Consider the following 55,747-nt stretch of genomic DNA (forward strand, 5'->3'; position numbering starts at 1 on the left):
CGGGGGCGGTCCGGCGCGGGCCACGGGGCGGCCGTCGGTCAGACGTCCTCCCACCGGTCGCCTCCCCGCTCGCTCGCTCCGTCCCCCGGTGCGCTCAGGGTCTCACGCTGCGTGGGCTCTCGGCGACAGCCGGCGGCTCCGCCACGCCCGGTCCGCCCGTCCGGCCCTCGACCATGCCGAGCACCGCGCGGGCCGTCGGCTCCGGGGCCTCGAGCATCGCCACGTGGCCGACGCCGTCGAGGAGCAGGAGCCGGCCGTCGGGCACGGTCGCGGCCAGCCGGGGGGCGAGCGCCGGGTCGACGAGCCGGTCGCGGCCGCCCCAGACCACCAGGACGGGCATCCGCAGCCCCCGGGCGGCCCGCCAGGCGTTGGCCGGGCCGAGCCGCAGGTAGGAGGTGATCAGTCCGCGCATGCTGCGGGCCAGGGCGCGGTCGGCCCACGGCTGCTGGGCCCGCTCGTGCATCTCCCGGACCGCCTGCTCCAGCCGCTCCCGCGGCACCGCGGCCGGGTCGCCGAAGCACATCCGCACCATCGACCGGACGTTCTCGTCGGGCGGGACGGCGGCCAGCCGGCGCTCGGCGAGCGCCGGGACACCGGGGACCAGCAGGAGCAGCAGCGCCCGGCTGAACGCCGGAGGCACCCGGTACACCGGCATGGCCGGGGAGACCAGCGTCAGCGTCGCCACGAGGTCCGGGCGCAGGGCCGCGGCCAGCAGGCTCACCAGGCCACCGAGCGAGTTGCCGACCAGGTGCACCGGGTGACCCTGGCCCGGGCCCGGCTCGGCGACGACGTGCTCGAGGACGTCGACGACGGCGCGGACGTGGCCGCGGATGGAGTACCGGCCGCGAGCCGGGGGGCCCGACCGGCCGAACCCGGGCAGGTCGACCGCCCAGCCGTCGAACCGGACCGCGAGCAGGGCCGCGAGGTCGGTCCAGTTGGTGGAAGCGCCACCCAGGCCGTGCACGTAGAGCGCCCGCTCCCGCGGCGCGTCCGCCCCCGCGCCGTCCTCGACCGGGCCCCTCCACGGCGTGCGGCGCACGAACACCTCCCCGCCGCGCACCGGCACCCCGACCCCCGGCCACGGCGGCACGACGGAGCCCAGCACCGGCAGGGGGGTCGGGGAGAGCGCTGCCTCGGACATCACCCTCGACGGTAACGCTGCGTACCCATCGGTCGAGCGCGGCACGAACCCGTCGGTAGCATCCCCCTGCCATGCAGCCTCCACAGCCCGCCGCGGTCAACCGGCGCACCTCCCGCCTGCCGCGCGGTGCACGCCGGCTCCAGCTGCTGCGCGCGGCCCAGGACGTCTTCGTCGCGCACGGTTTCCACGCCGCGGCGATGGACGACATCGCCGTCCGCGCCGGGGTGAGCAAGCCGGTGCTTTACCAGCACTTCCCCGGCAAGCGCGAGCTCTACCTGGCGCTCCTGGAGGAGCACGTCACCGAGCTGGCCCGCCGGGTGGCAGAGGCCATGGGCGGCACCGCCGACAACCGGGCCCGGGTCGACGCCGCCGTCGGCGCCTACTTCGACTTCATCGACGCCGACGGCGAGGCTTTCCGGCTGGTGTTCGAGTCCGACCTGCGCAACGACGACGACGTGCGCGCCATCGTCGACCGCGGTACCGCGCTGTGCGTCGAAGCCATCGCCGGTGTCATCGCGGCCGACACCGGTGCGGACCCCGAGCGCGCCCTCCTGCTGGCCTCGGGCCTGTCCGGGCTGGCCGAGAGCAGCGCCCGCTGGTGGCTGCCGCGGAAGGGCACGGTGACCCGCGACGAGGCGGTCTCGCTCATGTCCGCGCTGGCCTGGCGCGGCATCTCCGGGTTCCCGCGCGTGGACGGCGACCAGCCCGCTCCCTGAGGAGCTGCGTTCGCTGACGGCGCACCCGCTCGCCGGGTGCCGGCGGGGCGGTCTGCACTAGCGTTGGGGCCAGTCGCGCAACGAGGAGGCATCGCCCACGTGGAAGTCAAGATCGGCGTCCAGCACTCGCCCAAGGAGCTGGTCATCGACAGCCCCAGGACCCCCGACGAGATCGCGGCCGAGGTGGCCAAGGCCATGTCGGGCTCGACCAAGGACGGCCTGCTCACCCTGGTCGACGAGCGGGGCCGCCAGGTCCTCGTCCCCGTCGACCGCATCGCCTACGTGGAGATCGCGCAGGCCGACCAGCGCCGCGTCGGGTTCATCGCCGGCGCCTGACCCAGGCCGCCCGGACGGGGCGTCACCGCACCGCGGTGGCGCCCCGTCGTCGTGCTCGGGGTCGCGACCGGTGCCCCCGCGGGGCCAGGGCCTCCCCACGGAGCGCCTCGGTGTCAGGGGTTGAGCCCGAGCGCCTTCATCCGCGCCGTGTGCGCCTGGGTGATGCGCTCGATGAGCCGGCCGACGCCCGAGAGGTCGCCGGTGCCGGAGATGATGAGCTCGGCGAGCGGGTCGTGCTCGGCGATGACGGCCTGCGACCGGGTCATCGCCTCGCCCACGAGCCGCCGCCCCCACAGCGCCAGCCGGCCGGCGACCGACCGGTCGGCGGCGATCGCGGCGCGCACCTCGCGGACGGCGAAGTCCGCGTACCCCGTGTCGGCGAGCACGTCGAGCACCAGCCCGCGGTCGGGTTCGGGCAGGAAGCCGGCGATCTCGCGGTAGAAGTCGGCGGCCAGGCCGTCGCCCACGTAGGCCTTCACCAGCCCCTCCAGCCAGGTGCTGGGGCGGGTGCTCTCGTGGAAGGTGTCGAGCGCGGAGACGAACGGCTCCATCGCCGCCGACGGGTCCACCCCCAGCTCCTCCAGCCGGGCGGTGAGCCGGAAGTGGTGCCCGATCTCGGCCGCGGCCATCCGGGCGAGCGCGGCCCGGCCGGTGAGCGAGGGCGCCATGCGGGCGTCCTCGGCCAGCCGGTCGAAGGCGGTCAGCTCGGCGTAGGCGAGCACCCCGAGCAGGTCGGCGACCGCCGTGTTCTCGACCGGTGGCACGGCATCTCCTGGGCTCGGCGACGGGGGTGCCGGCCGCCCCCGACGAGTGATGCACCCGACAGCGGGGAGCGCGGCGCCGAGAGGCTAACCGGTGCTCGCGCTAGCATGGGAATCGGCGAGCCTCCGGGCACGCTCGTACATCTGCGCGCTGACGACCGCTGGACGACGCCCCCCGGGCTGTCTCCCGGGCCGTGGCGAGGTCCGGTTCTGCTGGCCGCGTCGGCGCTGGAACCGATCCCGCGACACCAGACCCGGGACGGGCGCGAGGCGGCGACACCGCTGCCGCAGCCGGTCCCCCAGCAGACCAGAGGCGAGACCACTGACCTCCACCGACCAGAACCCCACCACCGCACCCGAGCTGGAGCACGCCGAGACCGGCGCGCCCGCCCCCGAGGAGCTCGAGCAGGCCGTCGAGGAGCTCGGCGGCGCCCCCGTCGCCGCCGACAGCCCGCTGTTCAGCGACTTCGACGTGCACCCCGACATCGTGGCCGCGCTGGCCGACGCCGGGATCACCCGCACCTTCGCCATCCAGGAGCTCACGCTGCCCCTGGCGCTGGCCGGCAACGACCTCATCGGCCAGGCCCGCACGGGAACCGGCAAGACCCTCGGCTTCGGCGTCCCGCTGCTGACCCGCGTGACCCCGCCCGCCGAGGGCGCCGACGGTGTCCCGCAGGCGCTGGTCGTCGTCCCCACCCGCGAGCTCTGCGTGCAGGTCGCCCGCGACCTGGGCACCGCCGGCAGCAAGCGCGGCATCCGCGTGCAGGCGATCTACGGCGGCCGCGCCTTCGAGCCGCAGATCGAGTCGCTGCGCAACGGCGTCGAGGTCGTCGTCGGGACGCCGGGGCGGCTGCTCGACCTCGCCCAGCGCGGCGACCTGATCCTGGGCAAGGTGCGGGTCCTCGTCCTCGACGAGGCCGACGAGATGCTCGACCTGGGCTTCCTGCCCGACATCGAGCGGATCCTCGCGATGGTCCCCGAGAAGCGGCAGACCATGCTGTTCTCGGCGACGATGCCGGGCCCGATCGTCACCCTCTCCCGGTCGTTCATGACCCAGCCCACGCACATCCGGGCGCACGGCAACGACGAGGGCTCGACGGTCCCGCAGACCACGCAGTTCATCTACCGGGCGCACAACCTGGACAAGCCCGAGCTGCTCTCCCGGGTGCTGCAGGCCCGCGACCGCGGCCTGGCCATGGTGTTCTGCCGCACCAAGCGCACCGCGCAGAAGGTCGCAGACGAGCTGGTCGACCGCGGGTTCGCCGCTGCCGCCGTGCACGGCGACCTGGGCCAGGGCGCCCGCGAGCAGGCGCTGCGGGCCTTCCGCAGCGGGAAGGTCGACGTCCTGGTCGCCACCGACGTCGCCGCCCGAGGCATCGACGTCACCGGCGTCAGCCACGTCGTGAACTACCAGTGCCCCGAGGACGAGAAGACCTACGTGCACCGCATCGGCCGGACCGGCCGCGCCGGCAGCACCGGTGTCGCGGTCACCCTGGTCGACTGGGACGACATCCCCCGCTGGCAGCTGATCGACAAGGCGCTCGACCTGGGCTTCACCGACCCGCCGGAGACCTACTCCACCTCGCCGTGGGTCTACACCGACCTGGACGTCCCCGAGGGCGCCAAGGGCCGGCTGCCCCGCTCCCAGCGCACCCGTGAGGGCCTGGAGGCCGAGACGCTCGAGGACCTCGGCGAGACCGGCAAGCGCAACCGCCCCGCCGGGGGTGGCTCGCGTCCCGCCGACGACGACCGCCCGGCCGACGGCGGCAAGAGCCGGCCGCGGCGCCGCACCCGGCGCAGCGGGGGCGGGAGCGCCGACGACGCCACCGGTGACGCCGCCCAGCCGGACGCGCCCGCCGCGACCGACGCCCCCGCCGCCGAGGGCGGGAGCGCCAAGCCGCGCCGCCGGCGCCGCCGGCGCGGCGGTGCCGGGCGCGGCGGAGCGGCCGCCGAGGGCGCGGCGACGGGCGCCGACCCCGCGAGCTGACCCACCCCGCGATGGCACGGCTGGAGTCCCCGCCGCTGCGGGTGTGGGTCTGGGCGGCGGCCACGCTGGCGCTGGTCGCCGTCGCCGTCCTGCTGTGGCGGGGTTCCGACGCCGCCGCCACCTCCAGCACCACCGCTGCGCCGGCCGACGTCCCCCCGGGGCCGCCGGCCGGCGCCGTCTCCGAGGCGTGGACCACCGAGGCCGACCCGCTCCACGGCGGCGTCGTCGCCGAGGGCCGGGTGCTGGTCGGCTCCCCGCAGGGTGTCCGGGGCCTGGACCCGCTGAGCGGCGAGGAGGCCTGGCACTACACCCGCGAGAACGCGGTGCTGTGCGGGGCCACGGTGACCGACGGCGTCGTGGTCGCCGTGTTCCGCACCGCGGACCGCTGCGACGAGGCGGTCGCCCTCGACGCCGGCACGGGGGTGCGCGCCTGGACGCGCAACGTGAACTTCCGCCCCGGGGTGACCCTCGGCTCCACCGACCGGATCGTGCTCGCCGCCACCCCGACGGGCATCGTCACCCTGGACCCGGCCGGCGGCGGCATCCGCTGGCGGTACGTCCCCCCGGACGGCTGCGAGCTGCTGCAGTCGGCCGCCGGCGACGCGGGCGTGGCGGTGCTGCAGCGGTGCGCCGGCTCCACCGACCCCCAGCTGCGGCTGGTGGACGGTTTCGACGGCGACCTGCACTGGGCCCGTGACCTGCCGGCGGGGGGAGGCACCCCCGAGCTGGTGGGAGCGGACCTGCCGGTCGTCGTCCGGGTGGACGACGAGGTGCAGCTGCTGTCCGCCGCCGACGGCTCGCTGCTCACCACCCTGCCCGCCGAGCCCGGCGCGGCGGTCCGGCAGGTGGCCACGGACCCCGCCCTGCTGGTCCTCGCCGCGGGCACGCTGACGGCGGTGGAGCCGGGGTCCGCGCGCCCGCTGTGGTCCACCCCGGCCACCGGCCTGCCCGCGGGTCCGGACACCGCGGACGGCACGCCGGCGCTCCCCGTCCCCACCTCCGACGGGCTCCTCCACCTCGACCCCGCGACCGGAGCGGAGTCCGGCCGGACCGCTGCGCCCGCGCTGCCCGACGGCGCGGTGGCCGCCGTCGCCGGCCCCGCGGTGGTGCTCGCGCTGCCCGGCGAGGTCCGCGCCTACCGCTGAACGCCACCGGTGCGGCACGCCCGGCGCCGTGGTAGTTCACTGGGCACATGGTCCTGCCCGGCGGCCCCGATGCCCACGCCCTGTCCATCGCCATCGCGCCCGACGACCTCCGCCAGCTGGCGCAGCACGACGCCGTCCCGCGCACCTTCGAGGGCGGGGCCGGGCCGCTGGCCGCCCTGGACACCGGCGGCAGCGCCGCGCTCGGCACGGTGCTGATGGTGGCCGGCTACACGGGTAGCAAGGAGGACTTCGCCCCGCTGCTGCGCCCGCTGGCCGCCGCCGGCTACCGCGTGGTGGTGCTGGACCAGCGCGGGCAGTACGAGTCCCCCGGCCCGGACGACCCGGCGCAGTACTCGGTCGAGGTCCTGGGCGACGACGTGCGCGCGGTGGCACGCGTCCTGCGCGAGGAGGCCACCGGGCCGCTGCACCTGCTGGGGCACAGCTTCGGCGGGCTGGTGACCCGGGCCGCCGTCATCGCCGAGCCGGCGCTGTTCACCACGTTCACGCTGCTGGGCTCGGGCCCCTCGCGGCTCACCGGCCGCCGGGCCGAGCTGCTCGACCACCTCGGCCCGCTGCTGGACGCCGGCGGGGTACCGCTCGTGCACGAGACCCTCGAGCAGGTGGCGATGACCGACCCGAAGGCGCAGGCCGTGCCGGCGCCGACCCGGGCGTTCTACTCCCGGCGCTTCCTCCGCAACTCCGCCGCCGGGCTCCGCGGCATGGCCGACGCGATGCTGGCCGAGCCGGACCGGGTGGAGGAGCTCCGGGCCACGGGGGTGCCGGTCCTGGTCGCGCACGGCGAGGCCGACGACGCCTGGCTGCCGCACGTGCAGGCCGACATGGCGCGGCGGCTGGGCGCCCGGCACGAGGTCATCGACTTCGCCATCCACTCCCCCGCCGTCGAGAACCCGCCGCGCACCATCGAGGTGCTGTGCGACTTCTGGTCCGGCGCCGGGGAGCGGTCGTGAGCCGGCTGGCGCCGCTGCCCTCCCCCGCGGACTGGACCGAGGAGGAGGACCGGCTCGGCTTCTTCGGCCCGGGCAGCGTGACCTGGCGGATCCACGGTGACCCGGCCTACCACGTCGGCGCGATGGGCTCGCTGATGCTCCAGGCCCTGCACCCGGTGGCGATGGACGGCGTGGCGCGGAACTCCGCGGGTTTCAAGGACGACTGGTGGATGCGCATGACGCGCACCGGTCAGTACATGGAGACGGTCGTCTTCGGCCGGCGGACCGAGGCCCGCCGGATGGCCGCCCGCGTGCGCGGCTACCACCGGAAGCTGTCGGGCGTCGAGGAGACGACCGGCCGGGCGTACCGGGTCGACGACCCCGACCTGCTGCTGTGGGTGCACGCCTGCGCCGTGCGGTCGATCCTGACGACGGCGCGCCGGGCCGGCGTGGCGCTGTCGGAGGCCGACGCCGACCGCTACGTGGCCGAGCAGGTGGCCTTCGCCCACCTCGTGGGGGTGCCGCTGGGGACGGTGCCCCGCTCGGTCGCCGAGCTCGACGCCTACTTCGAGGTCATCCGGCCGTCGCTGGCCGCCACCCCGGCGGCCCGGAAGGGTGTCCGGGACCTGTTCCTCCCGCCGATGCCCGGGTGGCTGCAGGTGCTCACGCCGGCCCGGCCCGTGTGGGGTGGCCTGGCCGGGCTCTGCTTCGCGCTGCTGCCCGCCTGGGCCCGGCAGCTGTACTCGCTGCCCGGGCTGGCGCTCACCGACGCCGCGGCGACGGCGGGGGTGAAGGCGTTCCGGGCCGGGTTCCTGGCGCTCCCCGAGCGGGCGTACCGGTCACCGATCGTGCTGGCCGGTCTCGCCCGCACCGCGGGCTGAGGGGCCGGCAGCAGCGGGACTCCGGGTCACGCCCCGTCGTCCTCGGGGAGGAAGCTCCACGGCTCGCGGGCGGGACCGGCGGCCTGGCCGGCGGGGCAGCTCGACCGGAAGTCGCACCAGCCGCACTGCCGCCCCGGCACGGCCGGGAAGGCGGCGTCGGGGTCCGCGCCCGCGGCCACCGCCTCGCTCGCCGCCTGGATGTCGATCGCGACGTCCTCGGCGCGCCGCACGTGGTTGGCCAGCGACCGCTCGGTGTGCTCGAAGGCGGCGACCGTGCCGGTGGGCACGTGGTGCAGCTCCACCCGGGTGCAGGGCCGGCGCAGGGTGCGGCGGACGGCGAGGACGTAGAGCGCCAGCGCCTGCGAGCCGCGGGCCTCGTCATCGGTGCTCGGCGAGCGGCCGGTCTTGTAGTCCACGACCACCAGTTCGTCGCCGCGCTCGTCGATGCGGTCCACCCGCCCCGAGAGCGTCATCCGCTCGGTCATCGTGCTGACCGTGCGCTCCCGTGCGCGGGGCTCCTCGGTGGGGTCGACGCGGGCCAGGTAGTCGGTGAGCCAGCCGGCCGCCCGCGCCCGCCAGCGGTCGGACTGCTCGTCGTCCCGGAAGCCGGCCGGGCTCCACGCGCCGATGAGCAGCTGCCGCGCGGCGCCGGGGGTGCGGCGCTCGACCGGCAGGTCCCACCACGCGGAGAGCACCTGGTGCAGCGCCGTCCCCACCGTGTGGTGGGCGAACCGCGGGCCGCGGGGCGGGGTGGGCCGGTCGACGTTGGCGAACCGGTAGCGCCGGGGGCAGTCGGAGAAGTCGCCGAGCGACTTCGGGGAGGCGCGCAGCAGCCGGCGCGGCATGCCGGGCAGGACCGCCTGCCCGCCATCGGTGGGGTTGCGCATGCCGGTCACGGTAGCCGCGGGGGGCGACGTGCCCGCCTCAGTCGCGCCAGGGCGCGGCGCCGGTCCCGGCCGCCACCAGGCGCTCGTACTGCCCGGGGTCGGTCGTGCAGGCGCCGAGCGGCGTCTGCTTGTTGGTGCCGTGGTGGTCGCTGGAGCCGGTGACCAGCAGGCCGAGGTCGGCGGCCAGCCCGCGCAGGTGCGCGCGCTGCCCGGGGGTGTGGTCGGGGTGGTCGACCTCCAGGCCCAGCAGCCCGGCCGCGGTCATGGCGGCGATCGCGTCGTCGCCCACCACCCGGCCGCGCTTCGTGGCCAGCCCGTGGGCGAACACCGGCACGCCGCCGGCCGCCCGGACCAGGGCGATCCCCTCCCGGACGTCGGTGTCGGCCTTGCTCACGTAGTAGGGGCTGCGGTGGTGCAGCAGCCCGGCGAACGCCTCCTCGACGCTGCGCACCACGCCGGCCCGGACCAGCGCCGCCGCCACGTGCGGCCGCCCGACGACGCCGCCGGCGGCCTGCTCGACCAGTTCGGCCCAGGAGACCGGGTAGCCGTCGGCGGCCAGCGCCGCCACGATCCGCTCCGCGCGGCCCAGGCGCTCGTCGCGCAGCCGGGCCCGCTCCGCGGCGAACGCCGGGTGCAGCGGGTCGAAGAGGTAGCCGAGCAGGTGCACGCTGACCGGCGGCTCGTCCGCGGGGAACCAGCGGCAGGACAGCTCCATGCCGGGGACGACGGTGAGCCCGGCGGGACGGTGGGCCTCCGCCGCCGCCCACCCCGCGGTCGTGTCGTGGTCGGTGAGCGCGACCACGTCGAGCCCCGCCGCCCGCGCAGCGGCGAGCAGCGCGGCGGGGTCGTCGGTGCCGTCGGACACCGAGGAGTGCGTGTGCAGGTCGATCCGCATCACGGCTCAGCCTGCCCCACACCGGCCGGCGCCACCCGCTGGCGGCCCGCTCACGGCTCGCGCGGCCGGATCTGCGGGAGGGGTTCGGTGTCCCGCCGCCCGCCGGTCGCGACCGGTCCGGCCGGGGGCGGCGCCTCCGGGTTGCCCTCGTCGTCGCCGGACGAGGCGCTGCCCCAGTCGCTGCCGAACAGCAGGCCGCTGACCTCGCGGTACAGGTCACCGGCGCGCGGCAGGAAGGTGATCTCCGACAGCCCCTGCTGCTGCCCGGCCGACTCGAAGCGGAAGGTCCCGTAGCCGAGGATCTGGCCGAAGAACGTCTCCTTCCACGTCAGGTCGGTGATCCGGCGCAGCGGCAGCAGGGTGACGGTGCGGACGATGACCCCCGAGGTGAGCAGCACCCGCCGCCGGCTGACGATGAAGTGCCGGAACCACCACTCGCCGACGCGCAGGGCGTAGGTGAGCACCGCCGCCAGCACGACGAGCATCCCGACCGTGCTGGTCACCCCGTTCTCCGGGTCGAGCACCAGCAACCAGCCGCCGGCCAGCAGCACCGGCAGGAACTTCAGGGTCGGCACGATGAGCACCGCCCAGTGCCGGCGCGTCACCACGACCGCGTCCTCGTCGTCCAGCAGGTACTTCCGGACGTCCTTGGCGGCCCGGGTCGGCAGCCCTTCGGGGGCGCTCACGGGCTCAGACGAGGGAGCCGACGAACTGCGCGAGGGAGGAGGCGGCGTCGCCGAGCGCCTCGCCGGCGTTGCGCACCAGCTGCGCGGAGGACTCCGGCGCCTGGATCACGTAGAAGAGGACGAAGGCGACGACCAGCCAGGTGAGGACCTTCTTCAGGTTCACCGCCACCTCCGTGGTGTGGGGAAGGCGGCCCGGGTGCCCGGGCCGGCAGGAGGGCCCGCCGGGTGTGCGGCGGACGCGTTCGTCCCATGAGTAACACAGGCCCCACGGCCGACCCACCCGACGCGCCGGTCGCCGGCGGCCGGTCCGGTTCCGGCGCGGGCGGGGTCAGCGGCCGGGCAGCAGGTGCTCCCCCACCGGCCCCAGCGGCAGGTCGGGGTAGATGCGTTCCCGCAGGTCGAGCAGCCGGAGCGGCTCGACCAGCAGCCAGGCCGCGTTCATCGGCCACATCACCAGCCACAGCCAGACCCCGTAGGCCTCCCCCACGAACGCCGCCCGGTCCTCGCGGGTCGGCACCGCCCACAACGGGGCGTGCTGACCGGCGGCCTCGACGCCGACCGAGCTCGGCCCGGAGATCACGTCCCCGGGGTCGAGCCCGGGGAGGCCGGCGTAGCCGCACCCCACGCCGGTGCCGGGCTCCTCGGCCACCAGCACCAGTTCGGCGGCGCCCCCGAGGGGCGCCGGACCGGCGCAGTCGACGACGATGGCACGGGCACCCGGTTCGCCGCCCCAGGCCAGGCCGGTGACGGCCCACCCCGACGGCATGGGGTCGGGCACCCACGCCGGCACCCGGGCGTCGGCGGTGACGGCGGCGATGGCGTCGTGGGCGACCAGCGCGGTGTGGTGCAGCGGGGTGACCGCGCCGTGCAGGTGGCACCAGGCGTGCGCCGCGGACCCGTGGCGGACGACCAGTGGCTCACCGCAGCGCGGGCAGACCGGCGACGCACTCATCGGGGACACGGTCTCGGGAGCGGCGCGGATCGTCAAGCGCAGCCGCCGCCCGGCACCGGCGGCCTGCGTAACCTGCGGGCGTGACCGCCGCCGATCCGCCGGCGGTGCCGTGCGTCGGCGCCGTCGTGCACGACCGGGACCGCCGCCTGCTGCTGGTCCGCCGGCGCAACGAGCCAGGGCGGGGCCTGTGGTCGCTGCCCGGGGGCCGCGTCGAGCCCGGCGAGACCGCGGCCGGCGCCGTGGAGCGGGAGGTGCGCGAGGAGACCGGGCTGCGGGTGCGGGCCGGCGCGGAGGTGGGTCGCATCCGCATCGAGGGCGGTGCGGTCGTCTACGACGTCGTCGACCTCGCCTGCACCCTCCTGGACCCCGGTGCGCGGCCGGTGGCCGGGGACGACGCGGCCGACGCCGTCTTCGCCGACGCCGCCACCCTCGCCGGCCTGCCCTGCACGCCCCGGCTGGTGGAGACGCTGCGCGGGTGGGGCGTGCTGCCGGACTGACCGGGCAGCACGCCCCACCGGCCTCAGCTCAGCCGCGGGGCGCGGGCTCCGGGCGGCCGGGCTGCTCGCCGCCGCGGGCCTCGCCGTAGGAGCGCTTGGGCACCATGACCTTGCGGCGGAAGATGCAGACGACGGTGCCGTCCTGCTTGTAGCCGATGGTCTCGACGTGCACGACGCCGCGGTCGTCCTTGGACTTGGACGGCGTCTTGTCCAGCACCGTGGTCTCGCCGTAGATGGTGTCGCCGTGGAAGGTCGGGGCGACGTGCCGCAGCGACTCGATCTCCAGGTTGGCGATCGCCTTGCCCGAGACGTCGGGGACGCTCATGCCCAGCAGCAGCGAGTAGATGTAGTTGCCGACGACCACGTTCTTGCCGAAGTCGGTGGTCTTCTCCGCGTAGTTGACGTCCATGTGCAGCGGGTGGTGGTTCATCGTCAGCAGGCAGAACAGGTGGTCGTCGTACTCGGTGACGGTCTTCCCGGGCCAGTGCTTGTAGACGGCCCCGACCTCGAACTCCTCGTAGTACCGACCGAACTGCATGTGCTCGCTCCCGACGTCGACGCTCCAGAACGGCGTGATCCTACGGAGGGGGCGCCGCCCGCTCCCGCGGGCGCCCGGTCACAGCAGCTCGAGGACCGGGCCGATCTCCTGCGTGGCGTACCAGCCGAGCTCGTGCCCCTCGGCCTGGTCGACGACGAACTGCGCGTCCTCGCTGCCGAGGTCGGCCTCCAGGACGACGGCGACCGCGGCGCGGACGTCCTCCTCGGCCTCGGCGTCGTCGAGGTGCGCGCTCGCCACCTCCTCGACCCGGATCTCGTGCTCGAGGCGGGCCGCGCCCGGGTCGACGTGCGGGTCGTCCATCGGGGTCACCGCGGCGTCGGGCACGTCGGCGGCGAGCACGGCGCGGCGGCGGACCGCCAGCGGGTCGAGGTCGAGCAGCCGCAGGCTGGCGCGCGCCGCGGCGAGGAGGGCGGCGTACTCGAGTTCCTCGGTGTCGGCCTCCGCGTCGCTCACCGCGTAGAAGCGGCGCAGCTCGGGGGTGATCGCGAAGACGGTCTGCGGAGCGGGCAGCCGCCCCTCGTCGACCAGGGTGCGGAGCACGTTCGTCGTCGCCGGCAGGTACACGCGCACCCGGTCGACCCCCTTCGTCGGTGGAAGGTCGACCGTAGCCGCCGGCTCAGGTCGAGGTCTCGACCAGCCCCGCGACCTCCTGCTCGATGAGGTCGGCGAGCACCTCGACGTCGCTGACGCTGTCCCGGTCGGCGTTGAGGCCGAAGAACACCGTGCCGTCGTAGGAGGTCATGCCGATCGAGAGCCCCTGCCCCCGGGCCAGCGGCACGACGGGGAAGACGTCGAGCACCCGGCCGCCGGCGGCGTACAGGGGCACCTGCGGGCCGGGCACGTTGGTGACGACGAGGTTGAACAGCCGCCGGGAGAGCCCGCGCGCGGCGCGGGCGCCGAGCGCGTGCAGCGTCGAGGGGGCGAAGCCGCTCAGCGCGATCAGGCTGTCCGCGCCGACCGACCGCCCGTGCTGGGTCATCCCGCGCATGGCGTAGGTCAGGCGGGCGAGGCGGACCCGGGGGTTGGGCTCGCCGACCGGCAGGTCGACCAGGTGGGAGGTGACCTGGTTGCCGCCGGTGCCGTCCTCGTCCTGCACCGACACCGGCACGAGGGCGCGCACCGACGTGCCGCCGACCAGCGGCTCGCCGCGCGAGAGCAGCCACTCCCGCAGCGCACCGGCGACGACGGTGAGCAGCACGTCGTTGACCGTCCCGCCGTGCGCCTTGCGGACCCGCTTGAGGTCGTCGAGATCGGCGCAGGCCACCGCGACCCGGCGCTGCCGCCCGATCGGCGCGTTCAGCGGGCTGTGCGGCGCCGGGAGGATCGCCGAGCGCGCCGTGCGCACCAGCCCGCCGGCCACGCCACCGATCCGCACGGCGGTCGCGTGCGCGTCGGTGACGGCGGAGCGGGCGAGCTCCACGAGCGAGGACGGGCGGCGCCGGTAGTCCTCGAAGGCCGCCCACACCAGCTCGGCACCGGACGGCGACCGCCGGGGCCGCCACTCGTCCGGCTCGGGCACCGGCGCGTCCGGGGAGACGTCGAGCAGCACCTGGCCGATGTCGACGGCGCCGAGCCCGTCCACCAGCGCGGGGTGGGTCTTGGTGACCACCGCGACCCGGTCCCCCTCCAGCCCCTCGACCAGGTAGGCCTCCCACAGCGGGCGGCGGCGGTCCAGGGGGCGGGACATCAGCCGGGAGACCAGGTCGAGCAGCTGCCGCTCGGTCCCCGGCCGCGGCAGCCCCGACCGGCGCAGGTGGTAGGTGATGTCGAACTCGGGGTCGTCCACCCACACCGGGTTGGCGAGGTGCCCGGGCACCTCGGCCACCCGCTGCCGGTACCGGGGCACCAGGGGCAGCCGCGCCTCGACCAGGGCCGCCAGCGCGTCGAGCCCGCCCGGGGGCGCCTCGAGGACGAGCACCCCGCCGACGTGCATGGGCGTGCCGGGCTCCTCCAGGTAGAGGAAGGAGGCCTCCAGGGTGCCCAGCCGCTCGACCATCGTTCTCCTCCCCGCGCGGTCCCTCACGCTACGACGCGGACGGCGATCGGGACAGCCCGCGGTCAGCCCGCCCGCCGGCGGCGGAGCGCGGCGCGCCGGCCGGCCGCGGGGGCGGGCACGCCGGCCAGCTGGGCGGCGAGCGCGCGCAGCTCCGCCCGCAGGGGCGAGCCGGTCGCCGCCTCGGCCAGGGTGCGGCCGGCCGCGAGGGCGGCATCGGTCGCGCGCCGGTCCGCCGGGAGGAAGGACCGGGGGCGCCGGCCGGTGAACCGCTCCAGCGCGTCGCCGATCTCCTGGCGCGGGTCGCCGGGCACCGGCCCGCGGCGCAGCTGGTTCACCACGAGCACCGGCTCGACATCGGGCAGCACGTCGCGCAGCTGGTCCAGTGCCCGCACGCACCGTTGGAGGGCGACCGGGTCGGCCCCCGAGACGCACAGCACCGTGTCCGCGTGCTCGAGGACGGCGAGGGTGGCGCCGTTGCGGCGCGGGGCCGCGGTGTCGTAGGAGAGCTCCTCGTCGTCCTCCACGCCGAAGGAGCAGTCGACGACGGTGAGCTGCGCGAGGTGGCGGGCCTCGTCGAGGACCGCGGCCACCGCGGCGGGGCGGAGCTCGGGCCAGCGGTCGGCGCGGGCGAGACCGGTGAGCACCCGCAGGTCCGGCCGGACCGCCCACGCCAGCGAGGCGAGCGCCCTGGCGTCCAGCGTCCCGAGGCCGGCCTGCCGGGCCGCGCCGGCGAGCCCGGGCGACTCGTCGAGCAGCCCGAGCACCTGGGCGACCACGCCGCCGTGGACGTCGGCGTCGACCAGCAGGGTGGGCACGCCCAGCCGGGCCGCCTCGTCGGCCAGGCCGACCGCGACCGTCGTCCGGCCCGGCGCGCCGGTCGCGCCCCACACGGCCACCACGCGGCCCCGCTCCCCCGGCGGCCGTCCCGGCTCCGGGGGCCGCGAGGGCGCCGGGAGCGCCGCGCGGAGGTCGGCGACGTCGTGACCGGGCAGCGGGGCGCCGGCGACCGCGTCCCGCAGCGCCTCGGCGATCAGCTCCGGGTCCGCGTCGGCCGGTAGCACCCGGGCGACGCCCAGTCTGCGCAGCCGCTGGGCCGCTGCGTCGTCACCGGGCTCGACCAGACCGACGACCGCGACGCCGGCGGCGTGCAGCCGGGCGACCGCGTCGCCGTCCAGCCGGCGCAGCTCCGCCGACAGCAGCGCCGCCTGACCGGTGCCGGTGGCCGCGGCCGCGAGCAGGTCGGAGACGTCGACGCAGCGCCGGACGACGGTGACCCCGTGGTCGTCGCGGTCGAGCGCACCGACGAGCGCGGACTCCCAGCCCGCGCCGGTGACGGCGGTGAAGACCTGGAGCGCCATCAGCCGGTCGGCCCGGTCGGCGCCGCGACCGCGCTGCCGTCCGCCGTCGCGCCGGCGGGGTGGGCGACGACCACGAGGGGGCGCCCGGCGATGGACGCCAGGACGCCGGCGGCGTCACCGGCCGCCACGCCGACCACGACCTGCACCGTGGTGGTCGGCGTCGACAGGACGCCGTCCGCGCCGCCCGACACCGCCTGCACGGGTGCCGCGCCGACGACCAGGCCCACGCTGCCCAGGTCCGCGCCGGTGGCGCCGGCGGCGGGGTCGGCGACGGCGTACACGTCGACCACCTGCCCGCGGCGCAGCCCCGGGGGCACGTAGCCGGCCTGGACCGGCAGGGCGAGCTGGACCAGCTCCGACGGCTCCTCGAGGGCGGAGCGGGGCAGCAGCTCACCGGCCCGCACGCCGTGGGAGAGCTCGCGGCCCTCGGGGCGGGTGCTGCCCGAGAGGTACTTCTCGGCCGCGTCGTCGAGCCGGACGTCGACGACCACCAGGTCGTCGGCGGTCAGGACCGTCCCGGCCGCGAGGTCGGCAGCAGCGCTCCAGACCGGCACGGTGGCGTCGGCGGCGCCGACCACCCGCGCGCCGAGGAGCACCGAGGCGAGCACGAGCAGCACGCCGAGCACCAGACGGAGGTCCAGCCAGCCGGGGGGCCGGACCCGCCGCGGGGTGGGCCCGGCCGGCAGCTCGGTGGCGCCGGGGACGGCGCCCGGGGTCCGCACGGCGCTCACGCGACCTCATCTCTGCCGGCACGCCGCCGGCCCGGTCGGGTGCGCCGGCCCGCGGTGCGGGCCGTCGGCGGCGTTGGGACGCCGATGATGCGGTATGCGTGCGAACTCGTGCATCCGCCGTCCACACGTTCGGGTGTGGACGGCCGCCACGGACCACCGGCACGGCTGACAGACTGGGCCGCGAACGGACGGAGACACCGATGCCCACGCCCCGCTTCCTGACCCTCGACGACGTCGCGGAGATCCTCAACGTCTCGTGGTCGCAGGCCTATGCGCTGGTGCGCCGCAAGGAGCTGATCGCCATCCAGATCGGCGGACGCGGCCAGTGGCGCGTCGAGGTGGACGAGCTCGAGCGCTTCATCCAGCAGAAGTACGCCGAGGCCCGCGCCGGCACCGTGCCGCCCGAGCCGGCCGCCGGGTCCGCCGCCACCGCCGACGCCGCCGAGCAGCGCGGCTGACGGCTCACTCCCACCCGGGCGCCAGGGTGCGCACCACGGCGACGGCGTCGACGACCACCGCCGAGACCCGGCGCACCGCCCCCGCGCGACGGGGCTCCTCCGCCGCGTGCTCGGCCACCTCCACGTAGTCGGCGCCCACCCGGTCGATCGTCCCGGTCAGCCGCGCCCCGTCGTCCAGCAGGAGCTGGACGGCGCTGCGGTCGCGCGCCAGCCCGCGCAGCGCCCGGCGCAGGTCCAGCCGGGCCCGAACCGGCCCCGGCTCGCCGGCCGCCGCCGCCCAGCGCCCCAGCCCGTCCACCGCCCGGACGGCTGACACGGCCACCAACTGGTCGCGGCCCTGCTCGTCGGCGAGCAGCAGCCAGTCGCTCCCCTGCGCGGCGAGCACCCCGCGGACCCGGCCCGCCCCGCGGCACGTCACCACGAGCTCCGCGCCGAGCGATCCCCCGATCCGGTCGGCCAGCCGCACCGCGCCGAGCTCCGCGCGGGCGCGCGAGGCCAACTCCGCCCGGTCCTGCGCGTCCTCCGCGGCCTCGAACTGAGCCTGCAGGTCCGCGAACAGCTGCTGCCACCGCATGCCGCACAGCCTAGAACGATGCACGTGCTTGCGTTTGATCGCATTTGCTTGATTTAGTGCTGCGACGTCAACGTTGAGGAGGGCCGGTGTCGGTGCGACGACTGCTCGGGACGGGTGCCGGCATGGGCGGCGCCGCCGTCGTGCTGGCCGTGCTGGCCCCGGCGCCGGCCGCCTCGCTGTCCGCCCTCGCCGCCGCCCAGCGCACGGCCGACACCGCGGGCCCCGACGTCCTGGTCGCGCACCTCGTGGGGGTGCTCGCATGGGCGGTGTGGGGCTGGGGGGCGCTCGGCCTCGCGCTGACCGCGGGCTCGGCGCTGCCCGGAGCGAACGGCGCGCTCGCCGCCAGGGCACTCCGCGGCGTGCTGCCCTCCGGCGCCCGGCGGGCCGCCGCCCTCGTCCTGGGTCTCGGGCTGGGCATCGCACCCCCGCTCCCGGGAGCGGTGCTACCGGGACCGCCGGCCGCGCCGGCCGCCGCGGCCGAGGAGGTGCCCGCTCCCCCGATGCCGTCGTCCGCCGTCCCCGACTGGCCGCCGGCTCCGGCGCCCCCACCGGACGCCGCCGCACGCACCGTCCCCGTGCCCGACCGGCCGCCGGCGACGGCACCCGGGGAGCACGTCGTCCTGCGCGGCGAGTGCCTCTGGCGCATCACCGAGGACCACCTGGCGGGCACGCGGGGGCGGACGCCGTCGGACGCCGAGGTGGCGAGCGCCGTCACGGCCTGGTGGCACGCCAACGCCGAGGTGATCGGCCCCGATCCCGACCTGCTGCTCCCCGGCCAGGTGCTCCGACCACCGGCCCTGCCGTGACCCGCCCGTCCCCCACCGCCGAACCCGGGAGTCATCGATGACCGCACCGTCCCGCACCGCCCTCGCGCCCCTGCAGCTGACCGTCGTCCCCACCCCGCGGCCGCCGGGCGGGCTGCGGCCCGCGCTGCGCCTGGTGCACCCCGACCGGGCGCTCCCCCTGCCGCAGCTCCCCCCGGGGCCGCGGCCGGGAGCCGCCTCCCCTGCCCTCGCGCACGACGAGTTCGGGCCGGTGCTGACCGGCCGGGCCGGCCTGCCGCCCGCGGGCGCGGCGGCGCGGCGGCTGGTCACCACCGCGCTCGAGGCGTTCGCCGGCCGCCGCCCGCTGGCCCAGCTGCAGCCGCTGACCTCGACGGGCGTCTACGCCGCGCTCGCGGCCGGGCGCCGGCCGCGGTGGTGCGCCGGGGGCAGCGCGCCGGTGGTGGTCGGTCCGGTGCGCGTCTGCGAGCCGGTGGACGGCGTGGCGGAGATCAGCGCCGTCGCCCACCGCGGCGGGCGCGCGCACGCCGTCGCCGCGCGGCTGGAGGGCATGGACGGCCGGTGGCGCTGCACCGCTCTGCAGATCGGCTGACCGGCCGGCGGACCGCGCCGGTCAGCCGGGCAGGGTGACCAGCGTGCGCCCGTCGCCACCCACGAGCTCGAGCCGGGCCAGCTGCTCGGGTGCGAGCGCGATCGTGCCGGTCCAGGAGAGCTCGCCCTCCCGTCCGGTGGTCCAGCTCCGGGTGCGGTGCCGCTCGCCGTCCCGGCCCACCGCCACCAGCCAGCACGTCGTCCCGCGCGGGAGGCCCTCCGTGGTCAGCGAGATGCTCGACCCGTTCCCCTCCGCGGCGACCGTCGCCCAGGCGTGCAGGTCGCCCGCGCTGCCCTGCATCGTCGCCGGCTCGGCCGGCCCGGAGGTCAGGACCACACCGGCGCCGATGCCCCCGCCGACCACCACCACCGCCGCGACCGCCCCGGCGAGGAGCCTGCGGTGGCGCAGGCGGGCCGGGCGCAGGGGCACCGCCGAGCGGCGCAACCGCTGGAAGGAGACCTCGCTCGGGACCGGGGCCTCCGCGTGCACGTCCCCGGGCCGGACCGCGGCCAGCAGCGGCGGCAGGCCGCCCAGCTCGCCGAGCGCCCCGCTGCACACGGGGCAGCCGCGCAGGTGGGCCGCCATGCCCATCCGCTCGTCCGGCTCCAGGGCGTCGAGGAGGTAGGCGCCGACGTCGACCTCCCGCGGGCAGCTCACGTCGTGACACCCCGCTCCTCGAGGACGAGCTTCAGCGCCCTGAGGGCGTAGAAGACCCGCGACTTCACCGTTCCGGGTGGCACGCCGAGGACGACGGCCGCCTCGGCGACGGTACGCCCGGCGTAGTAGGTGTGGAGCAGCACCTCGCGGTGGGCCGGGGTCAGCGCCGACAGCGCGTCGGCGACCAGCCAGCGGTCCAGGGCGGCGTCCACGCCGTCGTCCGCGGCCAGGTGCGGGAGGGCGGTGTCGTCGACCTCGGCGGGGCGGGCCAGGCGCGCCCGGTGGCGGTCGACGACCAGCCGACGGGCGACGGTGAACAGCCACGGGCGCAGCGGCCCGCGCGCCGGGTCCATCACCTCCGGGTGGCGCCAGGCCTGCAGCAGGGTCTCCTGCACCACGTCCTCCGCGGCACCGCGGTCACCGCCGTTGAGCCGGATGACGAAACCCAGCAGCGGGCCGGCGTGCTCGTCCCAGAGCCGGCGCAGCAGCGCCTCGTCGGCCGTCTCCGGCACCCTGGATCGGCTCACCCCGAGGAGCATCCGGCTCACCGCCGTCGCTGTCGATACTCCGGCTCGCGGCTGCCGGACCCGGCCGGGGCCCCGGAGCCCGGGGCCCCCGGGCAGGCCGGCGCCGCGGGTGCCCCGGGGCGTCGCCCGCATCGTCGTCACGTCCTCGTGAACGTGCGTCCGGGGCCCCCGGTTCAGCCTGCGCCCCGAGCGGGTGAACCGTCCCCGCCGCCGCCCCGTGCTCCCCGGTAGACCGGAGCGGAGGCCAGGTGCAGAGCAGACCACGGACCGCCCCACCGTGCCCGCCGCCGACCCGCGGCCGCGCACCCTCCTCCGACCCGCGGGGTGGGTGAGCGCCCCGTGCGGCTGGACGAGCCGGCTCCGTCCCGGACCGCGCTGTGGCGGGCCGGCGAGGTCGCGCACGCCCGCGGGGAGTTCGTGGGCCAGGAGAGCTTCATGCGGGCCGGCGAGATCCGTGCCCTGGCCCGCCGGGCAGGCATCGGCCCCGGCGTCTCGGTGCTCGACCTCTGCTGCGGGGTCGCCGGGCCGGGGCGGATGATCACCGCGGAGTCCGGGTGCCGCTACCTGGGCGTGGACAGCTCCGCGGGCGCCGTGGGGATCGCCCGCGGCCTGGCCGGCGGGTTGCCGTGCCGGTTCGAGCAGGCGCACGTCCCCCCGCTGCCCGACGACCGCTTCGACGTCGTCCTGCTCCTGGAGACGATGCTGGCCTTCCGCGACAAGGCGCCCCTCGTCGAGGCGGTCGCCGGCGTCCTGCCGGCGGGAGGCCGTTTCGCCTGCACCGTCGAGGAGGGCCCGCCGCTCACCCCGGTCGAGCGGGCCCGGATGCCGCAGGCCGACACCGTCTGGCCGATCGGCCTCGCCGAGCTGACCGGCCTGCTGCGGGCGGCCGGCCTGGCCGTCACCTGGCAGGAGGAGTGGACGGCGGCCCACGCCGAGACGGCGACGGCGCTGCTGCGGTCGTACGAGGCGGATGCGGCCGGGATCTCGGCGGCCCTCGGCAGCGCCGCCCTGGCCGACCTGCTCCGCGCCCACCGGGCGTGGGCCGACTGGCTCGGGTCCGGGCGGGTGCGCAAGTTCGCGCTGGTGGCGGAGAAGCGGTGACCTACCCCTACACCCGCTACCTGGCGGCCAAGAAGACCGTGGACGACCGCGCCCTCAACTCCCAGGTGCTGGCCGACCTCCGGCGCCTGGTGCCGCCGGGCGCCTGCCGGGTCGTGGAGATCGGCGCCGGGCTCGGGACGATGGTGGCGCGGCTGCTCGAGCGGCAGGTGCTCAGCTCGGGCGAGTACGTCCTCCTGGACGTCGACCCGCAGCTGCTGCGGGACTCCCGCGGCTGGCTCTGCGCCTGGGCGGCCGACCGGGGCGTCGGCACCGAGCTGCTGCCCGACGGGGTGCGGCTCGGCGAGCTGCGGGTGCGCCTGGTGGAGGCGGAGATCGGCGACCACCTGGCCTCCGGCGGCGGGGAGCCGGCCGACCTGCTGATCGCCAACGCCGTCCTCGACCTGGTCGACGTGCCCGCCGTCCTGCCCGGGCTCCTCCGGCTGGTGGTGCCGGGCGGCGCCTACTGGTTCACCGTGAACTTCGACGGCGAGACGGTCTTCCAGCCCGACCACCCGGCTGACGACGACGTCCTGACGGCGTACCACCGCACCATGGACCAGCGCGTCCGCTTCGGCCGCCCGGCCGGCGACAGCCGCACCGGCCGGCACCTCTTCCACCAGCTCCGGGACGCCGGCGCCCCGGCCTGCTCGGTGGGCGCCTCCGACTGGGTCGTGCACCCGGGCCCGGACGGCTCGTACCCGGGAGACGAGGCCTGGTTCCTCGAGGCCATCCTGCAGACGGTGGAGGAGGCCCTGACCGGCCCCACCGCACCTGCCGGCCTCGCGGACTGGCTGGCGACCCGCCGGGCCCAGCTCGCCGGGGGCGAGCTCGTCTACCTGGCGCACCAGCTCGACCTCGCCGGGCGGTCCCCCGCCCGGCCGGCCGTCCCCGGCTGAACCGGCGCGCGCCCGCATCCGTGGTCCCTCGCAGAGGCCGCCACGGATCCGGGACGGAGGTGCGATGCGCGTTGCCCGGCTCGAGACGGCCCTCGGCGCGCTCGGCACCGCTGCCCTGCTCGGGGTCCTGTCGCTGGCCGTCGGGCTCGACGCCGCGGGCTGGTCGGTCGGGCTGGTCTCCGGCTGGGCCGCGACCGCGCTGCTGGTCGTCGGCCGGGCCCGCCGCGGGGATCCCGTCCTCCCGCCGGACCGGGTGACGCTGGGGCGGGCGGTGCTGACCGCCGGGGTCGCCGCGCTCGTCGCGGGCTCCGCCGACCGGCCGCTGCCGGTCACCGCGGTCGTCGTCCTCTCCTCCGTCGCGCTGGTGCTCGACAACGTGGACGGCCGGGTCGCCCGCCGCACCGGCACCGCCACGCCGTTCGGGGCCCGGCTGGACGGCGAGGTCGACGCCTTCCTCATCCTCGTCCTGAGCATCGCGGTCGCCCGGGACCACGGCGCGTGGGTGCTGGCGATCGGCGCCGCCCGGTACGTCTTCCTGGGAGCGGGGTGGGTCCTCCCGTGGCTGGCCGCGCCGCTGCCGCCCCGGTACTGGGGCAAGGTCGTCGCCGCTGCTTCGGGCGTCGTCCTCACCGTCGCGGTCTCCGGCGTGCTGCCCCAACCGGTCGGCACGGTGGCGGTCGGGGTGGTGCTGCTGCTCCTGGCCGAGTCGTTCGGCCGCAGCGTCGTCTGGCTGTACCGCACCGGCGCCGGACCGCGCACCCGCCGGGCGCTGCGGTCCGCCACCGCCGTCGTCGCGGCCGGGATCGTGTGGGCGGTCCTCGTCGCACCCCCTCGACTGGACCAGCTCACCCCGGGCTCCTTCGCCCGCATCCCGCTGGAGGGGCTCGCCCTGGTGGCCCTCGGGCTCGTGCTGCCGCCGCGTCCCCGGCGGGTCGTGGCAACGGCCGCGGGCGTCGCCCTCGCCGTGCTCGCGGTCGTCAAGCTGCTCGACACCGGCTTCACCGCCCAGATCGGCCGGCCGTTCAACCCGGTGCTCGACCACGGCGCGTTCGTCCCGGCCGTCGAGGTGGTGCAGGACTCGGTCGGTGAGGCGGCGACCCTGGTCGTCCTCGGCCTGGCCGCGCTCGCCCTCGTCCTGGCGATCGCCCTCGTCGTCGCGTCGACGATCCGGCTCACCGGCGGCGCCGCCCGGCACCGGGGCCGATCGGCCCGGGGACTCGCGGCCCTCGGCCTGGTGTGGGCGGTCTGCGCCGCGCTGTCGCTGCAGCTCACCCCCGCCGGCCCCGTGGCCTCGACCAGCGCCGCCGGGCTGGCCCTCGCGCACGGGAGGGACGTCGGGCGGGCGCTCGCGGACCAGGAACGCTTCGACACGGAGGTCCGCTCCGCCGACCCGCGCACGGGTGCGGCGAGCGGGCCGGGGCTGCTCGCCGCGCTGCGCGGGAAGGACGTCGTCATCGCCTTCGTCGAGAGCTACGGCCGGGTCGCCGTCGAGGACCCGGTGGTCGCTCCCGGTGTCACGTCCGTGCTGCGCACCGGCACGACCCGGCTGGAGCGCGCCGGGTTCGAGGCGCGCAGCGCCTTCCTCGACTCGCCGACGTACGGCGGCTACAGCTGGCTCGCCCACGCGACCCTGCAGTCCGGGCTGTGGATCGACGGCCAGCCGCGCTACGACCGGCTCATGGCCAGCGACCGGCGCACGCTCAGCAGCGCCTTCGGCGCCGCCGGCTGGCGGACCGTCGGTGTCAACCCCGCCCACGACGGGCCGTGGCCCGAGGGCACGTCGTTCTACGGCTACGACCGCGTCTACGACCGGAACGGCCTGGGGTACCGGGGTCCGGCCTTCAGCTGGGCCCGGGTGCCCGACCAGTACACCCTGGCCGCCTTCGAGCGGCTCGAGCTGCGGCCGGGGCACGCCCCGGTGATGGCGCAGATCGACCTCGTCTCCTCCCACCAGCCGTGGACGCCCCTGCCCGCGATGGTGCCGTGGGACGAGCTCGGCGACGGCTCGGTCGTCTTCGAGGGCATGGTCGCGCAGGGCCTGTCGCCGGAGGAGGCCTGGCGCGATCCCGAGACCGTCCGCCGGCTCTACGCCCAGTCGATCCAGTACTCCCTCGAGGCGCTGATCTCCTGGGTGGCCCGCCTGGACGACCCCGACCTCGTCCTCGTCGTGGTCGGCGACCACCAGCCCCCGACGGCGATCAGCGCCCCCGACGCCGGCCGCGAGGTGCTCGTCTCCCTGGTGACCTCGGACCCGGCCGTGCTGGAGGGCATCTCCGCCTGGGACTGGCAGACCGGGCTGCTGCCCGGCCCGACCGCGCCCGTGTGGCCCATGGACGCCTTCCGCGACCGCTTCCTGGATGCCTTCGGCGCGGCCCCGGGCGTCCGCGCCGAAGGGCCGGTGCGGTGAGCGCCCCGACGGCGCGGGCCTTCTGGCTGCGCGGGCCGGGCGCCGGGGAGATCCGGGCCGCCCGGCTGCGCGAGCCGGGACCGGACGAGGTCGTCGTCCGGGCGCTCCACTCCGGGATCAGCCGGGGCACGGAGACCCTCGTCTTCCGGGGGGAGGTGCCCGAGCACCAGCGCGAGGCCATGCGGGCGCCGTTCCAGGTCGGGGACTTCCCCGGGCCGCTGCAGTACGGGTACCTGAGCGTGGGCGTCGTGGAGCACGGCCCCGCCCCGCTTCTCGGGCGCACCGTCTTCTGCCTGCACCCGCACCAGACGGTCTACGTGGTCCCCGCCGACGCCGTCGTCCCGGTGCCCGACGGCGTCCCGCCCCGGCGGGCCGTGCTGGCCGGCACGGTCGAGACCGCGCTCAACGCCCTCTGGGACGCGCCACCGCTGCTCGGTGACCGGGTCACCGTCGTGGGCGCCGGCATGATCGGCTGCTGCGTCGCGCGGCTGCTGGCGCGATTCCCGGCCACCGACGTCGAACTGGTCGACGTCGACGACGCCCGCGCACCGGTGGCCGGACGGCTCGGGGTCCGCTTCGCCGCGCCGGCCGGCGCCTCGGGCGGGCGCGACCTCGTGGTGCACGCGAGCGCGACCGCCGCGGGGCTCCAGCTGTCGATCGACCTGCTCCGGGCCGAGGGCACCGTCCTGGAGCTGAGCTGGTACGGAGACCGGGAGGTGGCGCTGTCGCTCGGCGGCGCGTTCCACTCCCGGCGGCTGCAGCTGCGCGCCAGCCAGGTCGGGGTCGTGGCGGCGGTGCGACGCGGCTCGCGGACGACCCGGGACCGGCTCGCGCTGGCCCTCGACCTGCTGCGGGACGACGCCTTCGACGCGCTGCTCACCGGGCAGTCGCGGTTCGACGACCTGCCCGAGGTGATGGCGCAGCTCGCCGCCGGACGGCTGCCGGCCCTCTGCCACACGATCGCCTACGACGAGGAGTGAGCCCGTGTTCGGTGTGACGGTCCGCGACCACATGATGATCGCCCACAGCTTCACCGGCGAGGTGTTCGGACCGGCCCAGCGGCTGCACGGCGCCACGTACGTCGTCGACGCCACCCTGCGCCGGGCGGAGCTCGACGCCGACGGCGTGGTCGTGGACATCGGCGCGGCCGCCGGGCTGCTGCACGAGGTGCTCGGCGAGCTGACCTACCGGAACCTGGACGACGACCCCGCGCTGGCCGGCACGAACACCACGACCGAGGCGCTGGCCCGCGTGATCGCCGACCGGCTGGCGGACCGGATCCACCAGGGCGCGCTCGGGTCCGGCGGTCAGGCGCTGGCGGACCTGGCCGTCACCCTGCACGAGTCGCACGTCGCGTGGGCGACCTACGAACGGCCGCTGTGAGCGGACAGGGGCGTGCGCATCGCAGCGTGAACCGGGTCCACGTCGTCGTGCCGGCGGGCATCGACGACCCCGCCCGGGTCAGCGGCGGCAACCGCTACGACCGCGAGGTCTGCGACGACCTGCGCAGGGCCGGGTGGCAGGTCACCGAGATCGCCGCCGGGGGGTCGTGGCCGCGACCGGACCCGCCGGCGCTGGCCGCCCTGGCGCGCGCGCTGGACGCGCTGCCGGACGGCGCCCTGGTCCTCGCCGACGGGCTGGTCGCCTGCGCCGCCCGGACCGTGCTCGTACCCTGCTCCCGCCGCCTCCGGCTCGTGGTGCTGGTGCACATGGTCTTCGGCGGCGACGCCGTCGGGGCCGACGACGAGGCGGCGGTGCTCGCCGCCGCCCGGGCCGTGATCACCACCAGCCACTGGACGCGGCGCCGCCTGCTCGACCGCTACCACCTCGCCGCCGCCGGCCTGCACGTCGCCCGCCCCGGGACCGGACCGGCCCCCGTGAGCCCCCGGTCGGCCGGCGGCGGACGGCTGCTGTGCGTCGGGACGCTGGCGCCGGTCAAGGGCCAGGACCTGCTGCTCGCCGCCCTCGGGGACCTCGCCGGTCTCCCCTGGCGCTGCACGCTGGTCGGCTCCCGGGACCGGGACCCGCGCTTCGCCGCCGCGCTGGTGCGCCGGGCCGCGGCCACCGGGATCGGCGACCGCGTCCGGATGACCGGCGTCCGCACCGGGGAGGCGCTGCGCCGCGCGTACCAGGAGGCCGACCTGCTCGTCGTCCCCTCCCGGGCCGAGACCTACGGCATGGCGGTCACCGAGGCGCTGGCCGCCGGGCTGCCCGTGCTCGCGACCCGGGTCGGCGGCCTCCCGGAGTCGGTCGGGCGCACGGCCGCGGGCCCACCCGGTCTCCTCGTACCCCCGGCGCACCCGGCGGCCCTCGGCGCCGCCCTCGCCCGCTGGCTCACCGACCGCGCGCTCCGCGACCGCCTCCGGGACGCCGCCCTGCTCCGGCGCGAGACCCTGGAGCGCTGGCCGGCCACGGGGACGCGCGTCCGGGAGGTGCTGGCCGCGGTGGGCGCTGAACCGGATGCGCCGGCGATCCGTGTCGACCGGTGAGACGGACGGAGGCCGAGGGGTGAGCGGACGCGCGTGGGCGAGGGCACGCGTCCTCGGCGGCGTCCTGGTCCTCGCCGTCCTGGTCTGGCGGCTGGGGGCGGACCCGTTCCTGGACGGCATCCGCGGGCTGGGTCCGGGGGCGCTGCTCGCGGCGGCCGCCATCGGCGCCGGCACGACGGTCTGCTCGGCCTGGCGCTGGCGCGCCGTGGCCGCGGCGCTCGGGGTCGGGCTGCCGATGCGCGCGGCGGTCGCCGCCTACTACCGGGGGCAGCTGCTCAACAGCCTGCTCCCCGGCGGCGTGGTCGGGGACGTCTACCGCGGCGTGCGGCACGGGGCCGACGTCGGCGACCTGGGCCGCGCGCTGCGCGCCGTGGTCTGGGAACGGGTCGCGGGCCAGGTCGTCCAGGTGGCGATGGCGCTGGCGGTGCTGACGACGTTCCCCTCGCCGCTGCGGGGGCCGGCCCTCGCGGTAGCCGGCGTCGGCGCCGTGGCCGCGGGGGTCCTGCTGGCCACCGGGCGGGGTCTGGCGCTGCGCGGCCCGGTACGCCTGGCCCGCTTGGCCCGCGCGGTGCGGGTCGAGGCCCGGACGGCGCTGCTGCAGCCCTCCACGTGGCCGCCGGTGCTCGTCGCGTCCGTCCTCGCGGTGCTCGGCTACCTCGGCACCTTCCTGCTCGCCGCCCACGCCGCCGGCGTGCACGGCCCTCCCCCGCAGCTGCTCCCGCTGGCGCTCGTCGTCCTGCTGGCCGCGGCCATCCCGGTCAACGTCGGTGGCTGGGGACCACGGGAGGGCGTGGCCGCGTGGGTCTTCGCGACCGCCGGCTGGGGCGCCGCCGCCGGCGCGAGCGTGGCCACCGCCTTCGGCGTGCTGGTCCTGGTGTCGGTGCTGCCCGGCGTCCTCGTCCTCGTCGCCGACCGGAGGCACCCGCCACGGCCGCGCACCGCCCCCACCACGGTGCGCCGGCCGGGGGACGACCACGTGCAGGACGAGGCTCGAGAGGACGGTGCACTGCATGGCTGACCGGCCCTACACCCTGCTCAGCTGCGGCATGTCGATCGACGGGTACCTGGACGGCACGGACGCCGCCAGGCTGCTCCTGTCCAACGACGCCGACTTCGACCGGGTCGACGCGGAGCGAGCCCGCTGCGACGCGATCCTGGTCGGCGCCGCCACGGTCCGGAACGACAACCCCCGGCTCCTGGTCCGGTCGGCCGCCCGGCGGGCCGAGCGGGTGGGGCGCGGGCTGCCCGCGTCCCCGGCCAAGGTGACGCTCACCCGGCGGGGAGAGCTCCCACCCTCGGCCGCCTTCTTCACCACGGGGGACGCGGAGAAGATCGTCTACTGCCCCACCGGGGCAGCCGGCGACGTCCGGCAGCGGCTCGGCGGGTTCGCGACCGTCGTCGACACGGGCCCGGCGGCGGACGTCGACCCGGCGGCCGTGCTGGAGGACCTCTCCGCCCGCGGCGTCGACCGGGTGATGGTCGAGGGCGGCGGCACGGTGCTCACCCAGTTCCTCACCGCGGACCTGGCCGACGAGCTGCACCTCGTGGTGGCGCCCCTGTTCGTCGGCGACTCCCGCGCGCCGCGGCTGGTCCGGGACGGCTGCTTCCCGTGGCGCGACCACCACCGGGCGGCCCTGGCCGGGGTCGCGCAGATCGGCGACGTGGCGCTGCTCCGTTACGCCCTCTCCGACCGCTTCTGCGCCGAGCACGTCACGGGAGAGGACCGATGACGGCGCCGCTGCCCGCGGCGCAGCTGCGCACCCGGGTGCGCGTCCCCCTCCGCTTCCCCGACGGCTACGCCACCACGGCCGTGGTGAGCAGCTTCCACGGCCTCGTCGACGGTCGCGAGCACCTGGCCCTCGCGCTCGGCGAGCCGGCCGCCGTCCCGCTGGTCCGGCTACACAGCGAGTGCCTGACCGGCGACGTCTTCGGCAGCCAGCGCTGCGACTGCGGGCCCCAGCTGCGCGAGGCGGTGGAGCGGATCACGGTGGCCGGCGGTCACCTGCTGTACCTCCGCCAGGAGGGGCGGGGCATCGGCCTCTACGACAAGCTCGACGCCTACGCGCTGCAGGACACCGGTCTGGACACGTACGAGGCGAACATCGCGCTCGGCCACCAACCCGACGAGCGGGACTACACGGCCGCCGCCCAGATGCTGCACGCCCTGGGCGTGCCCGCGCTGTCCCTGCTGAGCAACAACCCGGACAAGGCGGCCCAGCTGACCCGGCTCGGGCTCACCGTGGCGGAGCAGGTCCCGACCGGTGTGCACGTGTCCCCCGCGAACGTCACCTACCTGTCCGCCAAGGCCCGGCGCGGCCACGACGGCCTGCACCGGGCGGCGCTCCTCGCCGACGGGACGTCCGAGGTACCGGCCGGCTGACCGGTGCACGACGACGCCCCGCCGACCGGTCGGTCAGCGGGGCGTCGTCGGCGGGGCGGGAGCCCGCTCAGCTGCCGGCTGCTCCGTGGCACTGCTTGTACTTCCGGCCCGAGCCGCAGGGGCACGGTGCGTTCCGCGGGGTCTCCTTGGTGCCGGTGACCGTCGCCGTCTTGGCCGCCTTGGCGCGACCGCTCTCCGCCGGGGAGGCGTCGAGGCTGGGCGCGGAGTAGGTGAGGTTCTCCGGCGCGCGCCGCGGCTCGTCGAGCCCCTTGACGGTGAGCTCGGGCGCGGCCCTCTCCGCCACCGGCTCCGCGGGCGCCGCGGGAGCGGGCGCCGCGGGAGCGGGGGCCTCGGCCGCCGGCGCCTCGGGAGCGGGCGCCGCGGGGGCGGTTGCCGTCCCGGTCACGGGCGCCGCCGGCGCCTCGGGGACGGGGGCGGACCGGCGGGCCGTGGCGGCCGCCGCGGTCCCGGCCGCCGCCCGCGCCGCGGCGGCCTGGCGGGCGAGCACCTTGGCCGTCCCCTCCTGCGCGGCGGCCAGGGCCTTGGCCTCGGCCTCGGCCTGCTTGGCCTTCGCCTCGGCGTCCTGCTCGTCCTTGGTCTTCACCTCGAGGTTGAACAGGAACCCGACGGACTCCTCCTTGATGCCGTCGAGCATCGCCACGAACATGTCGTAGCCCTCGCGCTGGTACTCCACGACGGGGTCGCGGTTGGCCATGGCGCGCAGGTGGATGCCGGCCCGCAGGTAGTCCATCTCGTAGAGGTGCTCGCGCCACTTGCGGTCGAGCACGCTGAGCAGCACCCGCCGCTCCAGCTCGCGCATGACCTCCGACCCGAGGGCCGCCTCCCGCTCCTCGTAGGCGCGGTGGACGTCGTCGAGCATCGCGGTCTTGAGGTCGTCGGCGGAGAGGTCGGGCTGCTCGCCGCCGGCCTTCTCCTCGATCAGCTCGTCGACGGTGAAGCCGACGGGGTACAGCGCCTTGAGGCCGGTCCACAGCTGGTCGAGGTCCCAGTCCTCCGCGTACCCGGTCTCGGTGGCGCCGTCCACGTAGGCGGAGACCACGTCGTCGACCATCGAGCGCACCTGCTCGTGCAGGTCGGCGCCCTCGAGCACCTTGCGCCGCTCGTCGTAGATGACGGTGCGCTGGCGGTTGAGCACCTCGTCGTACTTGAGGACGTTCTTCCGGACCTCGAAGTTCTGCTGCTCCACCTGGGTCTGCGCCGAGAGGATCGCCCGGCTGACCATCTTGGACTCGATCGGCTGGTCGTCGGGCACCCGCAGGGTGTTCATCATCGACTCGAGCATCGGGCCGTTGAACCGGCGCATGAGGTCGTCGCCCAGGGAGAGGTAGAACCGCGACTCCCCCGGGTCGCCCTGGCGGCCCGACCGCCCGCGCAGCTGGTTGTCGATGCGCCGGCTCTCGTGCCGCTCCGTGCCGAGGACGTACAGGCCCCCGGCCTCGGTGACCTCCTCGTGCTCGGCCTTGACCTGCGCCCTGGCGGCGTCGAGCGCCTCGTCCCAGGCCGCCTCGTACTCCTCCGGGGTCTCCGCCGGGGAGAGCCCGCGGGCACGCAGCGCCTCGTCCGCGATGAACTCGGCGTTGCCGCCGAGCTGGATGTCGGTGCCGCGGCCGGCCATGTTGGTGGCCACGGTGACCGCCCCGGGGCGGCCGGCCTGGGCGACGATCGCCGCCTCGCGCGCGTGGTTCTTGGCGTTCAGGACCTCGTGCGGGATGCCGCGCCGGAGCAGGAACTTCGAGAGGACCTCGGACTTCTCGACGCTCGCGGTGCCGACCAGCACCGGCTGCCCGGCCTCGTGCCGCTCCGCGATGTCGTCGACGACGGCCTCGAACTTGGCCTTCTCCGTCTTGTAGATGACGTCGGAGCGGTCCTGCCGGACCATCGGCCGGTTCGTCGGGATGGGGACGACGCCCAGCTTGTAGGTCTGGTGCAGCTCGGCGGCCTCGGTCTGCGCCGTGCCGGTCATCCCCGACAGCTTCTCGTAGAGGCGGAAGTAGTTCTGGAGGGTGATCGTGGCGAGCGTCTGGTTCTCGTCCTTGATCTTCACCTTCTCCTTGGCCTCGATGGCCTGGTGCATGCCCTCGTTGTAGCGGCGGCCGGCCAGCACGCGCCCGGTGAACTCGTCGACGATGAGCACCTCGCCGTTGCTGACGATGTACTGCTGGTCCTTCTTGAACAGCTCCTTGGCCTTCAGCGCGTTGTTCAGGTAGCTGATCAGCGGGGTGTTGGCCGCCTCGTAGAGGTTGTCGATGCCGAGCTGGTCCTCGACGAACTCGACGCCCTCCTCGGTGACGGCGACGGTGCGCTTGTCCTCCTCCACCTCGTAGTGGACGTCGCGCTTCATCATCGGGACCAGGCGGGCGAACTCGCCGTACCACTTGGCGCTGGTCTCCGCGGGGCCGCTGATGATCAGCGGGGTGCGGGCCTCGTCGATGAGGATGGAGTCGACCTCGTCGACGATCGCGAAGTGGTGCCCGCGCTGCACCAGGTCGGCCTTGCTCCAGGCCATGTTGTCGCGCAGGTAGTCGAAGCCGAACTCGTTGTTCGTGCCGTAGGTGATGTCGCAGGCGTACAGCTCGCGACGCTGGGCGGGCGTCTGGCCCGACAGGATGCTGCCGACCGACAGCCCCAGGAAGCGGTGCACCCGCCCCATCCACTCGGCGTCGCGCTTGGCCAGGTAGTCGTTGACCGTGACGACGTGCACGCCCTTGCCGGTCAGCGCGTTGAGGTAGGCGGGGAGGACGCCGGTGAGCGTCTTGCCCTCACCGGTGCGCATCTCGGCGATGTTGCCCAGGTGCAGCGCGGCGCCGCCCATGAGCTGCACGCGGAAGTGCCGCTGCCCCAGGGTGCGGGTCGCCGCCTCGCGGACGACCGCGAAGGCCTCGGGCAGCAGCGCGTCGAGGGACTCGCCGTCGGCGTGGCGCTCCTTGAACTCGTCGGTCTTCGCCCGCAGCTCCGCGTCGGTGAGGTCGGTGTAGTCGTCGGCGAGCGACTCCACCGCGTCGGCGATTCTGCCGAGGCGTCGGACGAGCTTGCCCTCACCGGCACGGAGGATCTTCGAGAACAGCACGACCCCAGCGTAGGCGGCCCGGCCACGGCTGCGGACGTGGCGACCGCCCGGGGCACCACGCGTCGCATCCGTACGCTGCAGCGATGGCTCGCGATCCGTCCGACCCGGGCGCCGGACTGCTGGAGTTCCTCACCGAGCGGCACCTCGCGACGCTGACCACGCTGCGTCCCGACGGCACGCCGCACGTCGTGCCGGTCGGCGTCACCTACGACGCGGCGACGGCCACCGCCCGGGTGATCACCTCGGGCACCTCCGCCAAGGCCCGGCACGTCCGGGCGGGGCAGGCGCGGGTCGCCGTCTGCCAGGTCGACGGGCGGCGCTGGGCCACGCTGGAGGGGGCGGCGGTCGTGCGCGACGACGCCGCATCGGTGGCCGACGCCGTCGAGCGGTACGCGCGGCGGTACCGCCGGCCCCGGGAGAACCCGGCCCGGGTGGTCATCGAGATCTCGGTGGACCGCATCCTCGGCAACGCCTGAGGGAACACCCCGTCCCTCTCCCCGCTCGCAGGCTCGCAGGACCCGGAGGTGCGGGCCTGCCCGGACCAGCGCGACGGCAGCCGCACCGACGCGGTGCTGTTCGGGCGGCTCGCCCGCGACCGAGCGCGGCTCACCGGGGGTGGAGCGGGGCACGACCGGCGGCCGTGCCCCGCTCCGGTCAGGCGTTCGCCGGTTGCGCGACCGCGGCCGGCGCGGACGCCGGGGCGCCGCCGTCCTGCGACACGGGCGCGAGGCGGATGAGGCCGTAGTCGTAGGCGTGCCGGCGGTAGACGACCGTCGGCTGGCCGGTGTCGGCGCACTGGAACAGGAAGAAGTCGTGGCCGACCAGCTCCATCTCGTGGAGCGCCTGGTCGACGGTCATCGGCGTCGCCGGGTGGTGCTTCTCCCGGACGATCTGCCCGGGCAGGTGCTCGTCGAGGTCGGTGACGTGCGGTCCCGAGGCCAGCTCGCGGTCGAGCTCGAGCTGCTGCTCGATGGTCATCTCGGGGTGGCCGGTGTCCGGTGCGGCACCGGTCAGGCGCACGCTGTCGGGGGTCCGGCGGCCGTGGTGCACCCGGCGGCGGTCCGCCGCCCGGCGCAGCCGGTTGTCCAGCTTCCCGCTGGCCAGGTCGAGCGCCGCGTAGAAGTCCGGGCCCGCGGCCTCGGCGCGGACCACCGGACCCTTGCCGCGCAGCGTGATCTCCACGCGCTGGCAGCTGGCCGACTGGCGGGGGTTCTTCTCGTGGAACAGCTCGACGTCGATGCGGGACAGCTTGGCGTCGAAGCGCTCCAGCTGCCCGACCTTGTCCTCGACGTGTTGGCGGTAGTGCTCGGGGACTTCGACGTTGCGACCACGGACCACGATCTCCATGAGACCTCCCGGTTGGGGACGGGCTTCGGTCGCTTCGACGCTAGTCCCTCCCACGGGACCGCGACAGTCGATCGAGGTCGCCGGGCCGGCCCGCCCCGGGTGGCCCCGCCGGCGCCCGCGGGGTGGCCGCGACGACCGCTGCGACCACCGGGCCGGCCGCTCCGGGGGCGGCTCCCAGCACCCGCGCCGCCTCGGTCAGCGTGGCCCCGGTGGTGACCACGTCGTCCACCAGCACGACCAGGGCACCGGCGGGTCCCCCCGGGCCGGCGACCTCGAACGTGCCGGTCAGGTTGGCGCGTCGCTCGGCGGCGGACAGCCCGGAGGAGTCCCTGACGCGGCCCCGGCGGCGCAGCACCCGCCTCTCGCCGGCCACCACCCCGGCCGCCCGCAGCTCGGCCACGGCCTGCCGGGTCAGCTCGCGCACGTGGTCCCGGCCCCGGGACCGGAGGGCGGCGCGGGACGCGGGGACGGGCACGAGCAGCAGCGGCGGCTGCCCGTCCACGCCCAGCCGGACGGCGGCGACGGCGAGGGCCAGCGCGGTGCCCAGCGGCGCGGCGAGCTCCGCCCGCCCCTGCTCCTTGAAGGCGTTGACCACGGGGCGGACCGGCCCGGCGTAGGCAGCGGCGGCGACCGTCGGGGGGAAGCCCGCCGGGAACCGCCGGGGCGAGGCCAGGTGCGGCGTCGACAGCAGCCGGGCGCAGCGGGGGCACAGCACCACCCCCGGCGCCCCGCACCCGGCGCAGCAGCGGGGCAGCACGAGATCGGCCAGCGCCGCCCCCACCCTGCCGATCGTCGCGCTGAGCACCACGGCACCCTATGGCCCCGTCCGGAGGCTCGGGCCGAGCGTGAGGGGCCTGAGGAGACGGGTCCTCCACCTGTGGACGGCGCCCGGCTCAGGACGGGTAGAAGGGCGCCGTCCCGGGCAGCGGCTCGGCGCCGCGGACGAGGGTCACCCACCGGCCGCCGGAGAGCTGCCAGATCGTGGCACCGGCGCTCACCAGCGCCTGCCGCGACGGGGCGACCGCGAGCGCGGTCGGCTGGCTGGGCAGTCCGGAGGTGGAGACCGGGGACAGCCCCCACCCGTCGACGCCGACCGTGTACGGGACGATGCGCTCCTCCCCCGCGTCCCCCGCGAGCACCATGAGGCTGCCGCTGTCGCGCCAGCCGACGTCGATGACCCCGGTCAGGGTGGGCGCCACGTCCCGGAGGTCGCGCAGCACCACCGCGCCGTCGTCCGCGGACCGGACCACGGTGCCGACGTGCACCCGGCGGCCCTGGGCCCCCTCGACCACGACGGCGGCGCGCACGCCGTCGGGCGAGAGCTGCAGCACGTCGGCGCGGCCGAGCCCGGGGAGGGTGGGGGCGGTGACCGGCTGCGGCGGCCCACCGGCGGGCACCCGGACGAGCTCCGTGCCGTCCCGCACCACCCACGCCTCGGTGCGCGTGGCGGCGACGGTGGGGGCGCTGATCGAGCCCCCGCTGAGCACCTGGGCCAGCTCGCCGCCGTAGGGGCCGGCGAGCAGGGTCGCCCCCGCCTCGTCGGTGCGGACGCCGGTGAGGAAGGACAGCTGGCCGCCGGCCGCCGCGACGGCGGCGCTCTCCAGCCCGTAGCGCCCCTCCCCGGCCGGGCCGGGGACCGGGTCGCCGCGCGGGACCGTCTCCACGGCCCCGGCGTCGATGTAGTGGCCGACCCCGTCCACCGGGACCGCATCCGGGTCGAAGGAGGCCCAGTCCTCGATCGTCTGCTGCTGCGGGACGCCGTCGGGGGTGATCGGCTCCCCGTCGAGCAGGACGACGACGTTGACGATCCGCGGGCGGACCAGCTGCTGCAGGCTCCACACCAGCTGCGCGGAGACCTCGGCGAGCAGCGGGGCGGGCTCCGCCGGCAGGCCGGTGAGCTCCACCGTCGCGGTCTGCCCCTCGACGGTGACCGACGAGGTCAGCTCCACACCGCTCAGCGGGTTGACGACGCCGGCGGCCAGCGCCGCCGACGGCCCGGTGATCAGGCGCTCCACCAGCACGGTGGGCTGGGACTCGCCGCGGATGAGGTAGCGCGGGTCGGGGACCACGCGGGAGTAGGTCGGGTCGAGGAAGTAGGCGTCCACCGGGTCGTAGAGCCGCCGGAAGTCGGGCTCGAGCATGATCAGGCCGTCGGGCGGGTTGGTGATCCGCCACTCGCCGTCGACCTGCTCCAGGGTGAAGTCGCGGCTGAAGACGCCCCGGTCGGCCACGGTGAACACGCCGCGGGGGTCGACGGTGCCGATGAGGTTGGCGGTCACGGTGACCGCGCCCTCGTCCGTCGTCACCACCGCGTAGTCGGTGCCGATGACGCTGATCCCGCTGTCGTCCGCCCACGTCTCGGCCGGCCCCGGCGCGAGGTACTGCCGGGCCACCGGGTGGCGCCGGACGGTGCTCGCGGCGGCGTCGATGAACTGGCGCACGATCTCCTCGGCGCTGGCGCCCGCCACCGGGGCGACCGGCTCGATGCCGACGGCCTCGGGCACCCGGGCCGGCGCCTGGGTGATCAGCACCGTGGCCGAGTCGGTGGGCACGGTGGAGCAGGAGACCAGGGTCAGCACCGCGGTGAGCAGCGCCAGCACCACGGGCGCGCGCCGGGTCACCGCAGCGCCCCCGGGCGGCGCAGCTTCACCGGCCGCAGCGGCAGCGGCGAGCTGGTCAGATCGGTGCCGGCCACCAGCGGCAGGGTGAGCCGGAACTGGGCGCCCGCGCCGGGCTGGCCCCACACCTGCAGCCAGCCGCCGTGCAGGCGGGCGTCCTCCAGGCTGATCGACAGGCCCAGCCCGCTGCCGCCGACGGTGCGCACCCGCGAGGGGTCGGCCCGCCAGAACCGGTCGAACACGTGCTGGGCCTCCCCGGGGCTCAGCCCCACGCCGTGGTCGCGCACGGTCACCGCGGCCGCCGACCGGTTGGCCGCCAGGGTGATCTCCACGGGGTGCCCGGCGCCGTGCTCGATCGCATTGCCGACCAGGTTGCGCAGGATCCGCTCGACCCGGCGGACGTCGACCTCGGCCAGGACGCTCTCCTCCGGCCGGGTGACCACCAGCTCGCAGGCGTGCCGCTGGGCGAGCGCGCTCATCCCGTCGACGACCCGCCCCACCAGCGCCCCCATGTCGGCCGGGGCCGAGTCCAGCACGGCGGCGCCGGCGTCGTACCGGCTGATCTCCAGCAGGTCGGTGAGCAGCGCCTCGAACCGGTCGAGCTCGGCACGCAGCAGCTCGGCGGAGCGGGCGACGTGCGCCGGGAAGTCCTCCCGGGCCTCGTGCAGCACCTCCGCGGCCATCTGCACGGTGGTCAGCGGGGTGCGCAGCTCGTGCGACACGTCGGAGGTGAAGCGCTGCTGGAGCTGGGACAGCCCCTCCAGCTGGGGGATCTGCCGCTGCAGGCTGTCGGCCATCGCGTTGAAGCTGGTGGCCAGCCGCGCCAGGTCGTCCTCGCCGCGCACCGCCATCCGCTCCTCGAGCTGCCCCTCGGCGAGCCGCTGCGCGGTACCGGCCGCCTGGCGCACCGGGTCGACCACCAGCCGGGTGACCAGGACGCCGATGCCCACCACGAGCAGGGTGAGCGCAACGCCGCTGATGAGCACCGTGGTGCGGATCAGGCCGAGGCTCTCCTGCTCCTGCTGCAGCGGGAACACGTAGTAGAGCTCGATCCGGTCGGGCCCCTGCGCGTCCCCGGTCACCGGGGCGCCCACCACGAGGCTGGGCCGGGGATCCCCCGCGTCACCGGGGACCATGTCGTACTTCGACGCCTGGTTGCCGGCGTCCACCGCGGCCCGCAGCTCCTGGGGCAGCGCGGCGGTGAGCGGCCGCTGGTTGGTGGCGGGGATCTCCGTGCCGCCGGAGGGGCGGTAGACCATCACGACGTCGAAGTCCCCGGCCGCGCCACCGCGGTCGAGCAGCTGGTTCACCGTGCGGGCGAGGGTGGCGCGGACGCTGGCGGCGTCCCCGGTCGCGATGCCGGCCACCTCGCTCTGCGCGTAGACCACGCCGGCCTGCACCTGGTCGATCGCGGCCTGCCGCTTGACGTCGAGCAGCTGGTCCTTGATCTGGCTGAACAGCACCAGGCTCACGATCACGACCACGGTGCCGGCGAGCAGCATGGCGATGGCGCCGATGCGCACCTGCAGCGACGAGCGCCAGGCCTGCGCCGTCCGGGCACCGAGCTCGCGCAGGGCCCGCCTGGTGCGGCGGCGCGCCCGCCCGGCCCGGCGGCGCAGCCCGCGTCCCAGCCGGACGAGCTCGTCCCGGGTGCCCGGCCGGCCACCGCCCCCCGGGGTGGGCTGGTCGGCCCCCGTGCCCGTCGCGGGGGTCCGGGTGGCGGTCACCGCTCCAGTGTCACCCGGCCGGCGACGGATGCGGGTAGGCCGCGCACGGTGAGGCTCGCCTCGCCTCCGCTCACGGGGGACCGGCCTTGTAGCCGACGCCGCGCACGGTCAGCACGACCTCGGGCTTCTCGGGGTCCTTCTCGACCTTGGCCCGCAGGCGCTGCACGTGCACGTTGACCAGGCGGGTGTCGGCGGCGTGCCGGTAGCCCCACACCTGCTCGAGCAGCAGCTCCCGGGTGAACACCTGGCGCGGCTTGCGGGCCAGGGCCACCAGCAGGTCGAACTCCAGCGGCGTCAGCGCGATGGGGACGCCGTCCCGGCTGACCTGGTGGGCCGGGACGTCGATCTGCACGTCACCGATGCTGAGGTTCTCCGCCTGCCCGGTCTCCCCCCGGCGCAGCTGCGCCCGCACGCGCGCGACCAGCTCGACCGGCTTGAACGGCTTGGTGACGTAGTCGTCGGCGCCGGCCTCGAGCCCCTGGACGACGTCGATGGTGTCGCCCTTCGCGGTGAGCATGACGATGGGCACCGTGGACTGGGTGCGGATGTCCTGGCAGATCTGCAGCCCGTTGCGCCCGGGCAGCATCAGGTCCAGCAGCACCAGGTCGGGCCGGGTCTGCTGGAAGACGCCGACCGCGCGGTTGCCGTCGGAGACGAAGGCGGGTTCGTACCCCTCGCGCCGCAGCACGATGCCGAGCATCTCGGCGAGGGCGGCGTCGTCGTCGACGACGAGGACACGGCCGCGGCTGGGCCCGTTCTGGGGAGCGGAAGGTGGCACGGCGACCATTCTGCGCTGTTCAGGGCGTCGAGGGGTCCCGCCCCACCCGCGCGGGTGGCTGCCGGGACGCGTGTGACGCCCCGGACCGCCCGCGGGCATAGGAGGCGATACCTGCGCCTCAGGCCCCCGAGACGCAGGTAGAGCTTCCTGTGCCCCTGCTGGTGACGTGCTGGAACGGCCCCGCTGCAGGGCCCCACGGCGCGCGAAGCGTGCCGTGGGGGGCAGCGGGGTCCTTTCTCAGTAGCGGTAGTGGTCGCTCTTGTAGGGGCCCTCGACCGGGACGCCGATGTAGTCGGCCTGCACCTTGGTGAGCTCGGTCAGCTTCACGCCGAGCGCATCGAGGTGCAGCCGGGCCACGTGCTCGTCGAGCTTCTTCGGCAGCACGGTGACGCCGGGGGTCTGCCCCTCGTAGGCGGCGCGGTTGTTCCACAGCTCGATCTGCGCGAGCACCTGGTTGGAGAACGAGGCGCTCATGACGAAGCTGGGGTGCCCGGTGGCGTTGCCCAGGTTCAGCAGCCGGCCCTCGGAGAGCAGGATGATCGTGTGGCCGTCGGCGAACCGCCACTCGTCCACCTGCGGCTTGATCGTCGTGCGCTCGATGCCGGGGGTGCGCGCCAGGCCGGCGACGTCGATCTCGTTGTCGAAGTGCCCGATGTTGCCGATGATCGCCTGGTGCTTGGTCCGGCCGAGCTGCTCGGCGGTGATGATGTCCTTGTTGCCGGTGGCCGTGATGATGATGTCGGCCTTGCCGATGACCTCGTCGAGCGTGGTCACCTCGTAGCCGTGCATCGCCGCCTGCAGGGCGTTGATCGGGTCGATCTCGGTGACGATGACCCGGGCGCCCTGGCCGCGCAGCGACTCCGCGCAGCCCTTGCCGACGTCGCCGTAGCCGCAGACCACGGCCACCTTCCCGCCGATCATCACGTCGGTGGCGCGGTTGATGCCGTCGATGAGCGAGTGCCGGCAGCCGTAGAGGTTGTCGAACTTGCTCTTGGTGACCGAGTCGTTGACGTTGATCGCCGGGAAGAGCAGCCGGCCGTCGCGGGCCAGCTCGTACAGGCGCATGACGCCGGTGGTGGTCTCCTCGGTGACGCCCGTGATCCCCTGGCCGATGCGGGTCCAGTACCCGGCGTCGGAGGCCAGGCTGCCGCGGAGGACGTCGAGGATGACGCCGTACTCCTCGGAGTCGGCGTCGGTGGTGTCGGGGACGACGCCGTCGGCCTCGAAACGGGTGCCCAGGTGCACCAGCAGGGTGGCGTCGCCGCCGTCGTCGAGCAGCATGTTCGGGCCGACGACCTCGCCGCTCTCGTCGCGGAACTCGAACAGGCGCTGGGTGCACCACCAGTACTCCTCGAGCGTCTCGCCCTTCCAGGCGAAGACCGGCACGCCGGCCGGCTGCTCGGGGGTGCCCTCGCCGACGACGATCGCGGCGGCGGCGTGGTCCTGGGTGGAGAAGATGTTGCAGCTGACCCAGCGCACGTCGGCGCCCAGCGCGGTCAGCGTCTCGATGAGGACGGCGGTCTGCACCGTCATGTGCAGCGAACCGGCGATGCGGGCGCCGGCCAGCGGCTGGGCGTCGCCGTACTCGGCGCGCAGCGCCATGAGGCCGGGCATCTCGTGCTCGGCGAGCCGGATCTCCTTGCGGCCGAAGCCGTGCAGGGAGAGGTCGGCGACCTTGAAGTCGGCCTCGCCGGTCGGGGTGGTCAGCGTGCGGGTGCCGGTGCTGGCGGTCATGGAGGCTCCAGGTGGTGCCCGGCAGCTGGCCGGGCGATGCAGTCGGATGCAGGGTCGCTTCGATCCCCGTGACCGGGGAGAGCGAGCATGCCGAGGCTTCGGCGGGGCTCGTGCCGTTCCCCAGGATAGGCGGCCGCCGCCACCCCGTCGCCCGACGACCACCCGGGCGGGTCAGCCCTCGCAGCCGACGCCGTCGCCGTCGCCGTCGAACCGCTCCGAGAAGCCCGGCTCGCCCCGGTGGATCGGTGCCGCCCCGGCCGCGCGGACCGCGGCGCAGTCCGCGTAGGCCGGCGCCGGCGCGGCCGCCGCGTCCGGGGCGGGCCCGGCGTCGGGCGGTGCGGCGCCCGCCGGCAGGGGCTCCTCGGGGCAACCGGCGAGCACCCCGGCCATGGCGTCCCGCTCGGCCTGCGTCACCCACAGCCCGTAGCCGGCCTTCACCGCGACCTGCCGCGCCACGTAGGCGCACCGGTAGCCGGTCGCCGGCGGCAGCCACGTCGCCGCGTCGCCGTCGCCCTTCTGCATGTTGAGCGAACCGTCGACGGCCAGCAGGTTGAGCGGGTCGTTGGCGAACCGGACGCGGCGCTCCTCGTCCCAGCCCTGCGCGCCCTTCTGCCAGGCGTCCGACAGCGCGACGACGTGGTCGACCTGCACGTCGTCGCTGGTGTCCTGCCCGCGCACGAAGTCGATCGTGCCGCCCGAGTACGGGTCGGCGAAGGTACCGGTGGCGACGACGCACTCCCGGGTGCCCGGGACGGACGTCTCCCCCGTCAGGTCGCGGGCGAGGACGTCGTTGCGGGTGTCGCAACCGTTCCGGTCGGTGTCGACCCACCCGTGGCCGAACTCGTCGCGGTCGTAGCCCGTCCTCGGGGCGCGGCCCTTGACCTCGAGCCCGTCCAGCGCCGCCCGGGCGGAGCCCGCGGCCGGCGCGGGGGCGTCGGCCGTCGCCCCGGCGCCGTCGCCGGCCCCGGCGGCGGCGAGCGGCTCGCAGCCCGTCAGCAGGCCGAGCGCGAGCGCCATCCCGGCGAGCCGGCGGGCGCGGGACCCGGGTCGGACGTGCACGGAACTCCCCCAGCAGCCGGACGGCGGTCGTCCCGACGCTAGGCCGGTGCGCCACGGGCCCGGCGGCGCAACGCCGCGGGTGGCCGGGGTCTCAGCTGAGGTTGGTCGTGGCCCGGTAGAGGACGGCGGGGCCGCGGGCGGTCACCGGCTCGCCCGCGGGGAGGAACGCCGCGCGCCCCTTCTCCAGGGTCAGCTCGCCGTCGACCGAGGCCAGCACCGCAGTGCCCTCCGTGCACAGCAGCAGCTGCGGCCCGCGCGTGGTGAGCGTGCCGGACTGCTCGTCGAGGTGCACGCGGGTGAGGTCGAAGTCCTGCACCGGCACCGGGTAGCGCAGCCCGCCCGGCCCGAGCACCGGGTGGATCACCGGCACCCTGCCGTCGGTGAAGTCCAGGACCTCGATCAGCGCCGCCAGGTCCACGTGCTTGGCCGTCAGCCCGCCGCGCAGCACGTTGTCCGAGCTGGCCATGACCTCGACGCCGGCGCCGGAGAGGTAGGCGTGCAGGTTGCCGGCGGGCAGGAACACCGCCTCCCCCGGCGCGAGCTTGAGGTGGTTGCACATCAGCGAGATGACGACCCCGGGGTCGCCGGGGTAGGTCTCGGCCAGCGTCGCGGCCCACCGGTAGGTGTTGATGAACTCGGGGTCGGCCGCGGCCACGAACCGGGCGGCCGCGGTGGCGACGGCGTGCACCAGCTCGGTGCGCCGCTCGCCGGTCAGCGCCAGCAGCTGCGGGATCGCCGCCCGCAGGCCACCGCGCGCCAGGGCGGCGATGGTGGGCTTGAGCTCGGGCACCTGGAGCTTGGCCAGGCAGTGCAGCGACTCCTCCACCGGCCGGAAGCCGCACAGCGCCTCGAACGTGGTGAGCGCCAGCAGCAGCTCGGGCTTGTGGAAGGGGTCCTTGAAGGTGCGGGTCGGGTCGTCGTGCGGGATGCCGGCGGCCTCCTCGGCCGCGTAGCCCACCTCCGCCTGCGCCGTCGTCGGGTGCGCCTGCAGCGACAGCGGCGTGTCGGCCGCCAGCACCTTGAGCAGGAAGGGCAGCCGCGCCCCGAACCGCTCCACCACGGCGGGGCCGAGCAGCCGGTCGGGGTCCTCGGCGATCGCCTTGTCGAGCGGGCGCCCGTCGGAGAGGGTGCTGGGCTCGTCGGGGTGCGCGCCCACCCACAGCTCCGCGTGCGGGCGGTCCGCGGGCACGGGATCGCCCAGGAGCTCGGGGATGACGGTGCGGCTACCCCAGGGGTAGTACCGGACACCGTTGCTCAGCTGCCACATCGTCTGCGCAGGTTACGGGCCGCCTCCGCCTCGCGGAACGGACCTCACCCCTTGGGACCGACCTCAGACGGCGGCACGCACGTCCGGGGCGCCCAGCCGGGCAGCATCCGCGGTCCGGTCGTCGGGCATCCGCTGGGACTCGCGCTCGGCCTCCACCCGCGCTGCGTAGTGGGCGACCTCCCGGGCGGTCTGCTCCTGGTCCCAGCCGAGCACCGGCGCCATGAGGGCGGCGACCTCGGCGGCCGAATCCACCCCGCGGTGCGGCGTCTCGATCGAGACGCGCATGCGCCGGGTGAGCACGTCGTCGAGGTGCAGGGCGCCCTCGGCGGTGACCGCGTGCACGACCTCCGCCGCCAGGTGCCGGGGCGCGCCGGCCAGCGGCCGGCCCAGCGCCGGGTCCGCGCGCACCAGGCCGAGGACGGCCTCCACCTGGTCGCCGTGGCGCTCGAGCAGCCGGGCGACGACCTCCTCGGCCAGCCCGTGCACGGCCGCCAGCTCGGCCGCGCGCCCCCGCACCGCCGCCCAGCCGCGCGCGCCGACCAGCGGCAGCTCGGCGGTGCGCGACCCCGGGGCGCCGGGCAGCCACCGGGCGGCGGCGTCGACGGCGTCGGCCGCCATCACCCGGTAGGTCGTGTACTTGCCGCCGGCGACCAGCACCAGCCCGGGCACGGGGGTGACGACGGCGTGCTCCCGGGAGAGCCGGCTGGTGTCGTCGGACTCCCCCGCCAGCAGCGGCCGCAGCCCCGCGTACACCCCGACCACGTCCTCGGTGGTGAGCGGGCGGGCCAGCACCCGGTTGACCTGGTCGAGCAGGTAGTCGATGTCGGCGCTGCTGGCGGCGGGGTGGTCGCGGTCCAGCCGCCACGGGGTGTCGGTGGTGCCGACGATCCAGTGCTCCCGCCAGGGGATCACGAACAGCACGCTGGTGGGCGTGCGCAGGATCAGCCCGTCGGGGTCGAGGTCCCCGCCCTCGATCGCCGCCCGCGGCACCACCAGGTGCACGCCCTTGGACGCCCGCACCCGCAGGCTCGGCGCCGACGCGCCCAGCATCCGGCCGACGTCGTCGCTCCACACCCCGGTGGCCGCGATGACGCTGCGGGCCCGGACGGTGAAGGTCGACCCGTCGGCCAGGTCGGCCACCCGCACCCCGACGACGGCGGCGTCCGGCGCGTCCCCGTCCCGGAGCAGGCCGACGACCCGGGCGCTGGACAGCGCGGCGGCGCCGTACCCGGCGGCGGTGCGCACGACGGCCAGGGTGTGCCGGGCGTCGTCGACCTGGGCGTCCCAGTACCGGATCGCGCCGCGGACGACGTCGCGGCGCAGCGCCGGGAAGGCCGCCAGCGCGGCCCGCCGCGACAGGTGCCGGTGGCGCGGGATGTCGCGGTCGCGGACGAACGCCGCCCCGAGCAGGTCGTACAGCGCCACCCCGGCGCCGTAGTAGGCGCGTTGCCACACCGGCGCGGTCAGCGGCAGCAGGAACGGCAGGGGGCGCACCAGGTGCGGGGCGATGGTGCGGATCAGCCCGGCCCGCTCCTTGAGCGCCTCGCGGACCAGCGGGAAGGCCAGCTGCTCCAGGTAGCGCAGGCCGCCGTGGATGAGCTTGCTCGACCGGCTGGAGGTGCCCGCGGCCCAGTCCCGGGCCTCGAGCAGCCCGACCGACAGCCCCCGGCTGGCCGCGTCCAGGGCGGCCCCGGCGCCGGTGACGCCGCCCCCGATCACCAGGACGTCGACCACCTCCTCGGCCAGCCGGGCGCGGTCGGCCCGGCGGCGCTCCGGCGACAGCAGCGTGCGATCGATCCCCACCACGTGCATGCGGTCAGTCTCCCCCCGCCCCGTCCCGGGGCTCGCGCAGCGGCAGCCACCCCGGCCCCCTGCAGGGGCCCGCCGGGAGCGGGCGAGCGGTGGGGGCAGGGGGTGGACTTGTTCAGTGGGCGCCGGCGCCCGACTTGTCGCGGTGCACCGTCAGGTTCATGACCAGCACGACGAGCGCCCCGACGACCAGGCCGAGCAGCGCGCTGGCGAGCGTGTTGACCAGCCAGCCCACGACCCCGCCGAGCGCGCCGGTCGCGTCGTGCGCGGCCTCCTCCAGGTGGTGGACGACGTCGTAGAGACCGTGCCAGCCGAGCTCCTCGGTGCCCACCAGGATGATGTGCCCCCCGACCCACAGCATGGCCGCGGTCCCGACGACGGTCAGCGCCGAGAGCAGCTTCGGCATCGCCTTCACCAGCCCGCGGCCGAACGCGGCCACCCGCTTCCCGGCCCGCTGGGACAGGCTCAGCCCGACGTCGTCCATCTTCACGATGAGGCCCACGACGCCGTAGACGAGGACGGTGATCCCCACGGCGACGACGACGAGGATGATCGCCCGCGACCAGAACGCCTCGCCGGCCACCTCGTTCAGCGAGATGACCATGATCTCGGCCGACAGGATGAAGTCGGTGCGCACCGCACCGCTCACGATGGTCTTCTCGTCCGGGAGCGCGTCCTCCACCGTGGCGTGCGCCTCGGCGTGCCCGCTGACCCGGTGCCAGATCTTCTCCGCCCCCTCGTAGCAGAGGTAGGCGCCGCCGATCATCAGGATCGGGGTCAGCAGCCACGGCAGGAACTGGCTGAGCAGCAGGATCGCCGGGAGGATGATCAGCAGCTTGTTGCGCAGCGAGCCCAGCGCGATCTTCCGGATGATCGGCAGCTCGCGCTCGGCGTTCAGGCCGTGCACGTACTGGGGCGTGACGGCGGTGTCGTCGACCACGACGCCGGCGGCCTTCATGCTGGCCCGTCCGGCGGCTGCGCCGATGTCGTCGATGGAGGCGGCGGCCGCGCGCGCCAGCACCGCCACGTCGTCGAGCAGGGCTACCAGTCCACCCGCCAAGGGAGTTCCTTCCGGTCGGTCAGCACCGGTGTGCTGTCGCAGATGATGGTGGACCGTCCGCGGGCCGCGCGCGCCTTCAGGGGCGCGGCGCGCGCTCCAGGTCGAGCGCCAGCGCCAGGTAGACGGCGCTGAAGTCGGCGACGGCGAGCTGCCGGGCCACGTGGGGCAGCCGGCCGAACCGGTCGGGGTCCCCGTGCTCGGCCAGGCCGCTGACCGGGACGCTGTGGGCGGCAGCGGTGCCCAGCACCTGCTGCATCGCCTCCTCCGCCGACCGCGGCTCCCGCTCCCCCGCGCCCTCGTGCCCGCCGGCGCCGGGGTCGCGGACGGTCAGGAGCCGCAGCCGCCGGCCGGTGTCGTCGGCGCGGTCGCGGAAGAAGTCGTCGGCGGCGTCCTGCGGGGCCAGCGGTCCGCCGAGGACGGCGCAGGCGGCCACCCGCTGGTCGGGCAGCCGGAAGTCGGTCGCGGGCACGCCCGCGAGCGTCGCGAGCTGGTCGGCGAAGCGGGTCGCCGCGGCGCCCGCCAGCGGCCCCTCCGAGGCGATCACCGGGAGGGCGTCCAGCAGCTCCAGCGCCAGGCTCTTGGCCGGGTTGACGAAGGTCTCCCGCGCCGGGCCGCACTCCGCCGCCACCTCGTCGAGCGCGGCCGCGACCGCCTCCGGGTCGGCGACGCCGGGCGCCAGCAGCCCCAGGTCGGTGGCCAGGCGCAGCATCGGGGTGAGCAGCGACCACAGGGTCGTGTGCCGGACGCGGCTGCGCGGCAGGGCCACGTAGGGCGCCCGGGCGGAGGCGCAGACGCCGCGCAGCGGGGCGTCGTCGGCGCCGATGCCGACCAGGGAGACCCCCCGGCGGGCGGCCTCGTAGGCCGGCCCGACCGCGTAGGCGCCGGCGCCGGTGCGGGTGGCCACGACCGCGATGTCGCTCGGGCCGGTCCACACCGGGAGCGCCGGGCCCGGGACGACGTCGACGGTGACCGGGCTCGAGGGCCCGAGGAGGGCCCGCAGCACCGAGGCGGCGACGGCCCCCTCCCGCCGGGCGACGACGACCAGCCCGCGGGGCCGGCCGCCGCTGGTGACCCGGTCCAGGCCGGCTTCCTCGGTCAGCCGGGTGGTCTCCCGCACCTGCGCGCCGGAGCCGGCCACGGCCGGCAGCAGGCCTCGGGGGTCGCGCGCCCGCAGCAGCTCGAGGTCGTCGAGCACCTCCTCGGCCAGCTCCGGTGAGATCACGGCGCGCCCACCCTCAGCCGCGCTGCCGCGCCTCGTCCAGCAGCAGCACCGGGATGCCGTCGCGGACGGGGAAGCCCCGGTCGCAGGTGCCGCAGACCAGCTCGGAGGCGGCCTCGTCGACGGTCAGCGGCGTGTGGTGGGTGTCGGGGCAGGCGAGGATCGACAGCAGCTCCGGGTCCAGCCCCAGCGGGCCGGCGGCGGGACTGCTCCGGGGACCGGTCACTTCTGCTCCTCCTCCGCGCGCACGGTGCCGAGCACCCGGTCGCGCAGCTCGCTCATCCGCGCCACGTCCGGCGCCTCGACGTTCAGCCGCAGCAGCGGCTCGGTGTTGCTGGCCCGCAGGTTGAACCACGCGCCGTCGGGCAGCTCGACGGTCAGGCCGTCGAGCTCGTCGACGGTCACCCCGTCCTCCCCCTCGTAGAGCTCGCGCACCGCGGCCATCCGCTCCGCGGCGTCGGCCACCGTCGAGTTGATCTCGCCGGAGGCCGCGTAGCGCGCGTAGGCGGCGGTCAGCCCGGAGAGCGGCCGGCCCTGCTCGCCGAGAGCCGCCAGGACGTGCATGGCGGCCAGCATGCCCGTGTCGGCCCGCCAGAAGTCGCGGAAGTAGTAGTGCGCGGAGTGCTCGCCCCCGAAGACCGCGTCGGTGCGGGCCATCTCGGCCTTGATGAACGAGTGCCCCACGCGGGTGCGCACCGGCTGCCCGCCGTGCTGCCGCACGATCTCGGGCACGGCGCGGGAGGTGATCAGGTTGTGGATGATCGTCGTCCCGCGCCCCTTGGCCAGCTCGCGCACCGCCACGAGGGCGGTGATCGCCGACGGGCTCACCGGCTCGCCGCGCTCGTCGACGACGAACACCCGGTCGGCGTCGCCGTCGAAGGCCAGGCCGATGTCGGCGCCGTGCTCGACGACGGCCCGTTGCAGGTCGACCAGGTTGGCCGGATCCAGCGGGTTGGCCTCGTGGTTGGGGAAGGAGCCGTCGAGCTCGAAGTAGAGCGGGACGACCTCGAGCGGCAGGTCGGCGAGGACCACCGGCACGGTGTGCCCGCCCATGCCGTTGCCCGCGTCGACGACGACCTTGAGCGGCCGGATGGCCGACAGGTCGACCAGGGAGCGCAGGTGCGCGGCGTACTCGCCGAGGACGTCGCGCGCCGACACCGTGCCGACCCGGTCGGGGACGCGCTCGTAGCTGTCGCGCTCGGCCCACTCCCGGATGGTGACCAGCCCGGAGTCCTGCCCGATGGGCGCCGCACCGGCGCGGCACAGCTTGATGCCGTTGTACTGCGCGGGGTTGTGGCTCGCGGTGAACATCGCCCCGGGCAGGCCGAGCGAGCCGGCGGCGAAGTACAGCAGGTCGGTGGAGCCGAGGCCCGCCTCGACGACGTCGACCCCGCGGGCGATCACGCCCTCGGCGAAGGCGCGGGACAGCGGGACGGAGGACTCGCGCATGTCGTGCGCGGTGACCACGGCCGAGGCGCCGCTCTCGGCGAGGACGAACTCGGCGAAGGCCGCACCGATCGCACGGGCGACGTCCTCGTCCCACTGGTCGGGGACGACCCCGCGGACGTCGTAGGCCTTGATGAGACCCGAGAGATCACGCACCCCGCGACCCTACAAGGACCCCGTCGCCCCCCACCCCTCGCAAGCTCGGGCGGGCCCCTGCAACGGGGCCACCGGGATCGACCGCGAGAGCCGGCCCTGGTTCAGGGGAGGTCGGGGAGGACCCGCAGGTGGCCGCGGCGGACGCCGCTGCCGTCGTCGGCCGGGTTGCGCGGCGGCTCGGGACGGGCGGCCTCGCGGACGGCGTCGGCGAGGGCCAGCAGGTCGTCCCCGGTGATGCCGGCGTCCTCGAGGTCGATCTCGTGCCGGACGACCTCCCAGCCGCGCGGCACGGTCAGCCGCTCGGCGTGGAACTCGCACAGGTCGTAGCTGTGCGGCTCCGAGTACGTCGCCAACGGGCCCACGACAGCGGTCGACTCCGCGTAGACGTAGGTCAGGGTCGCCGCTGCCGGTTGCGCGCAGCCGCTGCGCGAGCAGCGCCGTGACTGCCTCACCACCGGTTCCTCACGCAAGGCACAGTAATCCCGCCCGGCGGTGCGCGACAGCAGGCGCACCGGGAAAGCGGCCCGGTCGCACCATCCTGCACGATGACCCCGTGGGCATCGGCACCGGTCGGGCGCGGGATGCGGCTGCGCGGCGCCCGACGTGCGCGGACCTCCGGCGAGCGGTCCCGGGCCCCGGCGTGTCGGGCCCCGCCGTACCCTGCCTGCAGTCATGAGCCACCCACCGCGCCGCCGCCACCGCTCCCGCCGCGACCGCCACGGTCGCGGCCTGCGGGGACGCCTGGTACCGGCCCAGGTCCCCCTGTCGCGCAGCCGCGCCGAGCAGTTCGACGACCTGGTGCTGGACGCCGTGGAGGACCTCGAGCGCCGCTGGGAGCGGGAGCTGGCCGGCGTGGAGTTCGCCGTGGAGGACGTGCCCTGGGTGGAGCACACCGATCCCGACGAGGCGCTGCTGGACTCCGACGTGCTCGACGACGCCGGCGTGCCCCTGTCCCGCCTGCTCCCGGCCCGCCGCGAGCAGGGCGAGGAGGTGCCGCCGCGGATCGTGGTCTACCGGCGCCCGCTGGAGCTGCGCGCCCACGACCGCGAGGACCTCGCCGACCTGGTGCGCGACGTCGTCGTCGACCAGGTGGCCACCCTCCTGGGCCGCGACCCGGAGGAGATCGACCCCACCTGAGCCGGCCCCGCGTGCGGGCGGGCGGCTGACATGCTGGGAGCGATGGACGCCGCTGCCACCACCGCCTGGCTCGTCGTGGGCGTGGTGCTGGGCGCCCTGGCGGCGGCGGCGCTGGTCTCGGCCGTCGTCCTCTCCCGCCGCCGCACCCCCCCGGCACGCGGGCGCCCGCCCGAGCCGGTCGACGACCTCGCCGACTTCCTCGAGCACCCGCCCGGCACCCGGCCGCAGGCGCCGGGGCCCTCCGGCTGGGCGGCGCTGGCCCCGCCGGAGCCCGGCCCGCCGGCCGGCGACCGGCAGCACCCCTGGCCGGTGCCGGCGGCGCTCTGCGTCGCCGCCCTGGCGCTCGCCGGCACGGCCGCCGCCGTCGCCGCCGCCGCCACGGCAGACCCGTCACCGGCCGCGCGCAGCACCGCGCCGTCACCCGCGCCGGCCGCCGGAACCGTCGCCGACCTGGTGGTGGGCGGGCTGGTGCTGGAACCGCGGGCGGTGGGCGTCACCGCGGCCTACCCCGAGCTGCGGCTGGGCACCGACGACGGCGCGCCGCGGCTGGAGCTGCGGCTGCCCACCTACAACTGCCTGACCGCCGAGGCCCCCGCCGACCCGGTCGCAGCGGGGTGCACCGCCACGCCGGTCGAGCACGCCGTCCTCGAGGGCGACGACGTCCGCATCACCCGTGACGGGGCGGGCTGGGTCCTGCGCGGGTCGGCCGCGACGGTGCTGCACCCCGGCGGCTCGCCGCCCGAGGCGACCGGTCGCGTGTACCCGCTGGAGCTCACCGTGACGCCCGAGGGGCCGCCCACCGCCGACGGCACCCGGGCCGCCCGCGGTGAGCTGCGGCTCGGCACGGGGAGCGCGCCGGTGCTGGCCGAGCGCAGCCGGGTCCGCACCGCCGGCTGAGGGTCAGCGCGGCCAGCGGCGCAACGGCACCGACAACGTGCTCACCGGCGCGCCCATCTCGCTGCCCAGCCCGCCGTCGTGGGCGATGCCCCACCAGGGCCAGCGGTCGTCGCCGTCCAGCAGGGTGAGCAGCCCGGCCCGCAGCCGGTCGCCGTCGGCGGCCACGGCGACCTCCAGGTGGCCGGTGGCCGCGTGCAGCCGGGCGGTGGCGCGCAGCAGCCCCCGCGCCCGGCGGTCCGGCGCGGCGGCGAGCAGCGCCGGGAGCCAGCGCTCCAGCAGGTGGCCGCCCCGGCTCCGCTCGACGGGCCCCACCCGGTCGAGCGCGTCGAGCAGGCGGGTGCTGCGCTCGTTGGCCAGGACGGCGGTGGGCAGCCGGGCAGCCAGCGCCCGGGCGGTGGGGTCACCCAGCGGGAGCCCGGAGAGCCGCAGGGACCACGGGCCGTGCAGCGAGTCGAGCAGGAGGAGCACCCCGTCGGCGAGCAGGCCCGCGGCCTCGGCGTCCCGCGCCGGCAACCGGGCCGGGGGGCGACCACCGGGCAGGGGCGCCCCACCCTGCCCGAGCAGGGTGACCGCGGTGACCGGGCCGCGCCGCCGGAGGTGGAGGAAGCCCGCCGCGCGCGGCGGCGCGCCGGGAGCCCCGTCCACGACGACGGCGGCGGGGCGGCCCTGCAGCGGGCGGGCGGCGCCGTCGTTCAGCACGGCGGTCAGCCACGGCGCGCGGGCGGTCAGCGGCGCCGACAGCGCCGCGGCGAGCGGTTCGGCGGCCCGGACCTCGCGGAGGACGGGGGCTCGACCGACGGCGACCCGGGCGACCACGTCCCGAACACAACCACAGCCGCCGGCGAGGGGCGCCGGCGGCTGTGGTGACGGTCTGGAACGGCCGCCCCCTGCAGGGGCCCGCTGCGAGCTCGCGAGCTGCGGGGGGCAGGGGGTATTTACACGGCGCGGCGGCGCAGCCGGCGCCGCTCCCGCTCGGAGAGGCCGCCCCAGATGCCGAACCGCTCGTCGTTGGCGAGCGCGTACTCCAGGCACTCGGCCTTGACCTCGCAACCGGTGCAGATCTTCTTCGCCTCCCGCGTCGAGCCGCCCTTCTCGGGGAAGAACGCCTCCGGGTCGGTCTCCGCGCACAGCGCGCGCTCCTGCCACGACTGGGTGTCGGGCTCCAGGCCGAACCCGAGGAAGCCGACGAACGGCTGCCCCGTCCCCTGGCCCGGGTGCTGGCCCGTGCCGTGCCCGGCGCCCACCAGCCGGTCCGTCGACCGCTCCGAGCCGTTCACGTAGTCGCTCAACCACGACACCTCTGCCATGACGGTGCGTCCCCTCTCGCTCTCGTCACGGTGCGCGGCCGGCAGGACGTCCCCGGGCCGTTCAGCACTCGTCGACACCGCCGGAATTACACGCGTGTCGTTGCCCGGCCGTCAACTTCGCCCGGTGTAAGCGACACGCCACACCAGCCCCTCCCGCACCAGGGTGTTCGTCACATCTCGTGCCACCCCCCGACACGCCCGGCGAACAGTCGACAAGTGCTCATCGGGCACGATGCGTTTCGTGCAGATCGTCGTGCTGGCCGGTGGTACCGGAGGGGCTCGTTTCCTGCGTGGGGTGCGCGCGGCGGCCCCCACGGCGGAGATCACCGCCGTGGTCAACACCGGGGACGACGTCACGTTGCACGGCCTGAGGATCTGCCCGGACCTCGACACCGTCGTCTACACGCTCGGCGGCGGCATCGACGAGGAGCGCGGCTGGGGGCGGGCCGGCGAGTCGTGGACGGTCAAGGAGGAACTGGCCGCCTACGGCGCCGACCCGGACTGGTTCGGCCTCGGCGACCGCGACCTGGCCACCCACCTGATCCGCACCCGGATGCTCGACGCGGGGTACCCGCTCTCGGCGGTGACCGCGGCGCTGGCCGACCGCTGGCAGCCCGGCGTCACGGTGCTGCCCATGAGCGACCAGCGGGTCGAGACCCACGTCGTGGTCACCGATCCCGAGGACGGCCGGCAGCGGGCGATCCACTTCCAGGAGTGGTGGGTGCGCCACCGTGCGGCCCTCGACCCCGCCGCCTTCGTGCAGATCGGGGTGGAGGCGGCGCGGCCGGCCCCGGGCGTCGTCGAGGCGCTGGCCGCCGCCGACGCCGTCCTGCTCGCGCCGTCGAACCCGGTCGTGTCCATCGGCACCGTGCTCGGCGTCCCGGGCCTCCGTGACGCCCTGCTGGCCTCCCCGGCGCGCATCGCGGGCGTCTCCCCGATCGTCGGTGGCGCCGTCGTCCGCGGGATGGCCGACCGCTGCCTGCCGGCGCTGGGCATCGAGGTGAGCGCCGAGGGCGTCGGCCGGCACTACGGGGCCCGCGCCGACGGCGGCCTGCTCGACGCCTGGCTGGTCGCCGAGGACGACCCCGCGGACGTCCCGGGCGTCGACGTCCGCCGGGTGCCGCTGCTCATGTCCTCCCCCGGGGCGACGACGGCGCTGGCCCGGGCCGCGCTCGACGCCTGCGCCCGGTGATGGAAGGACCCCGCCCGCCTCACGGCTCGCAGGCTCGCGGCGAGCCTCTGGACGGCGCCGTTCCAGCGGGTGTGTCGGTGCTGCCCGTCGCGGGGCTGCCCGAGTTCGGCCCGGGAGACGACCTCGCCGCGGCGCTGGCCGCCACCGCGCCCTGGCTGGCCGACGGCGACGTCGTCGTCGTCACCTCCAAGGTGGTCTCCAAGGTGGAGGGACGGCTCGTCCGGGTCGAGCCCGGGGCCGACCGGGAGGCCGTCCGGCAGCGGGCGATCGACGCCGAGACCGTGCGGGTGCTCGCCCGCCGCGGGCCCCTCAAGATCGTGCAGACCCGCCAGGGCTGGGTCGTCGCCGCGGCCGGCATCGACGCGTCCAACGTCGCCTCCGACACCCTGGTGCTGCTGCCCGAGGACGCGGACGCCTCGGCGCGGCGGCTGCGGGCCCGGTTGCGCGAGCTCGCCGGGGTCGACGTCGCCGTCGTCGTCAGCGACACCTTCGGCCGCACCTGGCGGGAGGGGCTGACCGACGTCGCGGTCGGCTCGGCCGGGATCACCGCCCTGGACGACCACCGCGGCGCCGTCGACGCCCACGGCAACCGGCTGGAGACCACCCGGGTCGCCGTGGTGGACGAGCTGGCGTCGGCCGCGGACCTGGTGAAGGGCAAGCTGGCCGGCGTCCCGGTCGCCGTGGTGCGGGGGCTGCCCGTGGCCCAGCCCGCCGACGACGCCGACGAGGGCACCCGGCCGCTGGTGCGGCTGCCCGCCGACGACCTGTTCCCCTACGGCTCGCGCGACCTCGTCGGCTCGCGGTCGCCCGCGGCCGACCTGGCGCCCCGCCCCGGTGACCGCGAGGCGGCGGCCGCCGCCTTCCGGGTGGCCAGCGCCGCGCTGCCGGAGTTCCCGGTGGTGCTGCGGCACGGCGGCGAGGGCGACGGCGTCGTCGACGTCCACCTGCCCGACGCCGTGACGACGACGAGCGCCCTCAACGCCGGGGCGCTGGTCGGCGCCGCGATCGTGCAGCTGCACGCGGAGGGGTGGGCGACCCGCTGGGAGCCCGCGGCCACCGCCGGCGGCACCTCACTCGTCGGGAGGCTGTGGCTGGGCAGTCCGGCGCCGTGAGCCGCGCCCCTCAGTAGGGTCGTCGATCATGCGCGGGATCATCCTGGCCGGTGGCACGGGGAGCCGTCTGTTCCCCATCACGCAGGCGGTGAGCAAGCAGCTCATGCCGGTCTACGACAAGCCGATGATCTACTACCCGCTCTCCACCCTGATGATGGCGGGGATCCGCGAGGTGCTGGTCATCACCACCCCGGACGACCAGGCCGCCTTCCGCGCGCTGCTGGGCGACGGCACCCGCCTGGGCATGCGCATCGAGTACGCCGCCCAGCCGCGGCCGGAGGGTCTGGCGCAGGCGTTCCTCATCGGGGCGGAGTTCCTGGGCGGCGAGCCCGCGGCCCTGGTGCTCGGGGACAACATCTTCTACGGCGCGGGCCTGGGGACGGCGCTCTCGCGCCTGCCCGAGCCGGCCGGCGGGCACGTCTTCGCCTACCACGTGGCCAACCCCCGCGACTACGGCGTCGTGGATTTCGACGACGCCGGCCGGGTGCTGTCGATCGAGGAGAAGCCGGTCCGCCCCAAGAGCTCCTACGCCGTCCCCGGCCTGTACTTCTACGCCGGTGACGTCGTCGAGGTCGCGCGCGGGATCACCCCGAGCGCGCGCGGCGAGCTGGAGATCACCGCGGTCAACGAGCACTACCTGCGCGAGGGCCGGCTCACCGTGACCGCGCTCGACCGGGGCACGGCCTGGCTGGACACCGGCACCTTCACCTCGCTGCGCCAGGCCACCGAGTTCGTCTCCGTCGTCGAGGAGCGCCAGGGCCTGAAGATCGGCTGCATCGAGGAGGTCGCCTGGCGCAACGGCTGGCTGGACGACGAGGGGCTGCGCGGGATCGCCGAACCGCTGGGCAAGAGCGGCTACGGCGCCTACCTGCTGGGCCTGCTCCAGGAGCGCTAGCGCCGCCGGTTGTCCACGGGGGCGAAGCGGGAGCCGCGCCGGGGACGCCGGGGCCCGCCCGCCAGCAGCAGCCGCACCACCCGCTGCCGCTGCCCGCGCCACGGCTCCAGCAGGGCGAGCATCTCCGCGTCGTCGGTGTCCCGGCGCCCGGTCAGCGCGAAGCCCACCTGGTTCTTCAGGTGGTAGTCGCCGACGCTGACGGTGTCCGGGCAGCCGAGCGCGCGCTGCACCACCTCCGCCGCCGTCCAGACGCCGATGCCGGGCACCGCCCGCAACCGGCGCTGCAGCTCGGCGGAGTCGTCGCAGCCCGCCTCCGGCTCCATCCGGTGCGCCACCCCGGCGACCGCCCGCAGGGCGCGGCGGCGGGCACCGTCCAGGCCGCAGCGGTGCCACTCCCAGTCGGTCACCTCCAGCAGCCGGCGGGCCGAGGGGACGACGCGCATGCCCTCGGGCGCGGGCCCCGGCGCGGCCTCACCGGCCAGCCGGCAGAGCTCGCGGAACACCCGGTAGGCCTCGGCGGTGGTGACCTTCTGCTCGAGCACCGCGGGCAGCAGCGCGTCC

The 55,747-nt window shown here is 76.2% G+C and carries 58 protein-coding genes (1 of these 58 cut by a window edge); 25 read left to right on the plus strand and 33 right to left on the minus strand.

The window, feature by feature from the left end; translation table 11 throughout:
- Positions 1–94: 94 nt before the first annotated feature.
- A complete protein-coding gene (locus tag E9549_RS06985) occupies positions 95–1,141 on the minus strand; it encodes an alpha/beta fold hydrolase (protein WP_236825811.1) in 1,047 nt (348 codons plus the stop codon).
- A 71-nt stretch (positions 1,142–1,212) separates the two neighbouring features.
- On the opposite strand from E9549_RS06985, the gene E9549_RS06990 reads away from it, so the two are divergent.
- Together E9549_RS06990 and E9549_RS06995 are read left to right on the plus strand one after the other, a co-directional pair.
- Positions 1,213–1,857: a TetR/AcrR family transcriptional regulator gene (locus E9549_RS06990; RefSeq protein ID WP_236825812.1), complete on the plus strand. Its 645-nt coding sequence runs from the start codon at positions 1,213–1,215 to the stop codon at positions 1,855–1,857.
- A 99-nt stretch (positions 1,858–1,956) separates the two neighbouring features.
- A complete protein-coding gene (locus tag E9549_RS06995; protein WP_236825813.1) occupies positions 1,957–2,193 on the plus strand; it encodes a DUF3107 domain-containing protein in 237 nt (78 codons plus the stop codon).
- Between the two features lie 113 nt (positions 2,194–2,306).
- Here E9549_RS06995 and E9549_RS07000 read toward each other — a convergent pair whose 3' ends face one another.
- Entirely contained in the window at positions 2,307–2,957 is a 651-nt protein-coding gene (locus E9549_RS07000) for a ferritin-like fold-containing protein (protein ID WP_236825814.1), read from the minus strand.
- Between the two features lie 469 nt (positions 2,958–3,426).
- On the opposite strand from E9549_RS07000, the gene E9549_RS07005 reads away from it, so the two are divergent.
- From E9549_RS07005 to E9549_RS07020, 4 genes are read left to right on the plus strand one after another with little or no spacing between them, the layout of a single operon-like run.
- Positions 3,427–4,941 carry a DEAD/DEAH box helicase gene (locus tag E9549_RS07005; RefSeq protein ID WP_236825815.1) on the plus strand — a complete coding sequence of 505 codons (1,515 nt, stop codon included), beginning with the start codon at positions 3,427–3,429 and terminating at the stop codon, positions 4,939–4,941.
- 11 nt (positions 4,942–4,952) lie between these two features.
- Positions 4,953–6,086 (plus strand): PQQ-binding-like beta-propeller repeat protein, encoded by a 1,134-nt coding sequence (locus E9549_RS07010; RefSeq protein ID WP_236825816.1) that lies wholly within the window; start codon positions 4,953–4,955, stop codon positions 6,084–6,086.
- 47 nt (positions 6,087–6,133) lie between these two features.
- On the plus strand, positions 6,134–7,054 hold the full coding sequence (locus E9549_RS07015) for an alpha/beta fold hydrolase (protein WP_236825817.1): 921 nt from the start codon (positions 6,134–6,136) through the stop codon (positions 7,052–7,054).
- Positions 7,051–7,914, plus strand: a complete 864-nt coding sequence (locus E9549_RS07020) for an oxygenase MpaB family protein (protein WP_236825818.1) — start codon at positions 7,051–7,053, stop codon at positions 7,912–7,914. Before E9549_RS07015 ends, E9549_RS07020 begins: the two co-directional genes overlap by 4 nt.
- Positions 7,915–7,940: 26 nt before the next feature.
- On the opposite strand, the gene E9549_RS07025 is transcribed toward E9549_RS07020, so the two are convergent.
- From E9549_RS07025 to E9549_RS07045, 5 genes are all read right to left on the minus strand, one after another.
- Positions 7,941–8,801: a PD-(D/E)XK nuclease family protein gene (locus E9549_RS07025; RefSeq protein WP_236825819.1), complete on the minus strand. Its 861-nt coding sequence runs from the start codon at positions 8,799–8,801 to the stop codon at positions 7,941–7,943.
- A gap of 37 nt (positions 8,802–8,838) precedes the next feature.
- The gene (locus E9549_RS07030; RefSeq protein ID WP_236825820.1) at positions 8,839–9,696 is read right to left on the minus strand and encodes a PHP domain-containing protein; all 858 of its coding nucleotides are present in this window, start codon (positions 9,694–9,696) and stop codon (positions 8,839–8,841) included.
- A gap of 50 nt (positions 9,697–9,746) precedes the next feature.
- Positions 9,747–10,382, minus strand: coding sequence for a PH domain-containing protein (locus E9549_RS07035; protein WP_236825821.1), 636 nt, complete (start codon positions 10,380–10,382; stop codon positions 9,747–9,749).
- 4 nt (positions 10,383–10,386) lie between these two features.
- Complete coding sequence (locus E9549_RS07040) at positions 10,387–10,545, minus strand: hypothetical protein (protein WP_236825822.1); 159 nt, start codon at positions 10,543–10,545, stop codon at positions 10,387–10,389.
- Between the two features lie 165 nt (positions 10,546–10,710).
- Complete coding sequence (locus E9549_RS07045; protein ID WP_236825823.1) at positions 10,711–11,334, minus strand: DUF6758 family protein; 624 nt, start codon at positions 11,332–11,334, stop codon at positions 10,711–10,713.
- A gap of 80 nt (positions 11,335–11,414) precedes the next feature.
- Here E9549_RS07045 and E9549_RS07050 point away from each other — a divergent pair, with 80 nt between their 5' ends.
- Entirely contained in the window at positions 11,415–11,831 is a 417-nt protein-coding gene (locus tag E9549_RS07050; RefSeq protein WP_236825824.1) for an NUDIX domain-containing protein, read from the plus strand.
- Between the two features lie 28 nt (positions 11,832–11,859).
- On the opposite strand, the gene E9549_RS07055 is transcribed toward E9549_RS07050, so the two are convergent.
- From E9549_RS07055 to E9549_RS07075, 5 genes are all read right to left on the minus strand, one after another.
- Positions 11,860–12,369, minus strand: coding sequence for a MaoC family dehydratase (locus E9549_RS07055; protein ID WP_236825825.1), 510 nt, complete (start codon positions 12,367–12,369; stop codon positions 11,860–11,862).
- Between the two features lie 78 nt (positions 12,370–12,447).
- The gene (locus E9549_RS07060; RefSeq protein ID WP_236825826.1) at positions 12,448–12,960 is read right to left on the minus strand and encodes a hypothetical protein; all 513 of its coding nucleotides are present in this window, start codon (positions 12,958–12,960) and stop codon (positions 12,448–12,450) included.
- Between the two features lie 46 nt (positions 12,961–13,006).
- Positions 13,007–14,386 carry a wax ester/triacylglycerol synthase family O-acyltransferase gene (locus tag E9549_RS07065; protein ID WP_236825827.1) on the minus strand — a complete coding sequence of 460 codons (1,380 nt, stop codon included), beginning with the start codon at positions 14,384–14,386 and terminating at the stop codon, positions 13,007–13,009.
- 62 nt (positions 14,387–14,448) lie between these two features.
- The gene (locus E9549_RS07070) at positions 14,449–15,744 is read right to left on the minus strand and encodes a chromosome partitioning protein (RefSeq protein ID WP_236825828.1); all 1,296 of its coding nucleotides are present in this window, start codon (positions 15,742–15,744) and stop codon (positions 14,449–14,451) included.
- Complete coding sequence (locus tag E9549_RS07075; RefSeq protein WP_236825829.1) at positions 15,744–16,475, minus strand: SAF domain-containing protein; 732 nt, start codon at positions 16,473–16,475, stop codon at positions 15,744–15,746. The genes E9549_RS07070 and E9549_RS07075 overlap by 1 nt, the downstream gene beginning before the upstream one ends.
- 200 nt (positions 16,476–16,675) lie before the next feature.
- Between E9549_RS07075 and E9549_RS07080 the strand changes: the two genes are divergently transcribed.
- Complete coding sequence (locus E9549_RS07080; protein ID WP_236825830.1) at positions 16,676–16,933, plus strand: helix-turn-helix domain-containing protein; 258 nt, start codon at positions 16,676–16,678, stop codon at positions 16,931–16,933.
- Positions 16,934–16,937: 4 nt separating this feature from the next.
- Here E9549_RS07080 and E9549_RS07085 read toward each other — a convergent pair whose 3' ends face one another.
- Positions 16,938–17,507, minus strand: a complete 570-nt coding sequence (locus tag E9549_RS07085; protein WP_236825831.1) for a hypothetical protein — start codon at positions 17,505–17,507, stop codon at positions 16,938–16,940.
- Positions 17,508–17,593: 86 nt separating this feature from the next.
- On the opposite strand from E9549_RS07085, the gene E9549_RS07090 reads away from it, so the two are divergent.
- Positions 17,594–18,313: a LysM peptidoglycan-binding domain-containing protein gene (locus E9549_RS07090; protein ID WP_236825832.1), complete on the plus strand. Its 720-nt coding sequence runs from the start codon at positions 17,594–17,596 to the stop codon at positions 18,311–18,313.
- Between the two features lie 37 nt (positions 18,314–18,350).
- Positions 18,351–18,881, plus strand: a complete 531-nt coding sequence (locus tag E9549_RS07095) for an Rv3235 family protein (RefSeq protein WP_236825833.1) — start codon at positions 18,351–18,353, stop codon at positions 18,879–18,881.
- A gap of 21 nt (positions 18,882–18,902) precedes the next feature.
- Here E9549_RS07095 and E9549_RS07100 read toward each other — a convergent pair whose 3' ends face one another.
- A complete protein-coding gene (locus tag E9549_RS07100; protein ID WP_236825834.1) occupies positions 18,903–19,538 on the minus strand; it encodes a zf-HC2 domain-containing protein in 636 nt (211 codons plus the stop codon).
- The gene (locus E9549_RS07105; RefSeq protein ID WP_236825835.1) at positions 19,535–20,065 is read right to left on the minus strand and encodes a sigma-70 family RNA polymerase sigma factor; all 531 of its coding nucleotides are present in this window, start codon (positions 20,063–20,065) and stop codon (positions 19,535–19,537) included. The genes E9549_RS07100 and E9549_RS07105 overlap by 4 nt, the downstream gene beginning before the upstream one ends.
- Before the next feature lie 324 nt (positions 20,066–20,389).
- Here E9549_RS07105 and E9549_RS07110 point away from each other — a divergent pair, with 324 nt between their 5' ends.
- The 9 genes from E9549_RS07110 (at position 20,390) to ribA (ending at position 29,338) form a co-directional block, all read left to right on the plus strand.
- Positions 20,390–21,166, plus strand: coding sequence for a class I SAM-dependent methyltransferase (locus tag E9549_RS07110; RefSeq protein ID WP_236825836.1), 777 nt, complete (start codon positions 20,390–20,392; stop codon positions 21,164–21,166).
- Entirely contained in the window at positions 21,163–22,062 is a 900-nt protein-coding gene (locus E9549_RS07115) for a trans-aconitate 2-methyltransferase (protein WP_236825837.1), read from the plus strand. The genes E9549_RS07110 and E9549_RS07115 overlap by 4 nt, the downstream gene beginning before the upstream one ends.
- A 64-nt stretch (positions 22,063–22,126) precedes the next feature.
- Positions 22,127–24,469: a CDP-alcohol phosphatidyltransferase family protein gene (locus E9549_RS07120; protein WP_236825838.1), complete on the plus strand. Its 2,343-nt coding sequence runs from the start codon at positions 22,127–22,129 to the stop codon at positions 24,467–24,469.
- Positions 24,466–25,449 carry a zinc-binding alcohol dehydrogenase gene (locus E9549_RS07125; RefSeq protein ID WP_236825839.1) on the plus strand — a complete coding sequence of 328 codons (984 nt, stop codon included), beginning with the start codon at positions 24,466–24,468 and terminating at the stop codon, positions 25,447–25,449. The genes E9549_RS07120 and E9549_RS07125 overlap by 4 nt, the downstream gene beginning before the upstream one ends.
- Before the next feature lie 4 nt (positions 25,450–25,453).
- The gene (locus E9549_RS07130) at positions 25,454–25,852 is read left to right on the plus strand and encodes a 6-carboxytetrahydropterin synthase (protein WP_236825840.1); all 399 of its coding nucleotides are present in this window, start codon (positions 25,454–25,456) and stop codon (positions 25,850–25,852) included.
- Between the two features lie 26 nt (positions 25,853–25,878).
- Positions 25,879–26,958: a glycosyltransferase family 4 protein gene (locus E9549_RS07135; RefSeq protein WP_236825841.1), complete on the plus strand. Its 1,080-nt coding sequence runs from the start codon at positions 25,879–25,881 to the stop codon at positions 26,956–26,958.
- A 19-nt stretch (positions 26,959–26,977) separates the two neighbouring features.
- Positions 26,978–27,976 carry a lysylphosphatidylglycerol synthase transmembrane domain-containing protein gene (locus E9549_RS07140; RefSeq protein ID WP_236825842.1) on the plus strand — a complete coding sequence of 333 codons (999 nt, stop codon included), beginning with the start codon at positions 26,978–26,980 and terminating at the stop codon, positions 27,974–27,976.
- Positions 27,969–28,688 carry a RibD family protein gene (locus tag E9549_RS07145; RefSeq protein ID WP_236825843.1) on the plus strand — a complete coding sequence of 240 codons (720 nt, stop codon included), beginning with the start codon at positions 27,969–27,971 and terminating at the stop codon, positions 28,686–28,688. The genes E9549_RS07140 and E9549_RS07145 overlap by 8 nt, the downstream gene beginning before the upstream one ends.
- Positions 28,685–29,338: a GTP cyclohydrolase II gene (ribA, locus tag E9549_RS07150; RefSeq protein ID WP_236825844.1), complete on the plus strand. Its 654-nt coding sequence runs from the start codon at positions 28,685–28,687 to the stop codon at positions 29,336–29,338. Before E9549_RS07145 ends, ribA begins: the two co-directional genes overlap by 4 nt.
- A 67-nt stretch (positions 29,339–29,405) precedes the next feature.
- Here ribA and secA read toward each other — a convergent pair whose 3' ends face one another.
- Entirely contained in the window at positions 29,406–32,426 is a 3,021-nt protein-coding gene (gene secA / locus E9549_RS07155; RefSeq protein ID WP_236825845.1) for a preprotein translocase subunit SecA, read from the minus strand.
- A gap of 83 nt (positions 32,427–32,509) precedes the next feature.
- On the opposite strand from secA, the gene E9549_RS07160 reads away from it, so the two are divergent.
- On the plus strand, positions 32,510–32,902 hold the full coding sequence (locus E9549_RS07160) for a pyridoxamine 5'-phosphate oxidase family protein (RefSeq protein WP_236825846.1): 393 nt from the start codon (positions 32,510–32,512) through the stop codon (positions 32,900–32,902).
- A 178-nt stretch (positions 32,903–33,080) separates the two neighbouring features.
- Here the strand turns inward: E9549_RS07160 and hpf are convergent, their stop codons facing one another.
- The 14 genes from hpf to E9549_RS07230 form a co-directional block, all read right to left on the minus strand.
- Positions 33,081–33,773: a ribosome hibernation-promoting factor, HPF/YfiA family gene (gene hpf / locus E9549_RS07165; RefSeq protein WP_236825847.1), complete on the minus strand. Its 693-nt coding sequence runs from the start codon at positions 33,771–33,773 to the stop codon at positions 33,081–33,083.
- A gap of 40 nt (positions 33,774–33,813) precedes the next feature.
- A complete protein-coding gene (locus tag E9549_RS07170) occupies positions 33,814–34,578 on the minus strand; it encodes a ComF family protein (RefSeq protein ID WP_236825848.1) in 765 nt (254 codons plus the stop codon).
- 88 nt (positions 34,579–34,666) lie between these two features.
- Complete coding sequence (locus E9549_RS07175; protein ID WP_236825849.1) at positions 34,667–36,394, minus strand: LpqB family beta-propeller domain-containing protein; 1,728 nt, start codon at positions 36,392–36,394, stop codon at positions 34,667–34,669.
- Entirely contained in the window at positions 36,391–38,118 is a 1,728-nt protein-coding gene (gene mtrB, locus E9549_RS07180) for an MtrAB system histidine kinase MtrB (protein ID WP_236825850.1), read from the minus strand. The genes E9549_RS07175 and mtrB overlap by 4 nt, the downstream gene beginning before the upstream one ends.
- A 70-nt stretch (positions 38,119–38,188) precedes the next feature.
- On the minus strand, positions 38,189–38,905 hold the full coding sequence (gene mtrA / locus E9549_RS07185; protein ID WP_236825851.1) for an MtrAB system response regulator MtrA: 717 nt from the start codon (positions 38,903–38,905) through the stop codon (positions 38,189–38,191).
- A gap of 228 nt (positions 38,906–39,133) precedes the next feature.
- On the minus strand, positions 39,134–40,630 hold the full coding sequence (ahcY, locus tag E9549_RS07190; protein ID WP_236825852.1) for an adenosylhomocysteinase: 1,497 nt from the start codon (positions 40,628–40,630) through the stop codon (positions 39,134–39,136).
- Between the two features lie 171 nt (positions 40,631–40,801).
- Entirely contained in the window at positions 40,802–41,689 is an 888-nt protein-coding gene (locus E9549_RS07195) for a DUF1524 domain-containing protein (protein WP_236825853.1), read from the minus strand.
- A 91-nt stretch (positions 41,690–41,780) separates the two neighbouring features.
- On the minus strand, positions 41,781–42,956 hold the full coding sequence (gene manA / locus E9549_RS07200) for a mannose-6-phosphate isomerase, class I (protein WP_236825854.1): 1,176 nt from the start codon (positions 42,954–42,956) through the stop codon (positions 41,781–41,783).
- Between the two features lie 63 nt (positions 42,957–43,019).
- Positions 43,020–44,768, minus strand: coding sequence for a glycerol-3-phosphate dehydrogenase/oxidase (locus tag E9549_RS07205; RefSeq protein WP_236825855.1), 1,749 nt, complete (start codon positions 44,766–44,768; stop codon positions 43,020–43,022).
- Between the two features lie 112 nt (positions 44,769–44,880).
- Positions 44,881–45,825 carry a DUF808 domain-containing protein gene (locus E9549_RS07210; RefSeq protein ID WP_236825856.1) on the minus strand — a complete coding sequence of 315 codons (945 nt, stop codon included), beginning with the start codon at positions 45,823–45,825 and terminating at the stop codon, positions 44,881–44,883.
- A 76-nt stretch (positions 45,826–45,901) separates the two neighbouring features.
- A complete protein-coding gene (locus E9549_RS07215) occupies positions 45,902–47,047 on the minus strand; it encodes an SIS domain-containing protein (RefSeq protein WP_236825857.1) in 1,146 nt (381 codons plus the stop codon).
- A 13-nt stretch (positions 47,048–47,060) separates the two neighbouring features.
- Entirely contained in the window at positions 47,061–47,270 is a 210-nt protein-coding gene (locus E9549_RS07220) for a Trm112 family protein (RefSeq protein ID WP_236825858.1), read from the minus strand.
- The gene (locus tag E9549_RS07225) at positions 47,267–48,646 is read right to left on the minus strand and encodes a phosphomannomutase/phosphoglucomutase (RefSeq protein WP_236825859.1); all 1,380 of its coding nucleotides are present in this window, start codon (positions 48,644–48,646) and stop codon (positions 47,267–47,269) included. The genes E9549_RS07220 and E9549_RS07225 overlap by 4 nt, the downstream gene beginning before the upstream one ends.
- 101 nt (positions 48,647–48,747) lie before the next feature.
- The gene (locus E9549_RS07230; RefSeq protein WP_236825860.1) at positions 48,748–49,098 is read right to left on the minus strand and encodes a DUF3499 domain-containing protein; all 351 of its coding nucleotides are present in this window, start codon (positions 49,096–49,098) and stop codon (positions 48,748–48,750) included.
- 220 nt (positions 49,099–49,318) lie between these two features.
- Here E9549_RS07230 and E9549_RS07235 point away from each other — a divergent pair, with 220 nt between their 5' ends.
- Complete coding sequence (locus E9549_RS07235; protein ID WP_236825861.1) at positions 49,319–49,783, plus strand: metallopeptidase family protein; 465 nt, start codon at positions 49,319–49,321, stop codon at positions 49,781–49,783.
- 42 nt (positions 49,784–49,825) lie between these two features.
- Positions 49,826–50,680 carry a hypothetical protein gene (locus tag E9549_RS07240; protein ID WP_236825862.1) on the plus strand — a complete coding sequence of 285 codons (855 nt, stop codon included), beginning with the start codon at positions 49,826–49,828 and terminating at the stop codon, positions 50,678–50,680.
- Positions 50,681–50,683: 3 nt separating this feature from the next.
- Here E9549_RS07240 and E9549_RS07245 read toward each other — a convergent pair whose 3' ends face one another.
- Together E9549_RS07245 and E9549_RS07250 are read right to left on the minus strand one after the other, a co-directional pair.
- Entirely contained in the window at positions 50,684–51,496 is an 813-nt protein-coding gene (locus tag E9549_RS07245) for a hypothetical protein (protein ID WP_236825863.1), read from the minus strand.
- 119 nt (positions 51,497–51,615) lie between these two features.
- A complete protein-coding gene (locus E9549_RS07250; RefSeq protein ID WP_170852167.1) occupies positions 51,616–51,846 on the minus strand; it encodes a WhiB family transcriptional regulator in 231 nt (76 codons plus the stop codon).
- Between the two features lie 382 nt (positions 51,847–52,228).
- On the opposite strand from E9549_RS07250, the gene cofD reads away from it, so the two are divergent.
- The 3 genes from cofD (at position 52,229) to rfbA (ending at position 55,186) form a co-directional block, all read left to right on the plus strand.
- Positions 52,229–53,179, plus strand: coding sequence for a 2-phospho-L-lactate transferase (cofD, locus tag E9549_RS07255; RefSeq protein WP_236825864.1), 951 nt, complete (start codon positions 52,229–52,231; stop codon positions 53,177–53,179).
- A gap of 77 nt (positions 53,180–53,256) precedes the next feature.
- On the plus strand, positions 53,257–54,291 hold the full coding sequence (locus tag E9549_RS07260; protein ID WP_236825865.1) for a coenzyme F420-0:L-glutamate ligase: 1,035 nt from the start codon (positions 53,257–53,259) through the stop codon (positions 54,289–54,291).
- Between the two features lie 28 nt (positions 54,292–54,319).
- A complete protein-coding gene (rfbA, locus tag E9549_RS07265) occupies positions 54,320–55,186 on the plus strand; it encodes a glucose-1-phosphate thymidylyltransferase RfbA (RefSeq protein ID WP_236825866.1) in 867 nt (288 codons plus the stop codon).
- On the opposite strand, the gene E9549_RS07270 is transcribed toward rfbA, so the two are convergent.
- Positions 55,183–55,747 carry the 3' portion of a DNA-3-methyladenine glycosylase gene (locus E9549_RS07270; protein ID WP_236825867.1) on the minus strand. Its footprint extends 329 nt past the window's final position, so only the last 565 of its 894 coding nucleotides appear in the window; its start codon lies beyond the right edge, outside the window; the stop codon is at positions 55,183–55,185. The genes rfbA and E9549_RS07270 overlap by 4 nt on opposite strands.

The organism is Blastococcus sp. MG754426 (assembly GCF_021699055.1).
Lineage (GTDB): Bacteria > Actinomycetota > Actinomycetes > Mycobacteriales > Geodermatophilaceae > Blastococcus.

What these genes read in the sequence shown, in the direction of transcription:
- ribA (WP_236825844.1), top strand. Translation starts at nt 28,685, where the DNA reads ATGACGGCGCCGCTGCCCGCGGCGCAGCTGCGCACCCGGGTGCGCGTC.
- E9549_RS07085 (WP_236825831.1), bottom strand. Translation starts at nt 17,507, where the DNA reads ATGCGGTGGCAGCAGCTGTTCGCGGACCTGCAGGCTCAGTTCGAGGCC.
- E9549_RS06990 (WP_236825812.1), top strand. Translation starts at nt 1,213, where the DNA reads ATGCAGCCTCCACAGCCCGCCGCGGTCAACCGGCGCACCTCCCGCCTG.
- E9549_RS07045 (WP_236825823.1), bottom strand. Translation starts at nt 11,334, where the DNA reads ATGAGTGCGTCGCCGGTCTGCCCGCGCTGCGGTGAGCCACTGGTCGTC.
- E9549_RS07030 (WP_236825820.1), bottom strand. Translation starts at nt 9,696, where the DNA reads ATGCGGATCGACCTGCACACGCACTCCTCGGTGTCCGACGGCACCGAC.
- hpf (WP_236825847.1), bottom strand. Translation starts at nt 33,773, where the DNA reads ATGGAGATCGTGGTCCGTGGTCGCAACGTCGAAGTCCCCGAGCACTAC.
- E9549_RS07235 (WP_236825861.1), top strand. Translation starts at nt 49,319, where the DNA reads ATGAGCCACCCACCGCGCCGCCGCCACCGCTCCCGCCGCGACCGCCAC.
- E9549_RS07160 (WP_236825846.1), top strand. Translation starts at nt 32,510, where the DNA reads ATGGCTCGCGATCCGTCCGACCCGGGCGCCGGACTGCTGGAGTTCCTC.
- ahcY (WP_236825852.1), bottom strand. Translation starts at nt 40,630, where the DNA reads ATGACCGCCAGCACCGGCACCCGCACGCTGACCACCCCGACCGGCGAG.
- manA (WP_236825854.1), bottom strand. Translation starts at nt 42,956, where the DNA reads ATGTGGCAGCTGAGCAACGGTGTCCGGTACTACCCCTGGGGTAGCCGC.
- E9549_RS07055 (WP_236825825.1), bottom strand. Translation starts at nt 12,369, where the DNA reads ATGCAGTTCGGTCGGTACTACGAGGAGTTCGAGGTCGGGGCCGTCTAC.
- E9549_RS07080 (WP_236825830.1), top strand. Translation starts at nt 16,676, where the DNA reads ATGCCCACGCCCCGCTTCCTGACCCTCGACGACGTCGCGGAGATCCTC.
- E9549_RS06985 (WP_236825811.1), bottom strand. Translation starts at nt 1,141, where the DNA reads ATGTCCGAGGCAGCGCTCTCCCCGACCCCCCTGCCGGTGCTGGGCTCC.
- rfbA (WP_236825866.1), top strand. Translation starts at nt 54,320, where the DNA reads ATGCGCGGGATCATCCTGGCCGGTGGCACGGGGAGCCGTCTGTTCCCC.
- E9549_RS07240 (WP_236825862.1), top strand. Translation starts at nt 49,826, where the DNA reads ATGGACGCCGCTGCCACCACCGCCTGGCTCGTCGTGGGCGTGGTGCTG.
- E9549_RS07065 (WP_236825827.1), bottom strand. Translation starts at nt 14,386, where the DNA reads ATGGTCGAGCGGCTGGGCACCCTGGAGGCCTCCTTCCTCTACCTGGAG.
- E9549_RS07145 (WP_236825843.1), top strand. Translation starts at nt 27,969, where the DNA reads ATGGCTGACCGGCCCTACACCCTGCTCAGCTGCGGCATGTCGATCGAC.
- E9549_RS07205 (WP_236825855.1), bottom strand. Translation starts at nt 44,768, where the DNA reads ATGCACGTGGTGGGGATCGATCGCACGCTGCTGTCGCCGGAGCGCCGC.
- E9549_RS07120 (WP_236825838.1), top strand. Translation starts at nt 22,127, where the DNA reads ATGCGCGTTGCCCGGCTCGAGACGGCCCTCGGCGCGCTCGGCACCGCT.
- E9549_RS07010 (WP_236825816.1), top strand. Translation starts at nt 4,953, where the DNA reads ATGGCACGGCTGGAGTCCCCGCCGCTGCGGGTGTGGGTCTGGGCGGCG.
- E9549_RS07015 (WP_236825817.1), top strand. Translation starts at nt 6,134, where the DNA reads ATGGTCCTGCCCGGCGGCCCCGATGCCCACGCCCTGTCCATCGCCATC.
- E9549_RS07070 (WP_236825828.1), bottom strand. Translation starts at nt 15,744, where the DNA reads ATGGCGCTCCAGGTCTTCACCGCCGTCACCGGCGCGGGCTGGGAGTCC.
- E9549_RS07025 (WP_236825819.1), bottom strand. Translation starts at nt 8,801, where the DNA reads ATGCGCAACCCCACCGATGGCGGGCAGGCGGTCCTGCCCGGCATGCCG.
- E9549_RS07095 (WP_236825833.1), top strand. Translation starts at nt 18,351, where the DNA reads ATGACCGCACCGTCCCGCACCGCCCTCGCGCCCCTGCAGCTGACCGTC.
- mtrA (WP_236825851.1), bottom strand. Translation starts at nt 38,905, where the DNA reads ATGGTCGCCGTGCCACCTTCCGCTCCCCAGAACGGGCCCAGCCGCGGC.